Here is a 55,402-nt window from a genome sequence, read left to right as displayed (position 1 = left end):
GTATCCAATACGGCAACGGCCCGCCTTTGACATTCGGCATTGGTTTCCGCACCTTCTAAGGAAAAATTCGGGTCGCGGAACGACGCCTCCAGCAATGGTCCGAGTTCCTGGTCGGAAATCCGGTTGTTATTTGTGGAAAAGATTCGTTCCTTCAGGTCTTCTTCCACGATCACAGATTGTCCGATATGCTGACTTATCCCTTCCACCGTCAGTATCGAGCGCAGGTAGGGACTTGATACCACGACGTCCATGTCTTCCTTTTTCAGCAGCTCGGTCACTTTTGGGGCATCGGCTATCCCTTTTTCCGTTAGTCCACGTGTCCGTTCAGGACCTTCTTTCGGTGAGTCGCCGTGTCTTATCATATAGATTTGGGTATTCAAACTTTGATTTCCTCCTTTCACCTCTAAAAATTTTTCTTTTTATAATGGGGATGGATCAATCTTCTCTCTTGGGTGGTCACCTAAAGTAGGTATCATGCCGGTTTCAACCATTTTCATGCGAGATCTGGCACAATCATGCTGGGTTCACATTTATCATGCGGGATATGTGATAATCGTGCCGGTTGGTCGAATTAGCTTTACACTTAAATACCCGCTCAGTCTCCTAAACTCTCCCCCGTCAAAATTTCAAACAAACGAGCAGAGTCTTCCTTTGTCAGCTTGGCATACTCATCTGTACCCTGCATGACCTCGAGTTCATCTTTCATCGGACTGATCCACACCTGATGCAACATGGCCTTTGTATCGATATTTGGATTTTTAAATTCATACATAAACCGATAATCAGGAGGACGGATGAAGTCTACTTGTGCATCCTGCCAGTGGACATCACGGAGAATTCCCCTTACCTCTTCCACCTGTTTGGTATCCGTGACCTTGTTAAACTCTTCATATTTATCTTCATCTCCAACCTGCTTCTCGACAACGATGTTTTGTTTTTCATTTCCTGCAATATCAGTTGTGCAGGCTCCTAACCCAAGAATTATAAGAATCGCAATAAATATTGTGGATCCACGCCTCAACATATAGAGGTCTCCCCTTTTTCAATTTCACCTTTAGAATTCACAGTGTCTTTTCCCCATTCACAATTTTCTTCATTCTCCCAAGAAACAATACACTTGTTACACTCTTTGGTGACGGAGATGATTTCAACAGTGCCACCATGGTGCTTCATGACGATGGCTTTTGCCTGTTCTTCCGTCAGGTTTGAATCGATGCCTTGGCAGCCTACGATCAATAATAAACCTGTGATTATGAAGGACGCTTTCTTCAACTCTACTCCTCCCCTTGAGTCAGAATGGCATCATACAATTCCACCCGCACATCAGAAGGGTCCCCAGGCTGGTTTTCTTTTTGATAGATTTCTAGATTCCAACTCTTGGTGGAACGGGTATACCCGTTTTCATGTATCCACTGGTGTAGCTGCTCGTAGCTCTGACGGATGTCATGATTTGGTCCCTGGTGAAGTATCGTTCCATATGTGTGAGCCGGGATGGTCAAGCTGGTCATGTCTGTTGGAATGTCTCCATACTCCTTTACCTGCAATCCGATCCAGTAACCGTCTTCTTCCGGGGATGATTCTTCAACGATAAAGGCACCTATCTGCTGATCCGGTTGCAACGCGTTTTGGATTTCTCCCTTTCTTTCTTGTAACCTCACTGCCGCTTTCGGGATTTCCTTCACGTACTCGTCACCGGGGCATACGACCCTGAACCCCACTAATTTCACTTCTCCAACGCTTTTCAATTCTGCCATCGTTTACGCCTCCTCTATCCAATCATTAAGGTTTTCCCGGACAAATGCGATATCTTTCTGGTAGTGTTCCACATGCCCTTCTTCTATCATCTTTTGAAAAGCGGGATCCCCTTCCCGTGCTTTCCGGTGGATGGTTTGACAGATTGCTTCCAATCGGCGGATAGCCATCTGAAGATCCTCCAGTCCAAAATCTATACCATACGATTCAAAGAATCGTTTCACCCGTTCTTTGATCCTCGCTGCATCCCGTTCCCGGTCGTAATGCATAGCGTCACCCGTCTCTGAATAACGTACACGGCTCAAAGGTACACAGGTGTACAATGTATAGGCGATGTCCCATCGTCTTGGACCGGGTCCGGCCACATCGAAATCGATGATTCCTACAGGATGCTGTTTGTTGAAAATGATGTTGTATATAGCGAAGTCATTGTGGCATAAAACCTCAAATGGCTCTGGTGTGTGATCGATCGGCTCCCAGCCGTCGTCGATGGGGAAATCGCTCACGGCGTCATGATAATGCCTGAGCATCTTCGCAATACCGCTCAGTACCTCATCTGACCACATGTATTCCTTTAACGGATAATTCCCGGCTTCCCCTTCGATGAAGGATAAGATTTCCCTGCCTTTCTCATCGATGCCGAGAAACGCCGGTGAGTGCCGGAATCCCTTCTTTTCTAGATGACTCAGAAGCTTGTGAATTCGGGCGCTCTCAGGCTTCAGTTCCCGACGGACAGTATCTCCGGAGCGGTAGACGGCCGAGACATTCCCGCCGGTCAGTTTTTCTTCGCGTGACATAAGCTACCCCCATGAAACCAGTTTGATCCTTCAATCCCAATTATTTCAAAAATCAGACCATTTCACAATCCCCTACTCACTTCAATGAAGAAAACCTCTCGTTTTCACAAGAGGCTCAGCTTTTCTTCGGCAAGAGGAGCGTGACGGTGGTCCCCCAACCTAATTTACTTTTTACGGTCATGCGACCGTTATAATCATTCATGAGTTTGAAGCAGATAGTGAGACCAATCCCGGTTCCTTTGTCCTTATTGGTGAAATAAGGTTCTCCGATCCGGGCTAAACGTTTTTTGGAAATACCTTTTCCATTGTCGATAATCCGGACCCGGATGCACTCATTTGTCTGATCAAGCTTGATTTTAATCATGCCTTTTTCCTCGACTGCTTCGAGACTGTTCTTGATCGTATTGAGGAGCACCTGTTTAAAGTGAGATTCATGAAAGGCAACCAGGGTGTCCGACGGGAGCGAACTCGACATGTAGATCCTTTTATTCTGCTCAGCGGCAACGGCGTCGAACAGGATCCTGACATGGTTGACTTCGTGATGGATACTGAGCTCCATGTCTTCTTCATGGAAGTCCGCCTCGTCATTCGCTTCGGGCTTTGCGAGCAGCAATAGCTCCCTCAATACTTCGTTTACCCGGTCGATTTCTTCGAGCATGATTCCTTCATACTGACTGTCCACATTCTTTTCCTTCATGAGTTGGATGAAGCCCCTCACCGTCGTCAGTGGATTTCGGATCTCATGGGCAATGCTTGCCGCGAGTTCCCCAATGACCTTGCTTTTTTCAGTGGAGAGTAGAAGCTGTTCATTCTGCTTCTGATTCGTGAAGTCGATTCCATAAAACAGGGTGTACAGTTCCTTGTCATGATAGCGCAAGGTCGAGGTGCCCCATTGGATATAATGGACTTCCCCATTGATACGTGTCAGTTTCTGCAGTTCCCCGCGAGTGATTTTCAACTGATGTGCCTTCAGGAAGTTGGAAAATCTCATGCCCATCATCTGTTCTCCGGATATCAACAATAAGGCACAAATGGAATGATTGATCTTTACGATCCGATTCTCTTTATCTAACACAACAAGATAGTTCGGGTTGATATTCATAATCTCTTCCAACAGATTGCTTTGTTTCACGAGATTGTCATTCGCCACATTCAGTTGTTCGGATTGCATTTGGAAGAAGCCGAGAAACAGGAGGATGGCGACAAGGATGGAATTGAAGCTTGAGAAATATAAAGGCAGCACACCAAATCCGCTGATGACCCCGTTTAAGAAAACAAAGAAGGAGCCAAACACAAGCTTGGAATAAAAAAGCCGGAAAAAGGAGTCATGCAACTTTAATGTAAGGCCAAGAAGGAAAAACGTGTGAACAAACACCAACAACACATTAATGATAAAAGTAGAGTTAAGCATCCCATACACGGGAATGAAATGAGAAGGGGCGAACGCCGTTTCCGGAACGAGCGCATACGCGGTGACTCCGATCTTAGTGAAGTTTATCCCGTATACAAAGAGACTGAATCCAACGAGGAACAGGAGCACCGCTTTATTAAAGAACATGTGATATTTCCTTAATTCATCATGCTTTTCTACAAGGTAGTACGCAAAATAGTACATGACCGGCATGATCAGAATCGGGCCGATCCGGAAGATCCTGAACGCATGATCGATCCATTCTCGAGAAAAATAGTCATTCGCATATAAAAAAGCAATATCAATCTGCCATAAACATAATAGGAATAAAAATAAGGATAGCGCTTTGCTTAAGGTGGATTTTGAATAGAATAATAGTGATCCTGCAATGATGACAGGAATGAATGAAATAGCGACTAACAGAACAAACTCCATTAACCTCTCCCCTTTTGCGATGATCATGCAGATGTTGAATCCCTTGTGAGGTAATCACATTACGTTTCTGTAACTGAGGGATGCTTTCTTATTTATATCGGATTCCGAACGATCTTGTTGAAGGATTTTATAAGCCTTCCCTGAAATTTATTTGGCCTATATGGCTTATTTGAAGAAGGCGCTTTCAATATTCAGGTGGGTGAATTGACCTACATCTTCTATTTTACTGAAAAACGAAAGGGAACTATATATAATTTCCTATTAAACCACACGTTATTTTATGGTAAATAAGGATGATTTTTGGCAAAAACCATCTAAAAATCCCGCTTCCATATAGAGAAGCGGGATCGTTTGTAGATCAGGGGATCATTTCTTCCTTTCTTTCAAAAGCGAGCCAGCAACTGCCGCGATGACATCACCGATCGCCGTCAACAGTGCAATCATCCACCCACCCCTGTCTTTTTCTTAACGAACGGGCTGATCGCCGTTCCGATCGCTAGACCAAGAAACGCAGCAATGGCATAGAAACCGATGGCCATCCCGTCCCAGCCTCCGACCATAAAGATACTGTATAGAATGGTACCGAGACAGACAAAGCCCAATAGTGCAGACAAACTGAATACGATGTGATTACGGGTATATCTGGCCATCACGACAATCAGGCAAGCTGATAGGATAAAAAGCACGATGATCGGCATCCATCCCTCTAACATCAACATATTGCCACCCCCTAATAAATTCCTCTGTTAAACCACCAAAAGAAAAAGAGTATCACGACCACGATAAACCCCAGCAGGGCAACCACATGTTTTCTTTCCGTTTTTTTCTTACCGGAATGAGCAGCAACGATGCCGCCAACCAGTGGTAAGGAAATGGCGACCCACATCCAGAAACCCATCTAACTCGCTTCCATGAATGAGAGAATCTTATCTTTCAAGCCATCATTGCTTGTATACAGGATATACGTTTCAGAATGGGTCTTGATGACGACTCTGTCTGTATGCCCATATGGCAGACCGATTCGGATGGCCTTCTTATCCTCACCACCATATGTATCATCCATCGATACGTCTTTGATTTCCGAGAGGGGAATGTCTATTTGACTTAACTGCCATTTGATTCGCAGGTTCTCATTGTTCCTCGATACCTTTACTTCCATTCTGATCACTCCTATCTATCTATATAAATATTTACGAGATAAGGATGCAGAAGGTTTCAAATTTCTTCCTATTTTCCATTCAAAGCCTTCCTTTTGTTTTCTGGTTGCTTTAACCAGTAACGAACCCCTTTTCCTGCCAGCGGTTCGTCATTATATCGCGGGATCACGTGCAGATGACAATGGAAAATAAACTGATTGGATACCTCTCCGACATTCCAACCAAGAGTATAGCCGTCCGGGGAATACGTTTCATCTAAGTATGACTTTGCCTTTTGCAAAAGTTCGTATGTATCGTTCCATTCTTTCTCTGTTAACTCGAATGCATCTGCGTGATGACTTTTCGGCACAATCACGCCGGATCCTTCCAGTACGTCCTGGTGCTTGTTATGCTGCAGGAAATAGCAGGATTCATTTTCGAATACGATGCGTTGATCTTTGTCCTTTTCCGGATGGCAGAATGGACAGGTTTCTTGATTGGTCATGTGTTTTCCCCTTTCTTACTATCAGTTTTTATCGCAACGCCTTACCAGAGATAATATGCCAGTGCAGATGCTTGGAATCCTGGTAGTCTCCCATATTTGTGATGACTTTACACGCACCATGCTCATCTGTGACCATTCGCGCAACTTTTTTTATGACGCCTAATAGTTCGAGCAATAATTCATTATCCCCTTCTTCCAGCGTGAGGAGTGATGGAACATGCTTCTTGGGAATCGCCACGATATGGACAGGATAAAACGGCCTGGTGTGATGGTAGGCAAGGACATTTTCTGTTTCGAGCACCTTTTTTACTTCTGTTTTCCCACTTAATACTTCATCACAATAAAAATCATTCGTCATGGTTTGACCTCCCTGATACGATTTCTATTTCCAATTATTTCAAACCTCCCTCCTTTTGACAATCCCAAATCCCAGTAGTGACACTCATTTCGCTTCACTGTTCATTTTTGCAAAAATACACCATACAAACTCTACACAGTGAAACCCCTTTCATTACTGATTAATTGCCTATATACTAGACTCATAAGATGATCATCTACTAAACAAGAATATAAATATTGCAAAATTAACTAGAGGAGGATCCTCATGGTATTGGATAAAAGACGTGCACACTTATTATCCATCATTCAACATTCGCCTGACCCGGTCCCGACGAAGGAGCTTGTCGCCAGGATGAACTTGTCTCAGCGGACCATTTATTACGACCTTGATCAGATCAACAGCTGGCTGAGGACGGAAGGGTTGGAACCGATTGAAAGTCAGCATGGGCAGGGATTATTCTTGCCCCCTGATTCGAAATCGAAGTTGATGGTTTCGAAGGATCAGAGTTTTGACGATTGGCAGTATCAGTTATCGAAAGAAGAGCGCGAAGTCCTCATTAAAGCTTCCATCCTCTTGGAAGAACAAGATGCCTCGATGCAGCGGTTCATGAATCTGACGAGCATGAGCCGGGGGACGATCGCGAAGGTGATTAAAGACATCAAGCAGGAATTTCACGAAGCAGGTTTGCACTTGTACTATAAAAAAGGATCGGGTTACCGGTTGAGAGGTCCCGAGGAGGCAAAGCGAACGATGCTTTCCACGATCCTCGCCACCATCTTTTCCCACCACGATTGGCAGAATGTCCGGAATGAGGTTCACAGGATGATCCAGCCGGAAGCGGATACGTGGTCACAGGAAACGGAGCAAAGGCGCCTGGTGAGGGAAATTCTTTATGAAGCGGAAAAGGAATTGGGATTGACCCTGACGGATGAAATGGTCGAGATCCTGTCCCTGCAGATCCTGATGATCATGAAGCGGATCGAATGGCACCAGTACATTTCGGTCCCGGAAGAAGAAAAAGAAGTGCTGAAGCAGACAGAAGCCTACAGGGCAGCCCTTCACATCACGAAGAAGCTTGACGTTGCTTTCCCGGATGATGAGGTTTGTTTCATTACGATGAACCTGCTCGGATCGAAAGTCCAGCAGGATAACTTCAACCGCTATACGGAACAGGAATTGTCCGGGCTGAAGGAAGTCGTTCAACGGATGATCCATGATTTCCAGCTTTACTCCTGTGTCGTATTCGATGACAAACAGGGACTGGAGGAAAACCTGATCTCCCATATTAAACCGACGTTTTACCGACTTAAGTACGGTCTCTCCATCGCGAATGATCTGTCTGACAGCATTCAAACGACGTATCCGGACATCTTTCACCTGACAAAGCGGGTGATGAAGCATCTGGAACTCTATGTCGGAAAAGCGGTACCGGATGAAGAGGCAGCCTATATCACCCTGCATTTCGGAGGGTGGTTGACGAAAGAGAAGAAAAAGGTCGAGACGAAGTTCAAAGCCCTGATCGTGTGTGAAAACGGGATCGGGACATCCAATATGCTCCGGACCCAGCTCGAGAATCTGATTGCCGGGCTGAATGTCATCACGACGCTCTCCATGAGGGACTATCGAACGAACGAGTACGAGGCGGATATTATATTCTCCACCAATTATATAAAAGAAAAAGAGATTCCCGTCATCCACGTGCCCGCCATTTTGACCAATTCCGAAAAGGAACGGGTCATGCAAAGGATGAACGAGCTTTTCGACTCGAAGCCGACCGAAAAGAACCGGACCGATCTTCTGATGGATGTGATCAAGCGATACGCAACCGTCCATGAAGAAGACGCATTGAAGAAAGAACTGGTCCAGCTTTTAGAACAAACTACTCCCACGATAAAGGAGCTCAGAAAGCCTATGCTTAATGAATTACTGACAGAACAGACGATCCAGCTGAAAGACCGTGTCACGGATTGGGAGGAAGCCATCAAGGTGGCGAGTGAGCCCCTTGTCAAACAGCAATCGATCCGACCGGATTATGTGGAAGCGATGATCACGAACGTGAAGGAATTGGGTCCTTATATCGTCATCGCACCGAATATCGCGATCCCCCACGCACGTCCTGAAACAGGTGTCGAACAGCTGGGGATGAGCTTCCTGCGACTCGAAGAACCGGTTTATTTTTCCGAAAAAGACAAGCATCGTGCACAGCTTATCATCGTGCTTGCAGCAATTGATAATCAAACACACTTAAAGGCACTCTCACAGCTTACAGAACTATTATCAAATGAAGGCAACATAGAAAAGTTGATCGCAGCAAACGATCAAGAAACCGTCATTGAATTAATCAATCAAACTATAGAAGTATAAATTTGAGGAGGAAATCAAAATGAAAAAAGTATTAGTGGTATGTGGAAACGGATTAGGAAGCAGCATGATCGTAGAAATGAACGTAAAAGCAGCATTGAAGGATATGGGGAAAGAAGCAGAAGTATCCCACACGGATTTGACAACAGCCAAGACAGAACAAGCGGATCTATTCCTCGGTTCTGAAGATATCGTCGAGAGCCTTGAAGATGGCCGCAAGAATGTGGTGAAGTTGAAGAACTTGATGGATAAGAATGAACTTCGCGCAGCATTGGAACAAAATATCTAGTCCACTTTTAAAAAGAAGGAGCGATACACATGATTGATATCATAATGAAGGATATACTCGGTACACCTGCGATCCTTGTCGGTCTATTCGCCTTAATCGGGCTCCTTATTCAACGGAAGAATTCGGGGGATGTCGTGTCCGGAACCCTTAAAACGGTCATGGGCTTCGTCATCCTCGGGGCGGGTGCAAATGTACTCGTCCAGTCCCTTGGGCAATTCAGCAGCATGTTCAATCATGCGTTCGAAGTCGACGGAGTCATCCCGAACAACGAAGCGATCGTGGCTCTTGCACAGGAAAGCTTCGGGACGGAAACCGCGATGATCATGCTGTTCGGTATGGTGGTCAATATTCTGATTGCACGATTCAGTCCTTTTAAATACATCTTTTTAACCGGACATCATACCATGTTCATGGCCTGCATGATCGCCGTCATCCTGACAACCGGAGGATTCACGGGAGTACCGTTGATCGTTCTCGGTTCGATCATCCTTGGGGCATTGATGGTCCTGTCACCTGCCATGCTTCAGCCATTCACACGTAAAGTCACCGGTTCCGATGACTTTGCCGTCGGTCACTTCGGCTCCATCGGGTATTTGGTGTCAGCCATGGTCGGGAAGGCAGTTGGAAAAGGAAGCAAATCAACAGAAGAAATCAAAGTGCCAAAATCACTCGGATTCCTGCGTGACACATCTGTCTCCGTTTCCCTGACAATGGTCATCCTGTTCTTCGTCGTAGCAGGCGCAGCAGGCTCAGCCTTCGTCGAAGGAGAATTAAGCGGCGGACAGAACTTCCTGGTCTTCGCCTTTATGCAAGGGATCACATTCGCCGTTGGTGTGTATATCATCTTAGCAGGAGTGCGTATGCTCCTTGGTGAAATCGTACCGGCATTTAAAGGAATTGCAGATAAGGTCGTTCCAAATGCCAAACCGGCCCTTGATTGCCCGGCGATCTTCCCATTCGCAGGGAACGCCGTGATCATCGGATTTCTATTCAGCTTCATCGCCGGACTTGTGAGCATGCTTTTCCTTCCTTTACTGGGATTGAAAGTTATCGTTCCGGGACTTGTCCCTCACTTCTTCACAGGGGCAGCAGCCGGAGTATTCGGTAATGCAACCGGCGGACGCCGCGGTGCCGTCATCGGTTCCATGGCGAATGGAGTCATGATCAGCTTCCTGCCGGCCCTACTATTACCGGTGCTAAGCTCATTAGGATTCCAGGGAACCACGTTTGGGGATGCAGACTTCGGATTGGTCGGTATCGTGCTTGGAAACCTTGTCAGTCTGATTGAATCCAATATGATGGTATTCGTTTCGATCATCGTCCTTCTAGCCGTTCTATTCTTTATCAGCTTTAAGGCGAAAGGGACTGGAGAGAAGGAAGAAACGGAAGTAGCTTAAAATGAATTCAGCCACCCGCGAGTTGCGGGTGGCTTTTTTCGTTGTGAGCCATGGGGACAGGTACCGTGGCGTGTGAAATCAATGACAATAGAAAAAAACCATTCTCTAAAGGAAGTTTTTCCTGTAATCTAGTCCTTGAGAAATTTTTACATATTTTTTGTAACGAATGAACGTTTTTCTGGAGTAATAGATGATTAAGTCTTTAAAAGGGTTCATTCTCTTGTGACCACAACTTTATCGAAAAGGAGGTAAGACGTGGATAAGGAAGAAGTTTATCAAGAGTACGCTGATATTATTTTTAGATATTTAGTAACCATGACAAATGACGCTCAATCTGCTGAGGAGTTGACTCAAGAAACATTTTATCAGGCCATTAAGTCCATCGATCATTTTCGAGAAAAAGGAAAAGCATCGTTTTCAACCTGGCTCTGTGCCATCGCCAAAAACGTTTGGCTGCAAGAAGTGAATCGTGAAAGGAAGAAGCACCGGTTAGAGGAATCACTAAGCAGTGAACACACTCCCGTTTACAATTTGGAAGACCAATATATTCAAAACGAAGACAAAATCCACTTTTTTCAGCAGGCGCAACAACTTAGCGAGAAAAAACGTGAGCTCCTTTATCTCAGGTTATTGGGGAATTTATCGTTCAAAGACATTGGCTCGATATTGGGAGAAACAGAGAATTGGGCAAGAGTCACATTTTATCGTGCCAAACAACAAATAAGAAAGGGTGATCAATAAAATGGATCATCATGTGTTTAAAGATCTGGTTCCGAGCTATCTGGAACATTTAACGAGCGAAGAGACCAATAAGCAAATGGACGTACATATGGAACAGTGCAAAGATTGTAGAGAATATGTACATGACATGCGAGAAGAATGGATGTCAGAACATGTGCATGTACAGGCAAAAGAGGATAGAAATGTGGACTACTTCAAAAAGGTACGTTCAAAGAACAGAAAGAAAATATTCACGATTGTCGCCTCTCTCCTATCCCTTTTCCTCATTTTAATAATTGGCTATTACCTGCTCTTTGTAAGAATGTGGATAGCCGATGAAAGCGATGTTCAAACAACCATCCAAAAGCAAGGGAAAACGGTTACATTGACATTTACATCAAAACAAGACAACCACTTCTTGTTACCTAGAAAAGAACAGCTTAATCAAGACTATATAGACTGGATGATTATTTATGAGAAGCGCCAAGATTTTTCAACTCCAGAAAGCCTGAAGGATGAGATTAACATTACCTATACCTTCTTGGATAAAAACACTTTATTACTGGATAATGGGAAAGAGAAAAAACTGACAGCTGATGACAAAATATCGATCCAATACAAAGACCACACGAAAGAACTATCATTAATCGATTTATACCATTCTGACCTTTAAGCCGTGGGGACAGGTATCATGGTTTATTATGTGCTGGGTCATCTCATCACCTTGATTGAATTTTCCATTTTAATCATCGTCCCTTTCTTCATCAGCTTGAAGTCGAAAGGGACCGGGGAGAAGGAAAAACAGAAGTAGCCACCCTCCATGTTTGTGTAGGGTGGCTACTTCTATTTCTTCACTAATACATATCCTTCTGAGTAAAATTCCAAAACGCAACGGCAAGGCAAGCGACCGTCCATACTGCAAGGACTGCTAATGAAAACGGCAATGACATCCCTTCGATCGGAGGAGCTTGTCCTTCTAGGTAATTAATGAGATCAAAATTCAAGTTCACCAAATACTTTGAGCTCGTCCAGCTCGAACCGATGGAAGATAAGAGGGTCCCTGCAATCAACACAGCCATCATCGCCCCGATACCGGTTGCTGTATTCTTCACAAGCACTGAAATCATCAGGCTAATGGTGGCAACAGTCGCTGTCACGACCCATGCAAGACCCGCTGACATCAGCAAGTATTCCCACATCGGGAGGGTATGGATATAGGTCGTCGAAAATTCACCCGAGGGAGAAGCTTGAAAGCCAGTCAGAATAGGTGCCGTCCAACCATCATATCCGAGGACAATCCCCGAAATCCCATAGCAGACAACCACCGTAGCCGCTATCAGCATCGATGTATACAGTAAAACGGTCAGCCATTTGGCCATCAGGATCTTCCATCGTTTGATCGGTCGGGATAATAATGTTTTGATGGTCCCATCATTGTATTCCCCACTCACAACATCCGCCATAATGATAATGATGAGTAAAGGCAGGACCAGTGTGAGTCCCTGGGAGAAGAAGATACGGATGAATGTAGGTGCTCCAGGATAGTTCGGATTGATATTGTTGTCCAAGTAGTATTGCTTTTGCTTCAAGTCCAATTCGAGGAATTGCCTGGCCTCATCCTGGATCCCACTGGATGCCAGTCGGTTTTGCCGATCGACGATCTCCTGCTGCAGCTCCACCCGCCAGTCCAGCGTACCCTGCTTTTCTATCTTCTCTTGTATCTCTCGGTATTGTGCATATGTAAACATAGAGACGAGAATGATTAAGATCGCGATGACAACGGCAAAGCGTTTTTTAGAAGCAATTTTCATGACTTCATTATGAACCAGACCCATCATATTCGGATTAGACAATATGATCGCCCCCTGTCAAACCAATAAATAAGTCCTCCAATGTCTGGACCTTTCTTTCAATGGTCCATACCTCGATTCCAGCCTGTAGTAACGATTCATTCAGGATCGACGTTTTGCTTTCATCCATCAGCGTATGGATCGTATGATCATCGTACAATTCTGCAGATTGGACATAGGGAGATGCATTAACGATTTCAAGTGCACGAAAAGCATCATTGACTCTCCAGTCCACACCTGATGACAATTCATCCACTAAATCCTTCACCTTTCCTACCTTCACGATTCTCCCATGGCTCATGATCGCCACACAATCGGCAAGCATTTCGATTTCACTTAATATATGACTGGATACAAGAACGGAAAGACCCGTTTCATCGACCAGTTTCCTTATAAATGTACGAAGGTCCTTTATTCCCATTGGATCCAACCCGTTCGTAGGTTCATCCAAAATAAGCACTTCCGGCCGGCCCAACAATGCTTGTGCAATCCCAAGCCTCTGACGCATCCCCAATGAATAGGTCTGTACCTGGTCATCAATCCGTGCAGTCAGATCAACCAGATCAATGACCTCCTGTATTCGTTCACTGTCCACCCCAGGCAGCATCCGTGCAAACAGCTGCAGGTTTTCCCGACCGGTCAAATACTTATATAACTCTGGATTTTCTACGATCGAACCAAGACGCTGCATCGCCTGAACAAATTGCTTTCTCACATCAAAATCACAGACTTTAATAACTCCCGATGTTGGCTTGATCAGACCGACGAGCATCCGGATCGTCGTCGTTTTCCCAGCACCATTGGGACCAAGGAATCCAAATACTTCTCCTGGATAGATGTCAAATGATATATTATCAATAATCGTCTTTTTCCCTATTACTTTCGTTACATTTTTCAAATGAACGGTTGGCTTTATGCTCATGTTTATCACCCTATATCTATTCTAGCGAACTTTTTTCTCAATTGCTCTTTTCAATACTCAGCATGAGTAAAAGTTGGTACAATCATAATAGAAGGAGAGATTAAGAGATGAAAAAATGGATGTGGCAACTATTTATCACCCTTTCCCTTGCACTGACCGTTCTATTTGGATATGGATTTGCGCGAGCCTATTCGGATATCGCCAATCCTCCCCAAGAGAAGATCACAGCAGAATCTGAAGAAACCCCCGCTACACCTGGAGAAACGTATATTGCCCTTGGCGACTCATTGACAAGAGGGGTAGGATCTTCAAAAGGAGAAGGTTTTGTCCCGCTGGTTGGAGATTCACTTATAGAAACCAATACGGTGGACCGGTACCAAAACTTAGGGATACGGGGTGCCGGGATTGAAGATTTACTGGCCCAGTTAGAACAAAAGGAGGTCAAGAGATCTCTTAAGGACGCCAAAATCATCTCCATCACAATCGGGGGTAACAATCTCTTTAATTCTGGTGAGATTTTAAACAATTATTCAGAAGCTACCGCCCTTGGCATTCTGGAAACGGAAATTCCTAACTTGGAAAGAACGTTTGAAACCATCCGTGACATAAATAAGGATGCCGTCATCCTCTATATGGGGCTATATAATCCCTTTAAGGAATTATCGGACGGAGATTCCTTTGATTCGGTCATTCAAAAATGGAATGAATCCGCCCGAACATTAGGCTTGAAATACGACGTTCAAGTGGTGGATACCTTCAATTTGGTAACAGATGCCGAACGCGATCTTTCAAGTGACAACTTCCATCCAAATGATGCAACTTATCAGGAAATGGCTGATAGCCTGTCCCTTGTGATTGAAAAGAATATTATACAATGATCAATAAAAAGGTGAATCCATCGTCCATTTGAAGTAAGGACTCAGGAGTCACCTTTTCTTTTAAAAAGCCATAGGGACATGTACCGTGGTTCTTTCCTGCCCCTAAGCTCTTTATCAAATCTCATGCACAATCTCCAATAAGCGCATCGGATCTTCGGAAGAGACCCTCTCTGACAATCTGGCCGCTGCAATGATGGGCGCCCATTGAAATACTTCTTCTTTTGTTAAACCACTTTTCTCACAATAAAGCCGCATATAAAGATCAGCCAATTCCTTTGATACCTGAGAATACAGGAGATAGGTCCGATACACGTCAGCCCTTTTATCCCCCGCACTGGAATCCACCCAGTCAATGATGGCGACGTTATTCTCTGACAGAATTAAGTTGTATAAATGAAAATCCCCGTGACAGAGATTTTCTACGAAGGTCATGGAATCGAGTTGTTTTATTAAAACAGACTTTACTCCATGATCCAATTCAGGGGCCGATTGGATTTGACGACGTAGCTTTTCAGACATCGGTTCAATAGAATGAGCTTTGATCTGATGAATGCCCATTTGGATATCTACAGACATGCCCATATAGTACTCCGCTTTTTCCATGTTGTCAGTCAGAAGATCCCCTGTCGCCCTTCCCTCAATGTGCTCCATGATGATGACCTGTTTCCCGTCTATGTTTGTAACGTCATAGATTTCCGGCACTGGGAGTCCACAAGAGTGAGCATATTGTTGCTTTTTTGCTTCTTTCATGGATTCACCGGCTGGTAAGGAGTCATTAAAGACTTTGTATATTTTATTTTCATAGAGATATATTTTTGCTGTGTTTCCGGTTGCGGTTGGGATACCCAGGTTCATCGTATTTCCTCCTTTTTCAATGAGTAATCGGATAAGTGGATGCAACGGATATTTCTATAAAATAAAAGAACCTCTCGCTCAAGAAGTTCTTAAGTTTAAACATAAGGACTCTAAGGCTTATTCCAAAAAAACGTCGTCACCACAATGGGAAGAAACAGCCCGACCACTAATATAAGACCATTTCCATATATGCCAATCTTTCTCTGGATTGTTTTTTCTCCGAACAAGCCCGCCACAAAGCCAATGACTGCAATGATGACCGCGGGTAGTAGGAATGTGTCTTTCCCTAACAGTGTTAAGAAATAAAATACAAGACCGATTAGAAATAGAATGAATGAACCCGTACCTAATGATTTTTTCAAATGACCCCCTCCTATTCTCTTACCTACATATGTTGGATCTTATTAAATCATTCTATCATCCACAAGACTTTCCTCTTACTATGAAGGAGTCCATCTGCAGATCACGAACCAGGGAACCACAAATTCAGAAAAAAAGAAATGACCAGCCCTGATACTGCCACCATCATCATCGATAATCCTATACCAGACATACTCAAACCAATCCATCCACCAAGCGCTAAGCCAATGATCCAGCATACAGTTGATAAAAGGATCAGTACGACGAAAAGCTTCGCATTCAAAAACGATGGAATCCTACCGTACTTCTGCAAAGCCTGTAAAACACCTGCAGCAACCGCCCCGCTCAGTATCAATGAAAACATATCAAATGTCATGACGAACGCCTCCCCGTCATTTCCTGTTCTTATCCATCCAGCATACTGCATAGTCCACCATCGGTCTCATTGGGATCAGGTAACTTTTCGCTTCCCCCACCATACTCTCTTTCACATGAGGAGTTTCTCTATGAAATTCATCAAACAGCCTGTCAAAATCATCGGATTCATTGTTGATATCACGATATGTCGACCAGACTCCTTTGTCCCCTTTATTCACTTTCACATCCCATATTTTCTCTTTCACAAAGGTGTTGTTTTGCCTGTATTCAGCGAGGTGCAAAGAGGTATTCGAATTCGTCGGTGCTCCCAGTAAGAGGATATTGCTCCCGCGTTCATACAGCTTTCCCAATGGGGAGTTTTCATTCAAGGAAAAATCGAGACCGTGTTCTTGCGTCAGATAGGGGGCATCTTTCCCCCATGCGGCAAAAGAAGTATGAGGATGGGGACTCCTTTTCACCCCATCCTGCTTTCTGAACGTCTCGGGGATGAATCCCATATACGAGGTGGGTGTTAAGTCGGGATGAAAAGTCGGCATGTTTTCCCGGATGAGTTCCAGTTCCTCATCTGTATAGCCACTTCCATACTCCGTCGGGTCGCAAAGATGCTCGGTTTGGGTGGGCATCACTATATTCCCGCCAGTTCCGACCGCCTCTTCCAGTGCCAGGATGACGGAAACCGGTCCGCCTATAACTCTGCCGATTGATTTTAAGGAGGAGTGGACGATGAGGGTCATTCCGCTTGTGACACCGAGTTTCTTTAAATCTTTTATAATATGTTCTTTGGTGACGAGCCTTTCTTTTTTCATGACTTATTCACCCTTCTTCTTGGTCTCACCTTATGCGTCCCCATGAAATAACTGCTGACGCCAAGCATCATCCCACCACCGACACTTAATAACACACCCAGGGTTGCGATATATGTAGATAAATAGATTCCCATCATAAAGAGAAGTAATCCTGTAATGAATAAAAGTGTACCTGTTTTCATGTTTGATTCCTCCGACCGTTTTTCTTGGTGGTTTTTAAATGTGGGTGCACCATACTATTTAAAGTTCAGCTATCAGGAAAACACCGTCCTGAAGCTTTTCTACAAAGGATAATAGTGTAATTATCAGGCTTACTACATTTGATTCTCATTAGATTAAGCACCTTGAACCGGCAGATAAATCACCACTTCCTCCCCGCCATCCTCCAAGGGATGATACGTCTCCACAATATACGCTTCGTTTTTTCGTTGATATCCCTGTTCTTCTATCCACTTTTTTAAATCTTTATGAAGATTCCCGATATCTTGACCTTTCCCTAGAGCATATTCTTCGTCCAATTCGATATAAGTCATTCCGTCAGGAACGTTGTTGAGGGGTTCGTTCACTATCACCCCAACATAATAAATTCCTTCAGCATGATCACTGTCCCTTTTCGGTTCATAAACGGCAACTTCGGGACCTGTTACAGCTTGGAGTTCATCTACCCTTTCCAAGAATTGCTTTGCAAGCCTTGGCACTTCCGTACTAAAATCGGCAAAATTGCTTTTCCCTTTTAATCCAACGACTCGAAACGTTTCATTCCTTTTTTCACCATTCACGTCCATATCTCCTTTTGTTCTACTAGTCAAATTTTAACACATTTTTCCTTTTTTACGATATAAAAATAAGCTCCCCACTTAAAAAGTGAGAAGCTCCTTTCTTACATACGTCCCTTCATCTTCATCCTCTGACCAACCAAATACCCACCTGCCAACACAAAAAAAATCAAGAGCAGCCAGGCGAATCCGTCGGTGAATCCTGTCCGTTCAATGGCATAACCGAAGAGCGGAAAGCTGATCATGATCCCAAAGCTCTCCATCAAACCGATCAGGGAAAGGAAAGTCGACCGTATATTACTTTTCAGAAAGCCCTGCACGAATGAGCTGAAGATCGGTTCGAACAGACTTAACAGCTGGGCTAGGATCAGAAACGATAGCAGGATCGCCCAGTCTGTTGCGAAGATGAATAAGGCGAAAAATACGAGAAAAAGGCCTAATCCGTAATATAGGATGTTGAAGAATTTAAATCGTTCCTCCACCTTGTACGCAATCTTTGCCATGACGACGCCGAGAAGTCCTTCGATGGTAAATACGGCTCCGACGACAATGGACGAATAGCCCAGTTCTACGAAATATTCCTGTCCGTAGAAGACCAGGATCACCATGACGGCACTCGCCAGGATAAAGAGGACAACTGGTGCGTGAATGATACGATTACTCCTCCACACATTGACCCCCAGCCGGAATTGATGGACCCACTGGTTGTACCAACGTCCGCTGATTTCTTCGTTCTTCTCCCGCTCCGGTTCCTTCATGAATAAAAGGGGAATCACCGCCAGGACGTGGGTGACGATTGTGGACCCGTATACCCATTCCCAGCTCACTTCCGCCATTAAGCCACCGAGGAATTTCGCGAGACTCAGGGATAACAGTGATATCGCCGTCATGCTCCCGATGACCCGTGTGTAATCCCTCTCCCGCTTTTCATTTTTCAGCGTATCATAGGCAAATGCCTGCTCCGCACCAGAATGAAGGGTGACCATGAGCCCCATGGACAGGAACGCCAGGGTAAACATGGAGAAGTTGCCGCTCAAGAGCATGAACAATCCGTATAGGAGACTGAACAGATTCCCGATCACCAGGCTGACCTTCCTTCCGTACAAATCAGCGATCATACCCGTCGGAACTTCGAATAAGACGATGGCTAAATGGAGCAGGGCCTCAAGGACCCCGATCTCTCCCAGGGTCATCCCCTTGTCGCCAAGATAGATGACCCATAGTGCCCGGTCGAAAAACAACTGGGCAAAAAAGAGATAAAAGTATAGTAAATAGATATTGTTTTTTGCTTTTAATATGTTCATCATTTCGATTCGTCCTCTCGTTAAAAAAGCGCAGGCAGCTTTAGGTGCCGGAGCTAAATAAAATCAAAAAAAGCCACAGGGAATAATCATTCCCCATGGCTCTCGCTATTCCAGGAAATCATACACTCGTTCACACTATGAAAAATCAGCTAAAAAAGGACAGACGTGTCCCGAGGACGGCTGAAATTCCAATAATAGACATCATTAATACACGGTATTTTTTGATGTCTACAGTGAACGTATGCATGAGATTCCCTCCTTTAATATGTAAGATTCATACTTATTATATCTCTCTTCCTTTTTTTGGACAAGAGAAGAATTTATATCCCCTCCGTACACAGCCCATACTAAGAGCCTAAACAAATTTGGAGGTGATTGGTATATGAAAAAGCCTGATCAGAATGAGATGAAATCCATGACAACAAGCACGGACCCACAGCAGGTAAAAAAGCAAATTCAAAAAGATGTCGCCGCGGGACAAGGTTCCATGACTTCACGGGAAGCAGGATCCATGCGGGATGAATGAAGCAGAGGGGCGATCTCACCGTCCCCTTTTTTCTTCCAAAAAGGAATTGATTCAAGCTAGAATGTCTCATTCAATTGTTTTATAATTATGGGAAGGAGGTGAGAAAAATGGAAAAGCAGATACTTGAAATACTGTTGGATTTACGCGGTGAGATGAAAGAAGTACGCACTGACATGAAGGAATTTCGAAGTGAGCTGAAGACGACTCAAGCTGATGTTCGCAGCATCTGTTCTGATTTAAAAGAAACTCAAGCTGACGTTCGCAGCATCCGTTCTGATTTGAAAGAAACTAAAGTTGACGTTCGCAGCATCCGCTCTGACCTTAAAACAACCCAAGCTGACGTGAAGGATATCAAGGAAACCGTCAATCGAATTGAACTATCACAAACCGAGGATGTCATTACTATGTTAAAAGTGACGAAACAGCATACAGAATCTGAATTTCACTACTTAAATACAAGGCTGACAGACATCGATAAACGGGTATTCAACCTTGAGAATCGGGTGGAACGGTAACATATTAGAGCATGAACCCCACACATTTTTTCTCCGTCTTTCGTTTCTACTTGCCTTTCCCCTGAACGTTGTCTTTTTTCCAATTATAAGGCTTATCTGCCCAATGAAACAACAACAAAAATAAGAATATAGCGAAGCTGATACTGATATTTTCAATCCACCTGATTTCTTCGTTTTTGATGAATTGGTAGAGGATCTTACCGACAAAAAAACCCAAGGGTAATTGAATACTTTTTTTAAACATGAAGAGACTCCTTTCAGCGTGCCACGTTATGGAATTAATTTCCATTTTATCACTTTTTTGAGATCTTTGTGGTGCTGAAAAAAAAAAAAAAATGAAGCCACAGAGGATCCATCCTCTGTGGCTTTCACTACCAATCTTTTATACTTGAAACTTCCGTACGAGGCCAGTTAATACCTGAGCAAGTTTCGCCAATTGTTCCGAGCTTCCTGCCACTTCTTCCATCGAGCTGCTTGTTTGCTGGGGCGAGGCGGAAGTTTGTTCGACTCCGGCGGCTGCTTCTTCGGAAAGAGAGGCAATTTCCTGGATGCTCGCCATCATTTCCTGGGTACCAGCCGACATGGTGTCCTTCCTATAAGCTATCAGGATAGTTTATGCGCACTCAAAATGTTCGTTCGCATATTATAGGAAGTTCGGAGGAAATTGAGGTTTTTACCTAATCGGTCTCAAGTGGCCAATCGAAGCCTTGTACCGTTACACATACAGCCTTCCTTCTTTCATCCATTTCCAAATGGTATAACTGTCGTTCATGGTGACGACTAAAAGCGGGATCATTCCCAGACAATGGATTTCTTGCAACCCTTAAAAATAGATTGTGATAAAAAGGGCGACCCCTTCACACATGAGGTAACAAGATACATTTGGAATGAGCCATATCAGCCTTCGTTTGGTGATTTTCAATCGGTTCACTCCTTTGCTGGTTTCTTCCTGCTTAAAACAAGCCAAATAATGAAAAGTAAAAACACACTCAAAATGAATTTCCCTTTCCAGTTCCACACCAGCACCTGTTGAATCGAATAGGCTTCAATGACGAGAGCCGGCATTTTTCCAATCGTGCTCGCTATGGAATAGTTGATGATCCCGACTTTACTGATGGCAGCAGCCAATGTTACCAGACCGGATGGAATAAAAGGAAAGATCCTGAGGGCAATGATCAGGCAAAAAGCTTCAACTCCCTTCGAATTCTGTAATCGTGTCAACAACCCGTTGTTTATCTCCTTATGTTGAAATAATCTCTTGATACCCTTGCGATATAAATAAAAACTGACGATGGCTCCCAGCGCTTCTCCTGCGATTGAAACAGCCAATCCTTTTTCAAATCCGAAAAAAGCAATATTCGCAGCCGTGATCACGACGCTCGGTAGGACACCTAGAACACTAATGATGATGTTTAGTAAAATACTTAATGCGATGGCATAGATGCCTAATGTGTTGAACCATTCTAAGAGGTGTGTTTCCATGCTGCTACTCTCCTTATGATGCTGTACTGTCGATCTTTCTGTTTTATGTTCAACCCATGAAACCCTTCGTTACTCCTTGAATAAATCCTTCAATGAAGTTAGGAATCTTAAAAATGCATAGTGCAAGAATAAATCCAATGCCCATTCCTTTAATGGTGAGATTCTTCTTCGTGCTTCCGATAAAGTACACGATTAATCCCATGATCAATACAATCAGTGTCAATGTTTCTCCCTCCAAATGGTACCCTTTATAGTACATAAAAACCAATGCTTACTACATAATCCTTTCTTTGCCCCCATCTTCGATTTTAAAATGGACCTCCGTCGAGCTGCCTCCATCCACATGATTGGGAATATCCGATAAGTCAAGAACCTCCTTCAAACTGACTGATTTTTTACGATTCGCCTCAATGGTGACGGTGTAGGGACCGTTTTCATTCATGAGAGAGGTGAATCTCGTCTCGGATCCTGGAAAGAACGTATCCAGGAATTCAATGTCAAAGGTCACTGGCTCCCCGCTATGATTGGAGATAAGCAAGTTACATTCCCCTGTAAGTTCTTCTTCCTCTATCTTCTCAAAGTCACACGTTCCCTTCCCATCGTACGAAATAGCCCTAATTCCATCGGCTATCGTTTCCTGATAAACCTTTATAAGACCAAATGGTAATAGAGAATAAACAATTGCAACGATCATCACAGTGCGGATGTGATAGTTGGAAAGACCTTTTACAAGTAAAACGATTGCAAAGATAAATAGGAAAGAACCGATGATTGCCAGCACATTGTATCCATCTTGATCTTGGATAGGAAAAGACATGAACGCCATCCGTTTGTAAACCATTGGGGCATTCGGAAACGGGAAATAGAATGACATACAAATAATCAGGATCATGCCCGAAGCGATGAGATAATTTTTATTTTTAATCATGTTTTAACTTCCTTTTTCAATCATTTATGTACCAAACGTAGTGGTAGGAAGAAACAGATTCTACTGTCTCACTAATCATTAACCCTGGTAATCCAGGGAACAACTATCCTTTCATATGGCGCTTAAGGTCAAAAATACCTATCGTTCCACAAACCAATACGCCCATCCCTAAAAGAACAGTAAGAATCCAATTCTCTCCCCAGCTTGTTATGCACGTTATCAAATTGCAGAAGGCAATAACCAGACTTCCGTATTTCGCACTCCATTTGGCCTGTTCGTAGGATTGATCGGTGCTCAAGAAGATTCACTTCCTTTTCTTTTGTTTTCTGGGTCGGATTGGAATTTCCCCTCATGATCTCATCCGATTCCCCACCACATACACACTGAGGGCGACGGTACCCACTCCTATCACAATCCCAAACACCGTTCCCGTATAAAGACCGACATATTCAAGGGCAAAAGGAAGGATCATTGTCATAATGCCGACCACTATTGTATAGAGACCGAACATTTTCGCCAGCTTTTCTTTATCATCTTTAAAGACATCCTCCTGGTACCCGGCAATGAGGTTGAGCTTTTTCTTCACCCAGATTAAGTAACCTGTGTATACAATTAATAGTCCCAGGCATATGCAAAGGATAAAGGGAGTGTACATCGGGGCATTCCTCCTAAAATGAGTCAATCTTTCTAACAATCTTTCCTTTTTGGAAAACCAATCGTGTATCACACTACCAATTATTTCAAACAAACAGGTTTTAAACAATCCCCCCTGAATCATGCGGAATCCACTCACTGTCAGGCGAGATTCTGCATAATCATTCCGGATTCAGATTTATCGTGCAAGAATTCGGATATTCGTGCGGGATTTTCGATATTCAAGCCAACTTGTCGAATATCCTTTACTTCACCTATCCTCTCTACACTTTTATTAAAATATTAATATCGCGAGTCGATTTCGATAGCTATCCAGATCTATACCGGCGATTTCCTCATCCCATCCCTGTATAAAAAGAAGAGGCAACAAGAAGATTTACAGTATAATAGTCATGTATTAATGGTAATCACTAACAAAAGGAGTTGATCTATGATGAATGACGGAACGAAAGTCATTGAAGACGGCGGTGGCCAAGGTGGCGTCACTTGGAAAGTAGGCTCCCGGACTACATCGGGCAGTTATACAGTTGTCTTATATATAAGCGCGAATGGCGGCAGTCAGTGGAAAAGGGTCACCTATGACAGCAGCGGAAAAATCGTGAAAGTGGTCTACGGTGACTAACAGTAAAAGGATGATGGCGCAGGCAGCCATCATCCTTTTTCCTTAACGGAAAGACTCCGCCATCTGTATCATGTCTTGTTTCGTGAGAGTGATACCGGACCTTGCGGGCATGTATTTCATTTCATATATCGCCTCACCTTCCATCCATGTCAGCCTACTTATCTTTAAAGTGCCCTCTGTTTCAGAATAGCTTCCTTTAGAAGTACCGACCTTCACCGGTTCTTCAGATAAAGTCAGATCTAAACCAGGCTCAAGAAGTTGAAATGACATCGTGATCGTCTGCTTTTCCGGACCCATGAGAGTGACGATTTGTGCGTTTCCGTAGGGGCCTTCCTTCTCGTCCGTGCTCACATTTGTCACTTTGAAGGGAACTTTGGTGATGTATTTGAACTCTTTCCCCAGAAAATCCGGACGATCGCTTGCTTCATATAACGGCGCGCTCGCATTGTTCCCGATGATGCCTAGCTGTGTTCCGCCAAAGTAAACAAATATCGAGAGGCATGCTGCGAAAAATAGGAATGACAGGACAGGGGCAAAAATCGGCTTTTTCCAGATAGAAAACGATTTGGATGGATTAGAATGGACTTCATTCAAGATATTCTCTCTCATCTTGTTAGTGAAACCACGCCCCTTGAAGGTCTCTTCTTTCATCAAACCGCGCAATGATTTCAATTCATCCATTCTTATACACCTCACTTCGTTTAATTGTGGAACCGAGCAGGTTCTTGCCTCTTGTCAGCCGTGTCTTCACTGTATTCGTGTTGATGTCGAGACTCGCACCGATCTCGGCTAACTTCATTTCCTCAAAATAATAGAGGAAAATGACTTCCCGGTATTTAACAGGCAGGTCCAAGACTTTCTGAATCAACTCTGAGTTCTGCTCATTTTTGATCACGGTCTGTTCCGGTGCACCCATCTTTCCTTTCACCATGTCATTAATCTTATTGGAGATACTGATCATCCTAGTGTCCCATCTCCTTAAATAATCTTTGCAGTGGTTGATAGCAACAGAGATGATCCATGTCTTCAGGGAGGAATCTTCCCTGAATGTATCCATCTTTTGATAAAACTTGATGAAGACCTCCTGTGTCAGGTCCTCGGCCAGGCTGTGTTCCTTTACATAAGAATAAACCACATAATAGACATCATTCCCGAACTGAGTCATGGCTTCCTCAAGTAGCCGGTCTTTCTCGGATTTCGTCCGCTCTTCCATTTTAGAAAATTCACCTGCTTTGTATGTATCATTCATTAGACGTATCTTAAATGATAAAAGTTTTATTTTTTACAAATTTAACCAAAAATAAAAACCTGTCGAGTCTCCTCGGGCAGGCTTTCACCGGGCAGTGCCCGCTTTTATTATTACAGAACATTCCAGATCATACAATTGTTTCTTTTGTTTGTTGCAGGGATGAGAGACTATGCGCAATCAGAAATTGCGCGGAGTAGTAGGTGGTCATGATGAAGAAGGATGAAAAAGGAATCTCTGATACGAACATATTCCACGACAGAATGGAATCGGAAAGAACGAACAGGAGACTCCCGGCAATTGCCCACTTGTTTCCGGTCAGGATCGCGGATAAAGCCATCATGGAAATGACGAGCATGTAGACAATGACTGGTATGACGAGACCAGTATCCCCATCTGTTCGGAGTGCTGAAATCAGTTGCTGTCCGAATATGAACGAATACAGTGCAATCGGGAGGGCAGCTGCAAGTCGCCACTTGTTCATGCGGGATAATGTAATAAAGCCACACAAGTAGAAAAGATGTCCGACCAGAAACGCCCCGAGGCCTGCTATAAATGAAACCGCAATGAACGCATCTCCAAGCGTGCAAAAGAAGAGGCCAAAGAGGATGAAACGCAGTGCCGTTGCCGGTTTGGGAGATACCTGACGGAAGGCGAAGACGATGATGAGTACCATGGGAATGAGCTTAAAGGTCACTTTCACGGGTAATGGCTCGGATGGGATGAATAAATAAAGTACTGACATGGCTCCAATCAGGAGGGGAAATTGCCATTTCATCATGTGATAACACGTCCTTTCCTTTCTAATTCCTATTGCTATATATACTCCCTTTTTGAGCCGAATTCCTTTTATGATACTTCAATGACATTCCCGAAGAATATAAAGAAGGACGCTCCCCCAAATGGATCGTCCTTCACGCTTTCCCTTTATGTCACGGGTCCTGAATGTTTTTCTTTCTTCCTCTCTTTGACGATAAGAAGTAAAAAGTATCCACCGACAAAAACGGGAAGGGAAAGACCTGTCAATATCAGTTTCGTTTCTTCTGGAAAGGAGCTTTGTTGAATGAGTAGTTGCGGTCCATTCACAAGGATTGCCAGGATGATCATGATCCACGTTTTTGACCACAGAGACACGGCAATGATGGCCGCGAAGGCAAGAATGAGCGCAAATAGCCTTCCGATTCCTTCCATTACAACGGTAGGTGCCTCGACGTTCTGTCCAAGAAATAACAATCCCATGAACAATAAGATGGGAACTCCTCCAAGAATCGAAAATAGTGTCCATTCTCTTGCTTTTGACACCGGATGGCTTGAAACATATTTAAACACCACTGAGGTACAGAATAAAAACCCAATCATGACAAGTGGATAACCGATTAATTCAAATAACGAATAGGTCAGGTCCCCGCTTAAGGCGTCACTCAATACGATAAAAGAGAAAGCGCTCACTAATACCATCACGATATACTCGAAGATACTCTTGTAATCGATGGGCATCTCTGCGGAAATTTGATTCATGTACTGCCGGGGTGTCAAACCGGTAACCTCTGATACGCTCTTTCCCCTTTTCTCCGTTTCAACCATATGATCCTCCAGTTCCCCCACGATCTCATCGACTTCTTTTTCGTTCTTCCCGCTTGAAATCAAATAGATTCTCAGATTCCTCAGAAAGTCTTCACTCTCTTTTGATAATGGCATGCTCACTCCTCCTCCAATAGTCGATTCACACTCACAGAGACTTCTCTCCATCTTTGTTTGAAATCCTCCAACTCTTCTTTTCCTTTTGGCGTGATATAGTAATATTTTCGCTTCGGCCCGCCTGAAGGCATTTCTTTCTGACAGGCTGTCACGAGCCCTTCTTTTTTCATTCGGAGGAGCAGCGGATAAATGCTTCCTTCTTTCACCATTTTGAATCCATTGGCCGCAAGCTTCTCCATCATTTCATATCCATACACTTCACCTTTTGAAATGATCGAAAGCAGGCACCCCTCCAGGATCCCCTTTAATAATTGACTCGACGACATCCTCGTTTCTCCTCTCCCACACCCCAACTACATTGCAAAACAATATAGTTATCTAAAAAAATTTCAGATTAGGACTATGTTGCAATACAATATAGATACACTTTAGCAGATGCTGGAAAATAAATCAACCCCTTATGAGGAAGGTCCGTCCCTCATGAGGGACGGACCTTCCTATTCGTCATTCCTTTTTTCCCTGATGGTATACACATAAATGGCGGGGATCAACCCGCATAAAAAAACAACCCCTCCAACGATTAATCCATCTCTCATATCGGACCCTTCCGGTAAAGAGGCGAAGATCCCCAATATAACGGATAAGATGGTCACGACCACTACGGCCATCAACAAACTCTTCTTAGGAGGCTGCCTCTCTTCTTCATGATCCACACTGATGCTCATGGACAAATAAGCTGAAACCACAGTCGTCATGATAAACAGAAACCAAAGAGGATTATCCGTCATCCCGTCCAGTCCCGATGTGATAAAGTCATAGGCAAGAATCCCGATGATGCCTGCGTTCTGAAACAGGAACAGTACTCTAATATTTTTTAAGTTTTGTAGTTTTAGTCGCTCGTCTGCAATTTTCTTCAACTTACTTCTCCCCCTTATCTATCCACATCACTTCATCCAGCGTCTTCCCGACGGCATAACAGATTTCCAGAAATAAATTCAAGGATAGATTGTATGAACCTTTCTCAATCAGGCTGATCGTCTGCATGGTGACTCCCATTTGGTTTGCCAGCTGCTGTTGGGTTGAATTTTTTCAACACGGGAGAGCTCTACCCCTGTTTTCCATATTCATCCAACACCTTTTAAGTTTATAGTAACATATATATGTCGTTACGCAATATATATATTTCATAGAGGCATCCCCAGACTCCTCCAACTTAATTTTTCGGACAACAAAAAAAGCCTCGTCACATTCGACGGGCCCTTTATATCATCCTTCTAAAATACTTCTCCATCTCCCTCTCAGAGATGATCAGTCTCCTTGAAAAATCCTGCGTTCTTACGACATATTCCTTGATGCCGATATATTCGGATTCAACGACCAGATAGAAACAGGAGCCTTTTTTGACTCCCCTGAAATCACGTTTTAATTGATATCTCTTCATGTTGACTAAAGCCCGCTGATCACTGGCTTTCCTCCACTTGATACGACTGAGGAGGGATCGTCTTGATTTTCTTGATAAAATAATAATGTTTATATAATGCGAGTCCGATGAGGATGATCCGGACAAGGAGAATGTCGACGTACAGGACGGAAAGCAAAATAAAGAAGTCTGCGGTCAGATTGATCTTGATTTTTTCTTTCAGGGTCATTCCCTTTTTTTCTAGAAAGGGAACCACGTATTTTTTGTAGATGTACGTGTTTTTAAACCAGGCATCCACGCGCTTCGAGCTCTTGGAAAAGAAGTAAACCGCCAGCAAGTAAAACGGGCCACCCGGCAGAACGGGCAGGACTGTTCCGGCAACCCCGCACACTAGGGCTATGAACCCGAGCAACATGAACAGGATGCTTTTCATCTTTTTCAATGTCATGATCCATCTCCCCTACCCTTAACCGTTTTCCTTCATTGTACTATAAATATAGCAGAAAGTTGGGTGTGACGGGTTAGGAGATTATTGTTAATCCATCATCCACTTCCTGGCCATCATCAAAACTGTTCATTAAACCATGCCGCAGTGATCGCATTCAACTCCTCCTGCTTATTCATGAGGCCGTGGTTTCCATCTGGAATGAGTTCAAAGGTTGTATTGTCATTTTCTTTTTTCAACTCATCATAAAAGTTCTTTACCGGATGCCAATCGGTATGACGATCCGCGTCTCCTTGTACGATCAGAACAGGGACATTGATTTTTTTAACATTGATGGACTCTTCCTTTGTTTGCTCCGATTTCGGATCATAGTCCCCGTATGCATCTTGATACATATCCAGAAAACCGATGTCCTTATCCGGGTTCTCTAACAGCCAAGGATAAACCGGGTCCAGACCGACATACGGGCTTATGGCCACAACATCGGCAATATCATCCCGGATCGTGGCCAGTTTCAGTCCGACTCCCCCACCCAGCGATGTCCCGGATACAAACACTTTCCCCGTCCTCTTTCTCTTCTCGTTTTTCTCTAGGTACGAGGTTAAGGCATCGATGGCATGGCTCGTGTCAAGAGTGGCCCCATTCAATCCGGGAACGGTCCCAGCGCTTTCCCCGTATCCCCTGTATAAAGGCACGAGACTGATCAAGCCAGGGGATGCGGAATAGAGAACCATATTCTTATCGAAGGTTACCCCCATCATATCTGATACATGGGACAAGTCTTTTGACGCCGGAAAACCGCCGTGTAAACTAAGGTTAACCGGATAAGATCCTTCTTTTTCTGGTAGTGTCACATATGCTAAGGCTTCTTCCCCTTCACTCATGTACGTCATTTTATAAGACTCCAAGGTTGCATTCAGACCCTTCACTTGTATCGGATCAAATGCTACGACCTTAGTCGCTTCGTCTTCTACGAACGTTTTCTCCTTCTCAGAAGAACAAGAGGCCAAGAGTAGACATAACATTAGTAAGATTAGAGAGTACGTCCTTTTCATTTTATCCCCCCGTATCCAGTAAGGTTATAAGAGCTGTATTTCACAACTCCCGATCCACCAATCTAAAATCACTTTCCATTAAAAGACCGTTCTCCTTACGCCCAGCCTTCTTCTTTTCAACCGAACCCGACTTCACCTCATCCTCCTCCAGCAATCCCTCAAGACTCCTTGCAACCCCCGTCAAGGAGAGGATCGTCAAGGCGAAGAAAAACATCGGGATCATAAAGATCCACCAGGCGTTGGTTAATTCGACAAAGCTCTGGGACATGATGCTCGCCCATTCCTGGACGAAGGGTTGCGGCGGCGGGCACATGGGCTCGTAGCACACATCAGTCCCACCGAAGAACAGGTCGAAGAATCCGAGGTGGGCGATGATGAGAAGCGCCTGGATCATGATTTTCGGAAAAATGATAAAGAGCCGCGGCTTCAAGTGTGGAAGCACATGGTTCTTGAAAAGGAAAGTCTTGCTTCCGCCAAGGACCCGTGCGCACGTCACGAACTCTTTGTCGAGAATCTGACGTGTTTCGTTGGATAAGAGGATCGCGGTTGTCGGAGCCATGATCACGGCCAGGGCAATGGACTGCCAAATGACCCGTTCGGTGAAACTTGTCTCAAATCCTTGCCTCGGTTCCCATAGCAAGGGATAAAGCATATTGAAGGCGATGATCGATTGCGGGATGAAATAAAAGGACGTGAACATTGATTGCGTCCACTTTTTCCCCCGGGATTTCGTAAACCCTCCCATCACCCCGACGGCAAAGGACAGGATGAAGCTGAGAAGGGAAATTAGGATGGCGGCTCCAATGGTATACTGCGCCCCCTCCAATACTTTGTAAAACAGGTGATCCCCTTCCCGGTCCGTCCCGAACGGAAAGTCGGCTGAAGGAGGGAACGGGGCGTCCCCGATGATATTTGCCTCATCATCATAGAGGATATATGTATTCGGGATTTTGGCATCGGTCAGATAAAAGATCATGCTCCACCCGACGAGCACGACGATGAACAGTAAACAGATGCTAATGGTAACATGATGCCGATTCCACTTTCTCATAGACTCATCTCCCTTCCTATTTTTCGCGAGATCACAAACTGCATCAATTTTAAAAGGAGATAGAGTGGAACGAATAACATGATCGACGTAACCGCGAAGATCGCAGGTGTGTTATAGGAAAATAAAAATGAGGTGACCCCGAACACATTGAATAAATATTCCAAGATTAATAGATTCGACAGCATCATCCAGATGATCTGCTTGCCGTGATAGGTCAGACTGACGAGCACATTCCGCATCATATGGATGAACATGATCCGAAATCGGCCGAGACCCTTCCCCTTCGCAAGCTCCACATAGGGAAGCCCCTCTTCTTCCTTCAAAAAAGACACCATCGACCCCAGAAAAAAGAACGTCGGCAGGATCGAGAGCGTGATCGCCGGGAACAGGATGACCTGATTTACGCCCAGGGATGCGATATCGAGGAGCAGAATACCGGATTGTTTGAAGAACCAGATGACCGATAGTTGTAGGAAGCCGATCACAAAAATATCCGGCAGCGAGGCGATAAGAAATGAGACACCTTCCACTCCTTTCCGGACCTTTTTCCCCACGGAAAAATAGAGGATCATCAGCAAGATTGAACATGTTAAAGCCATACCGAGTGCCAGGAAAAAGATACGTGCACTGCTCAGGAAAGCTTTCAGGATGATGGGAAATAGCGGACGTTCGATATGCGAGACGGGGTTCGTATAAACCAGATGGTGAGGCTCGACTAGCTCCCTGCATACCTCCATCAATTCCTTTCCGTATGTAACGAGGGAAAACGCCTGAGTTGTGAACAGGCCGGATGTGGCACTGACGAGAATGATCCCGATGATAATGAGAACGGCTTCAAGGCCGGATTGTTTGAGTTCTTTCATCTTGTACCTCCAGTAATGATTCCTGCTAATCATTACCAATATACCAGATTTGAAAATTCTGTCAATTAGACCAGAAGGACTTTTGCACCTGACAAACCAAAGAAAAGAATCTTTCCAACCCTCTCATTTTTCTCTCCACTCCATCATGACGACACATGTAAGAGCCTTTACCATAATCATTCCTCCATAACAAATTTACAACACAACCATAAAAAAGTGATCACTCACTTTTTTGTTGACTTTCCGAAAAAACCAAGTAATATTATTTGTGAGTGATTACTCACTATTATATTTCTTTCTTAAAGGAGGTTCCAACACATGACCATTTTCAAAAATAAACTGGTACTCGCATCCCCTCTAATCGCATTTGCTATCGTCTTTATTTTCTCCCTGACTTTGTTCCCATCGGTTCAACCTCAGCCGAAGAATCTGCCGATTGCAGTCGTGAATGAAGACGAGGGTGTACAGTTGCCGGATCAACCAAAGATGAATATGGGGGAAACCATCGTTGAAAAGATGCAGGGGAAATCTGCCGGTGATCTCCCCCCAGTTAAATGGGTGAGAGTGAAAAGTGAAGAAGCTGTACAAAAAGGACTGGATAACCAGGAATACTATGCAGCCCTCGTCATCCCCAATGATTTCAGTGCAAAGCAGGCTTCGTTGCGCACGCCGGACCCCACCTCCCCTGAAGTGAAAATCTACATCAATCAAGGGATGAACACAATGGCTGCCACGGCTGCGGGCCAAATCCTGAATGGCGTCGTGGACAATCTAAACAGTACGGTCCGCGAGCAACTGCTCGATGGATTCGAGAAACAGAGTGCAACGCTGACGCCGCAACAAGTTTCAAAACTTGTAACCCCCATCACCAAGTCGGTGACGAACGTCAATGAAATCGGAACACATAGCGCTAACGGAAACGCACCTGTGTCATTGTTCCAACCACTCTGGATGGCAAGCATGGCAAGTGCTGCGGTCATTTATCTCGCTGTCAGCAAACGAACAGTTTCCAGCCGAAGAAAAGAGTTTAGGGCGAGATTCATGCAGATCCTGATCGGAGCGGCTGTCGCTCTTGTCATCGGATTTGGATTGACCTGGATTGCCGACGGACTTATAGGATTCCATATTCCTGATTTGTCGGATACTGCCTTGTTCCTGAGTATCACGTCATTCAGCTTTTTCCTGATGATATCTGCCATCCTTTCTTTGATCGGCCTTAGGGGCATGCCTCTCTTTGTATTAATGTTGTTCTTCGGGGCACCGCTTCTTGCCATGGCCCCTGAAATGATGTCATCATTTTACCGCGATTGGTTCTATTCATGGCTTCCGATGAAGTTCATGGTAGAAGGTTTGCGTGAATTGTTCTTCTTCGGAAAAGGATTGACATGGAGTTCTTCCGTTTCGACGCTTGTCTGGATTGGTCTTGGGAGTATAGTCGTCATACTGGCCACTTCGTTCAAACCCCATGCTGCGGTGGAAACGAGTGTATAAGGATAATATAAAATGGTCAGGGCTTTTAGCCGCTGACCATTTTTATTTCAGTCCAATTTAAAAAATCACCTTCCGATCCCGCTCATCTTTCAATATCTCCACCGCTTCCCGAAAACGTTGGGAATGGATGATTTCCCGTTCCCGCAAGAAACGCAGTCCGTCATTCAGATCGGGGTCATCGCTCATATTGATGATCCACTGATACGTGGCTCTCGCCTTTTCTTCGGCGGCGATGTCTTCGTAGAGGTCGGCGATCGGGTCCCCTTTTGCCTGGATATAGGAGGCAGTGAATGGGACACCGGCTGCATTTTGGTAGAAAATTGCACCGTCGTGATTCACGTAGTGGGGGTCGAGGCCCGCATCTTTCATTTGCTGCGGTGTGGCATCTTTGATGAGTTTATACACCATAGTGGCAATCATTTCCAAATGGGCAAATTCTTCGGTCCCGATGTCGGTCAATAAGCCGATGACCTTATCTGGAATCGTATATCGCTGATTCAAATATCTCAGGGCTGCCGCCAGTTCTCCGTCGGCGCCACCGTATTGTTCGATCAGAAATTTAGCCAGTTTCGGATTACATGTACTGACCCGTACAGGATATTGAAGTTTTTTCTCATAAACCCACATAGCGTCTATCCTCTCCTTTAATCCGTATTAGACCTGCCATGGCCAAGGGGCGTCTTTCCAGTCCCACGGATAGTTTGAATAGCTGTATCCGAACCCGGTCAGGGGACCGAATTCCTTTTCAAATTTCTTTTTGATTTTTTTCCTCATCCGTACGTATTCGTTGTACTGCTTGATGGCCTCATAATCATCAGGATGAGTATCTAAGTACAGTGTCAGTTCGACGATGATGAAATCAACAGTCTGTAGCTCCTCCATCACTTCGTAATAATGAGCCGGAACCTGCTTCATTATGAATCACCATCCCCATTCAGTTCATAAGGGCTGTAGTAAGGATCGTAGAACGCCTTCCAGAGCGTCCCGTTCCGCAGTGCCTCCCGCGGCGTGAACTGCTCCAGATTCGCAGGCTGAAATCCCATATAGAGATTGGGCGGGGTCGAATATACCTTCTGCTTGATCGGCGGACAAGGATCAAAGGGACTGACGTATGGATGATACACTTTATAGTTCTGATGCAAGGTACTCCCTCCTGAATTGACAATATCTTTCTATTGTTATGCAGGTGGATCTTCACCCATGACGGGCAAATGGAAATGGGACCCTTTTTAATAAATTGTTCTCGATCTGCACATCTTAGAAAAGGAGTGTAAAAATGTGAGAAGAGGTGCAGAAATATGACCATCATCGAGCTTTCTTTCAGACTCATCCTTTCCTTCCTCCTGTTGCTGACCCTTACCCGCATCATGGGTAGAAAAGAGATTTCCCAGATGACCTTTTTCAACTTCGTGTCAGCCATTGCCATCGGGACGTTGGGAGCATCGCTTGCCATCGACTCATCAATCAGCGTCCGTAATGGAGTGCTTGCTTTGGCGGGCTGGACCATTTTCACCATTGTAATGGGGTTTATTGACCTTAAGTCGAAAGCATTCAGGAAAGCGGTTGAGGGCGTGCCCCGAGTTATCATTCGAAAAGGGGAAGTGATGGATGCCGAGCTCAGGAAAGTACGACTGGATCTGGATGCCCTTAACGTCATGCTGAGAAAGAAAGACGTCTTTTCCATCAAGGAAGTGGATTATGCCATCTTCGAAACAGATGGGACGCTCTCTGTTATGAAAAAGGAAAAAGATCAACCCCTTACAAAGGGAGATCACCTGACTTTCAAGAGTCCCGTTTCCACCCACCAGGTGGCTATACCGACTGCCGTGATCGAAGATGGAAAAGTGGTCATGAATATTCTGACGGATCTCCACCTGGATGAAGACTGGTTGAAGAAACAACTTGCCTCACAAGGTATCACAGACATGGAAGACGTATTCTACGCGGAAATTCAGAAAGATGGGACGCTTGCGATCGATCGTTATCATGATATCGTCAACTGACCCAGGTTCGGAATGTCGGCATTCCCTCCTTTTCTGAAATCTCATTGGGCTTAGCCTTGTTTTTCGATTCGAACGAAAAAACTACATAGATAAACCAAAAAGATTCCCAGATTTGATATCCAATCAACCTGAGAATCTTTTTTCATTTTATTTAAATAAGTGATGATAACAATCCAAGGGGAAAATCCTTTCAATACGGTTTCAATACTACCTTGATACAATCGTCTTCTTACCCTTGATAGGTGAAGGCTTTCTTGATGATTTCATCCTTACCTACTGTAGATGTTTTGGGGGAGGATTAACGGAAGAATTTTGGTTGATTTCTTTAAAGATATCTTCGTCTCCCCTATTTTGGCTGACCGGTCTTCCGGTCGTCTGTGGGACTTGGAGCAGATTGATCAGTCTCTGCATCTCTGCCTGTAGTTGTGCAAACTCTTTCATCGTCACCGGCTTTGCACTCGGCATCAATTCTACTCCCACTTGCCCATTTGGTTCGAGGGTCGCCCATTTCACATCCGACAATTGACTGACTCCCTGTTGCCTTAATTTCATTTCAAGCTGATCGACCGTCATCCTCAACTTTTTAAAGTTCTTTTCGTTGATGACTCCATTTTCCATCAGAAGTTTGGATCTTCCAGTGATGAATTGTTCGACACGATCTGATTTCACTTGCAGGTACTCGATGACGATGAGGGTCAGGACCAAAATCAACCCGACTCCGATCGTCGTCCAAATATTTTTACCGGCCACCGGTTGTATGAGTAGTGATCCGATCCCAATCATAATGACCGTCTGGGCAAGGGTCATCTGGGAGATCGATTTTCTCCCAGCGACCCTTAGCAATAAGGTGCCCGCAAGTACTATTAGTATCGCTTTCCAAATCCAATCCAAGTCCATGTCATCTCCGTCCTTTCACTAAAAATCCCTCTTCAAGGGAAGAGGGAAAAGGGTATTTCTTTATACTTTTCCTCCGTTACGCTACATTATCCTCGTAAGGTCGGTTTTTTTATGCCGTTGAACCAGACTTTTCAGGCTTGATAAAGATCAAAACAAGCAGAAACATCAGGATGCCAAGGACTCCTGCCCCAATAAGGCTCACATTCAGGAGGGATTTCATCAATACGGCCATCAATGGCGGACCGGCTGCCACGCCGATGAAACGGGAGGAACTATAGAAGGAAGAAATCGTCCCCCTCTCCTCTTTCTCGATGTTTTCGGTGATCAACGCGTCCATCGTTGGCAGGAGTGCACCGATCGATAGGCCGAGGAAGCTTGAGACTGAGAGGAGAAGAACCAGTCGCTGATCGACAAACCCGATCAAGGCGACACTGATGCTCATCAGGACCAAACTCACCGTCATGATCACCTTCATGACCTTCAACTCTCCCTTGATCTTCCTGCCAGTAATAAAGGAAGAAATGCAGAGAGCCAGTAACGGAATGGCAAGAACAAAGCCTTTTTTTACCCCATACAGTCCATGGGTTTTCTCCAATGAATCAGAAAGGAAAAACAGGACGGCAAACAGGATGAGCATAATGTATATCCCGACGAGAAAGACCGTAAAAATCCATTTTCCCTCTTGCTTGAAAATCTTCTTCGTACTTTGGATAAAGGCTGAAAGTGCAACGGGTTCTTCCTTCTTCTTAGGGACTTTAATGAAAAAGAGAACAAGGACGATCGAAATGAGACTGAACACTGAAATAGAGAAAAACGGAAGATACCATAAATACGCAGCAAATAAAGCCCCTAAGATGGGACTCAACACTTTGCCGAATGTGTTGGACGTCTCGATCAATCCAAGACAAGAACTTGTCTTTTCATCATCATCCTTATACAAATCACCCACCAGGGGCAGGATGATCGGAGCCGCCCCGGCTGCACCGATTCCCTGGAGCACACGGCCAATAATGATCCACGTAAAAGGATCGTCCATCTTCCAGGAAGCAAAGCCCGCGACCAATCCCCCAATTAACGCAATCAGCAAACTCGGCAGGATGACCACCTTCCTGCCGAAGCGATCCGACAAATATCCCGCCACTGGAATCAGGAAGATCGACGCAATCGAATAACTTGTAATAATCATACTGGTCTGAAAAGAAGTGATCCCCACCTCTTTTTCAAATATCGGCAGGACAGGAATCAGCATGGAATTCCCCAATGTCATGACCAATGGAATCGATGCCATACTCACCACACACCAATTGCTAATCTTCGTCGTGCTATTGCATTGTTCTTTCAACTAAACCACCCTTTTGGATTGATCTGCTATTTAATCAGTATTTGATAAAGGCCGAAAGAACATTCAATGAAACGAATGGCAAATTTGAATGGTAAAGGGATGATTACGGTCATGGCACAAAAAAAGAAACCAACAAGAGATCCCTCATGAGGGGAAATGCTCCTGTTGATTTCTTTTACAACTCTTTTTGATCTACATTCAATTCAATCAGATTTCCATCCGGGTCTGCACAGAAGATCTGGGCAAAGCCGCTTTTGGAATGGGGTTTCTCTAAGGTTTCTACATTTTTTTCTTTTAACCATCGGAGTGTGTCATGATAGTTCTCCACTCGGAGGGCAAAATGACCTTCGCGGCTGGATAAATGCTTGTCCTCCCGGATCGTCTGGGAAGACGCGTCCGCGATCAGATGAAGCTGCTGGCCCTCAATGTCATACCAGGCTCCGGGAAAATCAAAATTCGGACGCGGGATTTCCTTTAAACACAGGATGTTCCCGTAAAACTCTTTAGCCCTCTCAAGATCCGTCACATTCAAACTCACATGATGAAGACATTCATACTTAATCAATCGGCTCACTTCCTTCAAATTGTCTATCTGTTTATTTTACAGAAGAAACGGTCGTTCCGCGAGAGGGACGGACCTCTTTAATTTCATTGAAAGGGCCGATTTTAATGAATTTCACCCATAAAAAGGCCACAAAATTGAGGTCCGTCCCTCAACGCCTTCAGCCATGGCCCATTCCCGCTGACCATTCTTTATGAACCTCCCGAATTCTGGTGCATATTGGAGTTCTTATCCGCTTCATCGATCTTCATCGCGTGTTGCGTCAGGTCTGGAGGCGTCATCCCTGACTTTTTCTCCAAGTAAATCGCGATGCCAGAGACCAGAATGATCGGACCCAATAGGAATAACCAGATCATATGAATACCCTCCTTTCTAAATCGCAAGGCTCTTTTCAAGAAACTCAACCCACTTCTTAAAAAGCCTCATAACACTCCCTGCAATGCTGCCCATTCATCTGGCGCTCATTCTTCGCCCCGCACTTCGGGCAAGTGACGATCGCTGACTGCTGATCGATCCCTCTCTTGTTGTGCATGTATTGACCCAGTGCTTTATTGGCAAGAAAGACCGTCCCCACGATGGCACAACCGATAGCCGCTAATATGATGATCAAGAAAATCCCATCCAACACGATTCAATCCTTTCTCAATTACTCTTACTTATCTATACGGTCGGACATGTAAAAAGTTTCAAATGGAGAGGGACGGACCTCTGAAACTCGAGCTAAAATCCCATATCCAGTGGGTTTCACCCCCAAATTGGGCTGAAAACAGAGGTCCGTCCCTCGCCCTTCGCACAACAAAAGGTCCGTCCCTACCGCAGTGAGGGACGGACCTTTGTCGAATGGGCCGGGGTTGGAAGGGGTCCTCCTCCTTCTTCTTTGTAGATGGGGAAGGAGAGGATGACGGAGGTTCCTTTGCCGGGCCTGCTTTGAACTTTGATGGTGCCTTTCATGCCTTCTGTGAGTTGGTAGACGGTCATCATGCCGAGGCCGGTCCCATTTTTGCCTTTCATGGAGAAGTAGGGTTCGCCGAGGCGCATGAGTTGTTCTTTGGTCATTCCGATCCCAGTATCGTTGATGACGATGAACACCCTTTCATTGTCCTGGTAGCTGAAAATCCGTAGCGTACCACCCGTTTCCATTGCCTCGAGTCCATTCTTCATGATGTTGATGAGGATCTGTTGGAGCTTGTTGGGATCCCCTTTAATGGAGTGATGATGAAGGATGTTCGCCTTCAGGATGATTCCTTTTTTCACCGCCAGGGGCATGATGATTTCCTGGGATCGGTTCATTTCACCCCGGATTTCCACCTCCACCTCAACCTCTGGGTGGGGACGGGCGAAGTCCAAATATTGATTGATCACCTCAGTGGCCCGGTCGATCTCCCTGACAGCGACCTTCGACAGCTCACTATTTGTACTGACGTTGGTTGGATCTTCCTGTATCAGTTGGAGGAATCCCTTTACCGTGGTGAGTGGATTCCTCACTTCATGACTCATGCTTGCCGCAAGGTGACTGACCACCTGCATCTTCTCGTATTTGATCGCTTCCAATTGAAGAATATAGATGGTCCGGATGATTTCACACAGGTAAAAGACGAAGAACGTAGATCCGCTGAGAACAGCTGAATAGATCAAGAAAGAATTGTCATACCCGAAATGAAAAATTATGGACGGAATCCATAAAGACAGGACCGAGTATCCGAACGCAAAGAGCGTATACCAGTACACCCTCGTCATCCACGTTTTCCCCTCCCACCTCGGACGCATATACAGGATGAGCAGCGTGAATAGAACCGCCATGACCACGGTCACCCATAATCCAGGTCCCATCATCGGGGCACGGACCGCGATCATTGTAAGAGCGAGCCAGGGCAGTACCCGGTTCCCGCCGTATATCCCTCCAATTAAAAAAGGGATGAACCGCAAGTCATACATAAATCCATCTTCCAATCGGACACTTAATGCCAGGCTGAGTAACAGAAGAAGCGAACTGGCCAAATAGATCCACAGCGGTTTGATGTGAAGTTTATGTACTTTATTTCGGGAAAGGTAATGAAAACTTATCAGTAAAATGATGATCAATATGGCAAGAAGGTTAAGAAGCAGACCGGTCAATAGCTCAAAGTGATTCATCGGTATTTCTTCCCTACTTTCAGTAATTTTAAAAGATTTTAAAAAATCATACTTTATACTCTATTATAACTGAAATGAACGGCTTGTGTTTTATTTTTATTAGACAGAATTTTGCATGCTCGTCTTCATTCCCTCTCCTTTGTCCATAATGGGAATGAACGCTTTTTGGATAAGGAGATACCCTATGGATGGAGTTTTAATCGCTGTCGGAAGAACGGTGATCAGTTTTCTGTTATTGGTCATTGTCACGTTAGCCATTGGCAAACATATCAACTCACACAAAAATCATTATAGCTTTGCCCTGTCGATCACAGTAGGTTCCTGCATTGCCAATATGGGTTTTGATACGGAGCTTGATTTTTCAAATATCTTCATTTCTTTTATCGTGCTGGTCTTATTATTTTACTTATTTCTGATATTGTCTTCGAAAAACCGGCTATTCAGACGATGGTTATCCGGACGTCCCACGATCCTGATGGAAAAGGGGAAAATTTTGGATGAGAATATGAAAAAATTAAAGTTCACGATGGATGACTTGAATCAGCATCTCCGGGAACTTGGGGTGTTTGACATAAACGAGGTGGAATATGCTCTGTTAGAAGTGAGCGGGGTCCTGTCCATCAAAAAGAAAAACCGTTTCCTGCCACTCACGAAGGCTGACATGAAGATGGATCCTTCCCCCTCTGCTTCCATCCCTATTGAATTAATGATGGAGGGTAAGATCATTCCGAAAAACCTGGCTCCCCCCTACACATTACAATGGTTGGAGAGTGAAGCGAACAAGAGAGGCATCACATTGAACGACATCTATTATGCCGTGATCAACAGCAATGGCACCTTGTTCATCGACCTTTATAAAGATCATCTCCCGGGCGGCAGTGAACGAATGGACAGATAAAGGCATATAGTATCTCAACGTCCGAATAGACCAAAGAAATGGGAGAGTGACCGTATGTATCAATACCGAACACCGGTGAATCATGTTGTCTTTCCACCTGACCCCATGTGCCATCCTTATCACAGACAATATACAGGAGGGTATGATACCCATGTGCATATGATCGAAGCACACTATTCCCAGTTGAATCGAAAAGTGCAGCGACTGCTTGAGAGGGTCGAGCGTATTGAAAGATATCTTGGGATTAAGCCGTAGTGGGCTGGACAGGTACCTCGTCTTAAGAGGACCAAGGTGCCTGTCCCCATGGCTTTACCACCCGTCAAAGCGGCAGCCGGATCACAAACCTCGTCCCCTCACCCTTCTCACTGAACACATCGATCGACCCTTCATGCATCAGGACCAATTGCTTCACGATGGAGAGTCCGATGCCGAATTCACCGTATGGATTATTCGTCCGGGACAGGTCCGCTTTATAAAAACGGCGCCAAATGGACTTGATTTCCCCGGGGTCCATGCCGATTCCGGTGTCTTGGATTTCAATGACCGTTTCGTTTCCGGAAGAAGATCCACTCAGGGTGATCGTTCCATCCGTGGTGAACTGGATGCTGTTTTTTGTAATGTTGATCAGGATTTGGACGAGGCGGTCGTAGTCGGCATGTACCACTGCCCCTTCGTCTGCAAGAACGGTGATGGTGTTGCCTTTTTCCTCTGCCTGCAGATCGAGCTGGTCCTTGATGACTTCGAAAAGATCGAGTAACGGCAGGGTCACTTTCGAAAGGACCACCTGATTGGACCGGATTTTTTCATAATCCAGATTCTCGTTCACGAGGCGGATCAGCCGCATCGTTTCCTGGCTCACAAGACCGAAGCTTTTCTCTTTCTGTTCTTCCGGGATCATATCGTTCCGGATTCCTTCCATGACTCCGCGAATCGTCGTGAGCGGGGTCCTCAGTTCGTGGGACACATCGGCCATGAACTGCCGTCTCCGATTCTCCAGGGCGTCGATTTCCTCTTTCGATGCCTTGAGTTTCGTGACCATTTCATTAAAGTCTTCAGCCAGATCGCCAATTTCATCGAAGTTAGAGCTTGGAACATGTACATCGTAATCTCCCGAGGATACCTTGGACGTGGCATCCCTCATCCGCTGAATCCGTTTCACATGGAGCTTCGATAGGAACAAGCTGACGAGAACGGAAATAGCGAGTGCCAGCATGACAATATACAGCAAATATTGATTGATCTCACTGAGCATTTCCCTCGTCCCGCTGATCGGGGAAATCAAAATCAGTCCCCCCGTTAGCTGTTCATTGACCACCCGGGGCATGATGACGAGTGACACCGCCTGATCAAAGCGGCCGAAATCTTTTTTCAACGGAACGGTTTCACCGCTCTCGATTTTTTGCCATTCTTCTTTTGAAAGCTCGATACGGGGATAGACCCCTCCACTTGAAAAAGATACTTCTCCCTGACGATTGAAGGTGATCACATCAATGTTCCGGGCGTGAAGCAGGTTGCTGTATTCGTCCAGATACAGGGGCCGTCTCGGACTTGGCCTTTCAAGATCTGATAAAATTTTATCCCCATACGTCCGCAGCTCCGTCACCTTATTTTCATACACCAGGTTTTCGACATAATGGGAAAACAGGAGACCGAGGATCATGAAGGCGATGACGAGGACGCTCGTATGACTGAGAAGCAGCTGATACAGATACCTAAACTTCATCCCCGGCCGCCGCCTCATCGAACTTATACCCTACGCCCCACACCGTATGAAGATACGGCTTGTCCTTGCTGCCGATCTTGTTCCGAAGCCGTTTGATATGTACATCCACCGTCCGCTCGTCCCCGTAGAAATCATAGCCCCATACCCGTTCAAGGAGCTGCTCCCTCGAGAACACCTGCCGCGGATGCTGGGAAAGATAATAGAGAAGTTCAAACTCTTTCGGTGTCAAATTCGTAAGGGGTACGCCTTTCAGGAACACTTCACGGGTTTCCTTGCTGATACGGAAGTCGGACGTGGCCACATCCTGAGTTTCAGTCGTTTTCTTTTCCCCTTGACCCTGGTAGCGACGGGTCACCGCCCGGATCCTCGCCATCAGGGCAAGAGGTGAAAAAGGCTTCGTCACATAATCATCGGCACCTAGCTCAAGGCCAAGCACCTGATCGGACTCACTGTCTTTCGCCGTCAGCATGATCACAGGTACCCTGGAACCCTCCTCCCTGATTTTCCGGCAAATCGTCACACCGTCCATCCCGGGCAGCATCCAGTCGAGGATGACAAGATCCCACTCGCCTTCCCGATAACGACGGTACCCCTCAGCGCCATCATGAACAAACTCACCCTTTATCTCTTCTTTAGAAAAAAACATCTCAAGCATACTTGTGACGCTTTGATTGTCTTCAACGACCAATACGTTCATGAACATCGCTCCCTTCCCGATTTCTCTCTATCTAAATTATAGTCGTTTTGACCAATTCCTTCTATTGATTTCATTCAATTGAAAAACCCCCGCTCATGTGGCGGGGATTTTTCGTTTCTATAATGATTCACTTTGAGATTCGTCCATCGATGGCTCACTCTGAGAAGCTTCACGTGGTCCTTTCCCGTGTCCCGGACCGTGATGACCTTTACCCCCCATGTGGAAAAACAAGCCCTCTTCCTTATTGAAAGGGAAAAAATCCAGTTTCTTCGCTTCATCGGCATGATTGGTCATAATTTCATCCATCAGTTGCTTAGATGTTTTGCCTTCCGTTTCAACGCCTAATTCTTTCGCGGCTTTCAGGATCGATGCTTCGAATACTTCCTGACGCAATTCATGATGATCTTTTCCTTCGGTCTCGATGCCAAGGTCCTTCGCCTGTTTCGTTAGGGCGGCTTCTCTCACTTCACCAGCTAGTTCGTTTAGATCCTTGCCCTCGGTCTCGACCCCAAGCTCTTCCGCCTGTTGTTTCACCAAGGCTTCCCTTACTTCTTGAGCAAGCTCTTCCCCGTCTTTTCCGTCAGTGGAAATGCCCAGTTCCTTCGCTTTCTTGTTCAGCTCCGCCTGGCGGATTTCGTCCATGATGGCACGGGGTTCTTTCCCATCTGTATCGATCCCCAGTGCGTCCGCTCTCTTTTGAAGCTCAGCATCCATGATCTCTTTGGCGAGTTCACGCGTATCCTTATCCGTTGTGTCGATCCCAAGATCTTCTGCTTTTTCCTTTAACAGATCTTCATTCAGCAGAAACTTCCCAGGTCCGCCATGATGACGGCCAAATACCGGTTCTGACTTTTCACTGGCAACCGCCGTGTCATCCGTCTTCCCGGCATTCTCCTCAGCCGCGAAAGCCGGGATGGCCCCTGCGATCCCGATTGCTAACACACCAGCGAGTGCGAGTGCTCTCTTATTGTTCATATTGATTTCCTCCTTTTTATAAGTTGCAGCTGCTCTATCATTATTTCCAGAAGATATGGCCAAATCATGAACAAACCATGACCGGTTTATGAATCTTTTAAGGTTTTTTCAATCTTATACTCTTTCTTTTTCTCAGTTAACCACGTGCCATACTCCGTTTGAAGGGCCTGATCAAACAGGATGTCCTTGATTTCCTCTTTGTGATCGGCAAGGACCGCCTCTTTCGCTTCCTTCTTACCTGTCACCTTGATGATATGGTAGCCGAATTCCGTCTTGACCGGCTCACTGATTTCACCCTTTTTCATTGAAAACGCCTTATCATCAAACTCCGTCACCATCTCACCTTTGCCAAAATAACCAAGCTCCCCGCCTGAATCGGCATTCGACGTATCCGTGGAATACTCTTTCGCAAGCTCGGCAAAATCTCCGCCGTCATCAAGTTTCTTCTTCACTTCCTGAGCCGTCTTTTCATCGTCCACTAAGATATGACTGGCCTCAACCTGCTCTTTTTGCGCAAACGTATCCTTATTCGCTTCGAAGTATTCCTTGATCTGATCATCCGTAATCTTGACCCTGTCCTTCAGCAACTTCTCCGTCAACAAGTACGTCTTGATATTTTCTTTGACGCTGTCCAGATCCGATCCGCTTGAAGCAAGAGCCTCATTGAATGCCTCTTCACTGTCATATTGACCTTTAATCTTCTCCAATTCCTTTTTAATCTCACTATCCTTCACCGAGAGGTCCTTCTTCTCACTCTCAAGCTTCACGATTTTCTCCGCGATCAACGTATCAAGGGCGCCATCCCCATACTGATCCACAAGCGTCGTGTACAGATCATCTTTACTGATGGTCTCACTTCCCACTTTGGCCACTGCATCTTCTTTTGAAAAACCAAATACCGCCAGCAGCGATCCGATGAGGACAACCCCTCCGATAATGCTCCATAATGTGATCGTTTGTTTCTTTTTAGTCACTTAATCGTACTCCTTTTTTGTTTGTTTATTGGTCGTTTTATTGGTACCTGGTACATTTTTTGGTTTTTGTGCCTGGTACATTTTGCTCGATTTGTGCCTGGTACACTTTGCAGTGATTGTACCTGGTACAACTTACTCGATTTGTACCAGGTACACACATCACCCATTATCCATTCATCATCGCATTACTGGTAAGCGTTAAACTCACCGTCATTTTTTTACCATCACGATAGACGGTCAAATCGATTTTATCCCCGACTTTCAAGCCACCGTACAGCTGTCTTCTCAGATCGGCGACATTCTCGACTGCTTTGCCGTCCATTTCGGTGATGGCGTCACCTTCTTTGATTCCGGCGTCCGCTGCTGCGGAGGTCGGGTCGATATTGGCGACGACCACACCGGATTCAACGGATTGAGGCAGATTCGGTAAGTATGAACGCGGGATATCTGCCAGGTTCTTCATCCCGATTCCGATATATGGGCGCTCAATTTTACCTGTTTTGATGATTTCGCTGACGATGGGCATGAAGTCCTTGCTTGGAATCGCAAAGCCGAGTCCTTCGACACCGGAGTTCGAGATTTTCGCGCTGTTGATCCCGATCAGTTCACCCTTGGAATTCAGGAGTGCGCCCCCACTGTTACCAGGGTTGATGGCTGCGTCTGTTTGAATGACGTTCAGTTCAGATTCCCCTTCGGATGTCTGGACGGGGATCGTGCGGTCGACAGCACTGACGATTCCCTGTGTCACCGTCCGTGAGAGGTCGAGTCCGAGGGGGTTCCCGATGGCGATGACCTGTTCACCGGCGCGCAGGGCACTGGAGTCACCGACTTCCAGCAGGTTGTCTGCATATTTACCGTCAATCTTCACGACGGCAAGATCCGTCAGCGGGTCGGCTCCGATCAGCTCACCCTCGGTCTTTTCCCCGTCATAGAGAGAAACTTCAATCTTTGATGCCCCTTCAATCACATGGTTGTTCGTGATGATGAAAGCACTATCCCCTTCTTTTTTAAAAAGGACGCCGGACCCCGTCCCAGCCGGAGTGGCCTCTGCGGATCCCATTCGGCTTTGGCTCTGATAATTGACGATGCCGACGATGGATTGGGATGCATCCTCTACAATATTCGCTACATCGCCGCCTGCCCCGGTTGAAACCGATGTGGGCGTGATACCTGAATTTGATGATGTGTTTGCCTGTCCGTTGTCTGCCGATTGCTCGACGCTTGGCTGAGCCAGGTGCTGATAATAGTCCGTTTGTGGCAATACCGTCAGCGTCAGGACCGAACCGATGATCCCCGCACCAACCGTGTTGAGGAATCCCCTTCCTTTAAACGGCTTCTTCTGTTTCGGGGTACGCTGCATTTCTTCTTTTTGAGGGACGTCTGTATCGGTTGTTTCCGTAGAATTCATTTCTTCATTTTGATTGTTATGTTCAAACATGTTTATTTCCTCCTCGATTGATTTTGCCTGTTGAACTTTGATGTTGATTTCATCTTAGAGGGTAAATGTTACGAAACTATTAACAATCTATGTACAGGATGGGAAATTTTTTGGAATAAGGGCTGAATGAAACGATTTCGTGAACGGTTCCTCATATCCCTTGGGTTTTTGTCATGGCTTTGTTTTAATTGTAATAAAGTCAAATAAAAAAAATAGGTGATCGTATGAAAGACAAAAATAGAACAGAGCGAACAAAGAAAATGGTCCTGCCGAAGCGCATGAGGATTCTCTTCGTCACTGTGTTTCTCTTATTCAGCACGCTGATCGTCCGGCTCGGGATGGTTCAGATTGCGAATGGGCAGTCTTATGAGAAGGCGGTTGAGAAGAAGGAAAGTGTGACGGTGGATTCACCCGTACCGCGGGGGAGCATATATGACCGGAACGGGAAGTTGATCGTCGATAATAAGCCGGAGAGGGCCATCACCTTTACCCGGACGTCGGATTCATCTCAGAAGGAATTATTGGAAGTGTCGAAGAAGCTGGCCGACATGATTGATGTCGAGACCGATTCCCTCACGACACGTGACAAAAAGGATTTTTGGATCTTGATGAATCCTTCAAAGGCTGAGAAGAAGGTCTCCCCTTCTGAAATCGACCGCATCCAGGGAGAGAAGGGGCTCTCGACAAAAGAGGCCGATCAGAAAATCTATCAATTGAAGCTTGAACGCATCAGTGAAAAGGAATGGTCTTCTTTTTCAGAAGAGGAATATGAAGCGCTCGCGATCTATCAATCTATTTCCAAAGGGTACGCCCTTTCCCCTCAAATCGTGAAGAATAAAAGGGTGACCATCACGGAGTATGCACAGGTAAGCGCACATCTCGATGAATTGCCCGGGGTGGACGTGGCCACGGATTGGAAAAGGTCTTATCCCCTTGACCACACCCTCCGTTCCGTGCTCGGAGACGTGTCATCGACCAGGGAAGGGATCCCAAAAGATCTGATTCAGGAATATCTCGCAGAAGGGTATAACCGGAATGACCGCGTCGGGACCAGCTACCTGGAATTAAAGTATGAAGACCTTTTGAACGGCCAGAAGAAGAAAGTGAAAAACATCATAGAAGATGGTCAGGTCGTCGGGACAAAGGTCATCCAACAGGGTCAGAGCGGGAAAGATCTCGTACTCGGCATTGATGTCGAATTGCAAAAAGCGATCGAGAAAATCGTCCAGGAAGAACTATCGAAACATATTGGCACGAAAGGATCTCCTTATCTCGACCGTGCTTTTGTCGTCATGATGGACCCATATACAGGGGAAATCGAAGCGATGGTCGGTCAGAAAGTGAAGGAAATCCATCCGAACGGGGAAATCGAATTCGAAGATTATTCATTAGGGACATACACGACGTCCTATGAATCGGGCTCCGTCGTGAAAGGTGCCACCCTCCTGACCGGTTATATGACGGATCATATCAAGCCCGGTGAAATGATTGTCGATGAACCCCTTTATATTAAAGGCACGCCGAAGAAAACGTCATGGTTCAATGTATGGGGAAATCAAACGAGGTCGATCAGTGACCTCTATGCCCTGGAGAAATCCTCCAACGCGTATATGTGGAAAGTCGCTCTCCGGATTGCCGGGAACCGCTACGTCCCTCACGCACCGATTGAACTGAAAGGTGACGCATTCCGTACCTTCAGAGAGCATTTTGCCCAAATGGGACTCGGTGTGCCGACAGGGATCGATCTCCCAGGGGAGTCTTCGGGATATCAAGGAACCGCTGAACATCCGGGACTTCTCCTTGACTTTGCCATCGGTCAATACGACACGTACACACCCATGCAGCTGGCTCAATACGTATCCAGCATTGCAAACGGAGGAGAACGCGTTAAGCCCCATTTGCTAAAAGAAGTACGTGAACCTTCAAACCAGCCACACCGGTTAGGAAGCGTATTGTACAAGCAGGAACCAGAGGTGCTGAACCGGATCGATGCATCAAGGGAAGAAATTGAACACGTTCAGAAAGGATTCTACCGGGTCTTTCACGGTCCAGAAGGCACGGCCAATCTGTTTAAAGATGCTCCGTACAATGGAGCGGGGAAATCAGGAACAGCCGAGGCATTTTACAAAGGACCTGATATGGAGAGTGCACAGCCAACCTACAACACGACTCTTATCGGATACGCACCTTTCGACCATCCGGAAATCGCCTTTTCTACCGTCGTCCCATGGTCCCATCAGGATCATGACCCTTACATTAATAAAGTCATTTCCAAACGGGTGATGGATACGTATTTTGAATTAAAAAAGGAAGAGAACAAATAAATTAAAAGAGAGGTCCTCAAGCAGAATGTACTGCTTGGGAGCCTCTCTTTTTTTGATAAAAATCACAGGGCCATCATATTTTGGAATCCCACTCCCTCTTCAATTCCACCAGCGATTCTTGACGCTTCTCCCGCTCATCACTCACTGCTACGCCACCTCATACACTGCTTCGCTCAAATCTCCATTTTACCAACGGCCGGTCTCCCCACCGACAAAGAGGCGGTTGCCCACATCCCATACACATTCGTGATTTCATCGATCTCGGCACCACGCCCGACTTCCTCCGGCGCCATGAGCGTGAACCCTCCACACATCCTGTACATTGAATTGATATAGGTCCGTTTCGCATACAGGTCGATATCACAGAGCAGATCAGAAATACATCCCTGACAAGAGAGTCAACTGTTCTTAATCGTTCATATCTGCAATTGGTCATTACTAAAAACAGCCATAAATAAAAACACCTTCAATAGTAACTATCAAAAGTGTTTCTCCGTCCATAAGTATGTAATTAGCATACATACCCCTTAAAAATTGAGATGGGGTTAAAGCTCACTGGCTGCTTCTTTCTTCTTATTTCCCACTAACTTCAACAGACCCACGAGTCCTCTAATTGTAAACAAGGTGAAATTGACGCTTACAAATGTATGGAGGGGAGACCATTGATTCCACTTGAATAGTTTAGTGTTTTTTTCTAAATACCATTGAGCACAGCTCATTGGCACACTGAATATGCAACTCTTCAGTACCATTTTTATTAAGTGATCGTCATAGGTGCGTCTGACCCAAATGACGCTTAATAGCGGAAAGAACAATACATCAAAAATGATATTGGTTTTGAAAATCCCAGGAAAAGGTCTAATGGGATACTCGATTCGCTTCGTTCCCACGACATAGGCGTCCACAAGTAGGGCCAAAACCCCTTTTGCAAAAAAGATCAATACATTTTCTTTCATCTTGGAACCTTTAACCAATAATGGCAATGAAATGATACACAGCATTTGCAGACTATTTAACATCTTTTTCTCCATGCAACTGTTCCTTTCGAAAGAGATTTTACTATACCCTTACCGTTTCCTTTTTTCACATGCATTATTCCTTATCCGGAACTCCTTACCTTCTCAACTTAACCTCTTTCTGAATTGTTTGATTAAAAATAATAAAGGGAGATACAGGTAAATGAAATAAAATCCGGTCGAAGAGGTAATCCCACCCAACATCTCAGCCTGATCCCAATCTTTTATCCCGCTTGCGGATACTAAGACAATACATAGAAGGGTAATAAGAACCACTTTAGGGGGAACCGGGGTGATTCTTTTTACTATTCTCGTACATGCCCATATTGATATACATAGAGGAGAAATAATCACCAGGAGCCAAAGAAAAATAAAAATATATTCAAATCGTTCAATGAAAGGAAACATCACAATCTTAACCATTTGCAGCGTAGCCCACGGTATTTCCTGTAACACTTCTTGATTGAAATAAACAAAGGAAACCAAAGCGGCGACTAGATAGAGAAGGGTTGAATAGAGATTCCCAAAATGTGCGTACTTACTGCTTCTTTCTTGGTCTTTGATGAATGGGTAGTACAGTAGGATCCATTCAAACCCTAAAAATAAATAGGTCGAAGCTTTAAATGAAAGAAATAAATCTTTCATGGAGTGTTCAAACATAGGAAACAGATACAAAGGCTTTGCGTGTTGAAGAGGAAAATAAAGCGTGATTAAAAGTACGGACGGCAATATGACTCCCCAAAAACTGAATCCGGTCAAGACTCTGAAACCACTGGATACAAAGTAGTACATCACCAAAGCAAAAATGAGGCCTAATTGCCAGGTTTTCACGTAAGGGTATACCCACACTTGAATGATTTCGATATAGGTCCGGTATACAGTGAGTGTCTCAAGTAGAAAAAAAAGCATGACCAAAAGAGAAAAAAGATTGCCAATGATCTTTCCGAAACAATAGTGATGAATTGCGACCAAATCATTATGTTCCTCATCCAGCGTCTTATATAACAGCCAAATAATAAGGTGGATTGTCCCACCCGCAATGAGAAGAGGAATCCAGGCATCTTGTCTTGCATCCTTGCTAATATAGGTTTGAAATCCTAAAATACCTGCACCGATTTGGGATGAGTGTATTAAGAAAAAAGTGAAAAAGGAAGAAACAAGGTATTGATCTTTAACTAGCTTGCTCAAGACTTACCAGCTCCACTTTGACGGATAATAACATCCGTATTTACTTTGAACTTCATATCAGGATAGACGTTTTGATAGAAATCATTTTCTGACCATCCTTTTTCACCTGCACGGGTGATGATACCCAAACCAAGGGGATCCACTTGGTTAGTCTGGAATTTCGTTACCAACTTATGAACTGCTTCAGAATAAGAATGTTCTATATAATCCTTCAGATATTTCCTATCTTCCGCTTTCTTTATATCCATCCAGTTCGGTAATCCATTTAATTCTAAATCTAACTTAAGATTGATGGTGGCAACCACTCCCTCATTCTCTCTTTTTAGTTCGATGTCGTGTTTACCATATAATGATTCAATTCCAATTATTTGTTCCTTCCCTCCTCTTTCTAATGTGAATTCATATGTACCTTTCTTATTTTTCTCATTTATCAGCTTGAATATATACATTTCTTGGTTTGGTATCGTTAGTTTTAACTTATCTCCTTTAAAGAGACTGAGCCCATCGATCTTCAGTACGCCAGAGGGATCTACCGTTAAGTTAGGAATATATACGTCAAGCCCCAGTCCATAAAATTGGTCTAACAGAGTGTGTAGGGATACGTCAGGGACTCCCTCGTTTAATATACCATTATCCACCAATTCCATCAGGTAAAGGGGGCGCAGAGAAACGGTTGCCTTCAAAATGTCTGCTGCACGTTCGTTTGTTGTAGCAATTCTCACGTTTCCTAATGAAGGATCCTTACAAATGGATTCGATGATTTCAGTAATGCCTTTTTCACTTAGTTCTTTTCCAAACACCAGAATCCTTATCTGACCATATCGGATATCATATTGTGAGGCTTTACTTAAGCTACCTTTAAGTTGAATGGGGCTGTGTTCCTCTGCACTGATCAAGTTTGTCCGGTCTGTATCCGTATATTCTGGAAGCACTGCAGTTTCCAACAGACCTCCCTCTTCGTAGTCAAATCCAACGTTATGGATGATTCCAATCTCATCCACCACTTTCTGTTCAATGCACCCAGTGAGAAACACAGGAAATAGTAAAAATAAATAAAATAATCTCTTATTCATCCGTCAATTCCCCTCGCCCCCTCTTCTCCTTTCCGGGATTAAATTTCAATCGCTGTTTCGGATCAAGATAGAGAGGTCTTTTATTAATCATTCTAAACGGTAAGCGGATAAAGCTATCAGCAAAGGACTCTTTTCTAAATGGATAAAGAGGCACAACATATGGGGTACCTAACGATTTCAAGTTAAACAGGTGACATAAGAGACAAACGAATCCAATCATGATCCCGAGTCCCCCTAAAAAAGAAGCCAGCAAGATAAATGGGAACCTTAATAGTCGAATCGTATTCGACATCGTCACAATTGGTGTGGTAAAAGAAGCCAGGGCAGATAAAGCAACGATAATTAATAAGACATTGCTGGTTAAGGCTGCAGATACGGCAGCCTGGCCAATTACGATACCCCCTACAATACCCAATGTCTGGCCCACTTTCGTAGGGAGACGCGCCCCCGCCTCTCGTAATAATTCAATCGTAATCTCCAGAAAGATTACTTCAATGAAAGGCGGAAAGGGAACATTGGCTCTTGATTCCAACAATGGTTCTAATAACTCCATTGGTATAACTTCATAATGATAGGTCATGACCGAAACGTATAACGAAGAAGAAAAGATAGAGAAGAATACTCCCATCAACCGTACCAATCGAAAAAAAGAGCCCAGCACCCAGTTATAGTAATAATCCTCAGGTGAAATAAAGAAATCCAGTAAAGTAGAAGGACCGGACATCACATAGGGCGATCCATCCGACATAACAGCAACCTGGCCGCTAACCAGTGCATAAGCCACTCTGTCGATTCGTTCCGTTGATAAGAATAATGGGAAAGGAGAATTGGATTGATCACTGATGATCTGCTCCAGCGCCGTTGTATCCCACACAATATCAAAATCCACATCCGATAACCTCTGTCTCATGCTATTAATATGCTTGTCACTCGTTATCCCATCTAAATAAGCAATGATGACCTTGGTCTTGGACATGGATCCCATGGATAATTCTTCAATCACCAAAGCAGGAGATTTAATTTTCCGGCGGAGCAGGTACATATTAATATCTAAGCTCTCTACAAAGCCCATCTTCGGACCAATCACACTGAACTCATTTTCTGACTCATTAAATTGCCTTAATCCCGCTTGGGAATTGCTCATGTTTAACAGCATATATTCACTGTTTACGTTTCCAAGGGATAACACCACGAATCCGTTATATAATTTGTCTTCAATCTCATTCACTTCATCTGTAATCGCAATGCCTTCTATGGGAATGCAGACTTTAATATCGTGTAATGTCTTTATCTCCATATTAGGTTCAATATTACTTAAAGGAGTAAGCAACGATCTCTGCATCGTATCATGGTCGATTAACGTAGTGAAATATTGAATGGTAATATCACAAGTATTTAATTCTCTTTTACTCTCCACGAAGTCTTTTGACTTTTTCGCAGATTCAATGAGTTCTTCATAGGTCTTGTGGCGAGTGATACTTTTATCTATCATGTCTTCTTTGAACATTGAGCGACTCCCTAAAGGCGTATTGATGATGTACTGTTATGATGGTATACATCTCTTCCGTTTATTCAAAATTATGAGGAATATAAGATGAATGAGCAGGAATGAAGCGCTTTAAACTAAAGACCCTGATAAGCGAGAATGGGAAGGAAAGACTAATTATGAAATGATTGCATAACACGAAAGTCTTTTGTTTCGCTTAACGAAATGTTAAGTTTATTAAGAAAAATGTAAGCGGCATCAACAAGAGACTGAATAGAAGGGAACTTAAGCCATGATTAAGAGAATTTTCTTCATTATTTTCCTTGGAATGTCTTTAACGCTATTAAGCTATATAGTGTTTAATAAGCACCTGAGCCCCGGTCAATCCAGTGATCACAGGACCCAAAGCGACATCAATTCACCCAATCAAACCGTTCAATCTGCCGATAGTCACACGACGCAAAAGGAATCCATTCATAATGTCATTTCAAATGCTAAGGAAGGAAGGGTACCTCATATATCTATCGTCTCAGGACAAACGAGAATGGAAGATGTAACAGAAATGTGGGGGAATCCTGATCATTCGGTTCAAATACAGAATGACACCTACAATGATTTCATACGCCATGGAGTGACAATAGGAGTCTCAGAGAACACCGTATATGATGTGAGATCATTTGATCCTGGCATACAAGAAATCCACTTAAATCAAGTTAAAGGATTTAGCGGACCTCCTGATGAAGTAAAATACTATCAGGATAAGACACATGATCAAATTATTCTGATTTATAACGTCAATTCACTGTATCAACTAAAATGGATATTCCCAAAAGCAACGCCGGATAATCCCAATCCCAAATTGGATCATATTTCTGTCCTTGCTCTGGATAAAGCGATTCTAGATCAAGAAGGTGGAATTCACGTCGACGATCATGATGCATCCAAAATCCTTTCTCAAATGAGCTTAGAGGACAAAATTGGCCAAATGGTCATAGCGGGGGTCAGCGGTTCCACATTTAGTCAATCCACCAAAAATTTAATCCAAACGTATAAAATCGGGGGGTTCATTTTTTTCTCAAATAATATGACCGATGCCCCTCAAACCGTTCAGTTCCTAAATAGAATAAAGTCAGTAAACCGAAATAATCCTTTGCCTCTCTTTTTAAGCACTGATCAAGAAGGAGGAAGGGTGACAAGACTGCCTGGAGGACTGATTAACTTCCCTTCCAATGAAGAGATAGGGAAATTAAATTCACCGGGATACTCTTATGAAGAAGGAGTCCTTCTTGGAAGAGAATTAAAAGAATTTGGATTCAACCTGGATTTCGCACCGGTACTTGATGTAAATAGCAACCCAAATAATCCCGTAATCGGGGATAGATCTTATTCAAGTGACCCTGAAATA

At 44.6% G+C, this 55,402-nt stretch carries 71 protein-coding genes (2 of these 71 running past the window's edge); 15 read left to right on the top strand and 56 right to left on the bottom strand.

Annotated features, from left to right (window positions below; translation table 11 throughout):
* The 11 genes from P8596_RS05450 to P8596_RS05400 form a co-directional block, all read right to left on the bottom strand.
* Window positions 1–380, bottom strand: partial view of a histidine phosphatase family protein gene (locus P8596_RS05450; protein ID WP_224520885.1) — the 5' portion only. Its footprint begins 208 nt before the window's first position; 380 of the gene's 588 nt are visible here — the first part of the coding sequence; its start codon is at window positions 378–380; its stop codon lies beyond the left edge, outside the window.
* A gap of 215 nt (window positions 381–595) precedes the next feature.
* On the bottom strand, window positions 596–1,024 hold the full coding sequence (locus tag P8596_RS05445) for a YhfM domain-containing protein (RefSeq protein WP_224520886.1): 429 nt from the start codon (window positions 1,022–1,024) through the stop codon (window positions 596–598).
* Window positions 1,018–1,272: a hypothetical protein gene (locus P8596_RS05440; RefSeq protein ID WP_224520887.1), complete on the bottom strand. Its 255-nt coding sequence runs from the start codon at window positions 1,270–1,272 to the stop codon at window positions 1,018–1,020. Before P8596_RS05440 ends, P8596_RS05445 begins: the two co-directional genes overlap by 7 nt.
* A gap of 2 nt (window positions 1,273–1,274) precedes the next feature.
* Entirely contained in the window at window positions 1,275–1,754 is a 480-nt protein-coding gene (locus P8596_RS05435; protein WP_279726291.1) for a GyrI-like domain-containing protein, read from the bottom strand.
* A gap of 3 nt (window positions 1,755–1,757) precedes the next feature.
* Window positions 1,758–2,549: a phosphotransferase gene (locus P8596_RS05430; protein ID WP_224520889.1), complete on the bottom strand. Its 792-nt coding sequence runs from the start codon at window positions 2,547–2,549 to the stop codon at window positions 1,758–1,760.
* 115 nt (window positions 2,550–2,664) lie between these two features.
* A complete protein-coding gene (locus P8596_RS05425) occupies window positions 2,665–4,395 on the bottom strand; it encodes an ATP-binding protein (protein WP_279726289.1) in 1,731 nt (576 codons plus the stop codon).
* 440 nt (window positions 4,396–4,835) lie between these two features.
* Window positions 4,836–5,114, bottom strand: coding sequence for a YesK family protein (locus P8596_RS05420; RefSeq protein WP_224520891.1), 279 nt, complete (start codon window positions 5,112–5,114; stop codon window positions 4,836–4,838).
* Window positions 5,115–5,125: 11 nt separating this feature from the next.
* Complete coding sequence (locus tag P8596_RS05415; protein ID WP_224520892.1) at window positions 5,126–5,293, bottom strand: hypothetical protein; 168 nt, start codon at window positions 5,291–5,293, stop codon at window positions 5,126–5,128.
* Window positions 5,294–5,554 carry a SunI/YnzG family protein gene (locus P8596_RS05410; RefSeq protein WP_224520893.1) on the bottom strand — a complete coding sequence of 87 codons (261 nt, stop codon included), beginning with the start codon at window positions 5,552–5,554 and terminating at the stop codon, window positions 5,294–5,296.
* Between the two features lie 68 nt (window positions 5,555–5,622).
* Complete coding sequence (locus P8596_RS05405) at window positions 5,623–6,036, bottom strand: HIT family protein (protein WP_224520894.1); 414 nt, start codon at window positions 6,034–6,036, stop codon at window positions 5,623–5,625.
* A 28-nt stretch (window positions 6,037–6,064) separates the two neighbouring features.
* Window positions 6,065–6,394, bottom strand: coding sequence for an HIT domain-containing protein (locus P8596_RS05400; protein ID WP_224520895.1), 330 nt, complete (start codon window positions 6,392–6,394; stop codon window positions 6,065–6,067).
* 246 nt (window positions 6,395–6,640) lie between these two features.
* Between P8596_RS05400 and P8596_RS05395 the strand changes: the two genes are divergently transcribed.
* The 5 genes from P8596_RS05395 to P8596_RS05375 all read left to right on the top strand — a co-directional run bounded on the left by P8596_RS05395 (window position 6,641) and on the right by P8596_RS05375 (window position 11,816).
* The gene (locus tag P8596_RS05395) at window positions 6,641–8,740 is read left to right on the top strand and encodes a BglG family transcription antiterminator (RefSeq protein ID WP_279726287.1); all 2,100 of its coding nucleotides are present in this window, start codon (window positions 6,641–6,643) and stop codon (window positions 8,738–8,740) included.
* Window positions 8,741–8,759: 19 nt separating this feature from the next.
* The gene (locus tag P8596_RS05390) at window positions 8,760–9,026 is read left to right on the top strand and encodes a PTS sugar transporter subunit IIB (protein WP_044338820.1); all 267 of its coding nucleotides are present in this window, start codon (window positions 8,760–8,762) and stop codon (window positions 9,024–9,026) included.
* A gap of 29 nt (window positions 9,027–9,055) precedes the next feature.
* Complete coding sequence (locus P8596_RS05385; protein ID WP_224520897.1) at window positions 9,056–10,423, top strand: PTS ascorbate transporter subunit IIC; 1,368 nt, start codon at window positions 9,056–9,058, stop codon at window positions 10,421–10,423.
* A 255-nt stretch (window positions 10,424–10,678) separates the two neighbouring features.
* Entirely contained in the window at window positions 10,679–11,164 is a 486-nt protein-coding gene (locus P8596_RS05380) for an RNA polymerase sigma factor (protein WP_224520898.1), read from the top strand.
* A 1-nt stretch (window position 11,165) separates the two neighbouring features.
* A complete protein-coding gene (locus P8596_RS05375) occupies window positions 11,166–11,816 on the top strand; it encodes a zf-HC2 domain-containing protein (protein ID WP_279726285.1) in 651 nt (216 codons plus the stop codon).
* 181 nt (window positions 11,817–11,997) lie between these two features.
* Here the strand turns inward: P8596_RS05375 and P8596_RS05370 are convergent, their stop codons facing one another.
* Both P8596_RS05370 and P8596_RS05365 read right to left on the bottom strand, forming a co-directional pair.
* Window positions 11,998–12,996 (bottom strand): ABC transporter permease, encoded by a 999-nt coding sequence (locus P8596_RS05370; protein ID WP_224520900.1) that lies wholly within the window; start codon window positions 12,994–12,996, stop codon window positions 11,998–12,000.
* On the bottom strand, window positions 12,989–13,915 hold the full coding sequence (locus P8596_RS05365; protein WP_481900320.1) for an ABC transporter ATP-binding protein: 927 nt from the start codon (window positions 13,913–13,915) through the stop codon (window positions 12,989–12,991). Before P8596_RS05365 ends, P8596_RS05370 begins: the two co-directional genes overlap by 8 nt.
* Before the next feature lie 107 nt (window positions 13,916–14,022).
* Between P8596_RS05365 and P8596_RS05360 the strand changes: the two genes are divergently transcribed.
* A complete protein-coding gene (locus P8596_RS05360) occupies window positions 14,023–14,793 on the top strand; it encodes a GDSL-type esterase/lipase family protein (protein ID WP_224520902.1) in 771 nt (256 codons plus the stop codon).
* Between the two features lie 114 nt (window positions 14,794–14,907).
* On the opposite strand, the gene P8596_RS05355 is transcribed toward P8596_RS05360, so the two are convergent.
* From P8596_RS05355 to P8596_RS05325, 7 genes are all read right to left on the bottom strand, one after another.
* On the bottom strand, window positions 14,908–15,648 hold the full coding sequence (locus tag P8596_RS05355; protein ID WP_224520903.1) for a phosphotransferase family protein: 741 nt from the start codon (window positions 15,646–15,648) through the stop codon (window positions 14,908–14,910).
* A gap of 110 nt (window positions 15,649–15,758) precedes the next feature.
* Window positions 15,759–16,010 (bottom strand): hypothetical protein, encoded by a 252-nt coding sequence (locus tag P8596_RS05350; RefSeq protein ID WP_224520904.1) that lies wholly within the window; start codon window positions 16,008–16,010, stop codon window positions 15,759–15,761.
* A gap of 101 nt (window positions 16,011–16,111) precedes the next feature.
* Window positions 16,112–16,384 carry a hypothetical protein gene (locus tag P8596_RS05345; RefSeq protein WP_224520905.1) on the bottom strand — a complete coding sequence of 91 codons (273 nt, stop codon included), beginning with the start codon at window positions 16,382–16,384 and terminating at the stop codon, window positions 16,112–16,114.
* Window positions 16,385–16,400: 16 nt separating this feature from the next.
* On the bottom strand, window positions 16,401–17,192 hold the full coding sequence (locus P8596_RS05340; protein WP_279726284.1) for an AAC(3) family N-acetyltransferase: 792 nt from the start codon (window positions 17,190–17,192) through the stop codon (window positions 16,401–16,403).
* Window positions 17,189–17,374 carry a hypothetical protein gene (locus tag P8596_RS05335; RefSeq protein ID WP_279726282.1) on the bottom strand — a complete coding sequence of 62 codons (186 nt, stop codon included), beginning with the start codon at window positions 17,372–17,374 and terminating at the stop codon, window positions 17,189–17,191. Before P8596_RS05335 ends, P8596_RS05340 begins: the two co-directional genes overlap by 4 nt.
* A 153-nt stretch (window positions 17,375–17,527) precedes the next feature.
* Window positions 17,528–17,971 carry a GyrI-like domain-containing protein gene (locus P8596_RS05330; protein WP_279726281.1) on the bottom strand — a complete coding sequence of 148 codons (444 nt, stop codon included), beginning with the start codon at window positions 17,969–17,971 and terminating at the stop codon, window positions 17,528–17,530.
* Window positions 17,972–18,072: 101 nt separating this feature from the next.
* On the bottom strand, window positions 18,073–19,275 hold the full coding sequence (locus P8596_RS05325) for an MFS transporter (protein WP_279726280.1): 1,203 nt from the start codon (window positions 19,273–19,275) through the stop codon (window positions 18,073–18,075).
* A gap of 379 nt (window positions 19,276–19,654) precedes the next feature.
* On the opposite strand from P8596_RS05325, the gene P8596_RS05320 reads away from it, so the two are divergent.
* The gene (locus P8596_RS05320) at window positions 19,655–19,798 is read left to right on the top strand and encodes a hypothetical protein (protein WP_279726278.1); all 144 of its coding nucleotides are present in this window, start codon (window positions 19,655–19,657) and stop codon (window positions 19,796–19,798) included.
* A 107-nt stretch (window positions 19,799–19,905) separates the two neighbouring features.
* The gene (locus P8596_RS05315) at window positions 19,906–20,313 is read left to right on the top strand and encodes a hypothetical protein (RefSeq protein ID WP_224520911.1); all 408 of its coding nucleotides are present in this window, start codon (window positions 19,906–19,908) and stop codon (window positions 20,311–20,313) included.
* A gap of 46 nt (window positions 20,314–20,359) precedes the next feature.
* Here the strand turns inward: P8596_RS05315 and P8596_RS05310 are convergent, their stop codons facing one another.
* The 6 genes from P8596_RS05310 to P8596_RS05285 all read right to left on the bottom strand — a co-directional run bounded on the left by P8596_RS05310 (window position 20,360) and on the right by P8596_RS05285 (window position 23,378).
* The gene (locus P8596_RS05310; protein WP_224520912.1) at window positions 20,360–20,557 is read right to left on the bottom strand and encodes a hypothetical protein; all 198 of its coding nucleotides are present in this window, start codon (window positions 20,555–20,557) and stop codon (window positions 20,360–20,362) included.
* A gap of 138 nt (window positions 20,558–20,695) precedes the next feature.
* Entirely contained in the window at window positions 20,696–20,896 is a 201-nt protein-coding gene (locus tag P8596_RS05305; protein WP_263497600.1) for a hypothetical protein, read from the bottom strand.
* A gap of 344 nt (window positions 20,897–21,240) precedes the next feature.
* The gene (locus P8596_RS05300) at window positions 21,241–21,795 is read right to left on the bottom strand and encodes a TVP38/TMEM64 family protein (protein ID WP_224520913.1); all 555 of its coding nucleotides are present in this window, start codon (window positions 21,793–21,795) and stop codon (window positions 21,241–21,243) included.
* 49 nt (window positions 21,796–21,844) lie between these two features.
* Window positions 21,845–22,018, bottom strand: a complete 174-nt coding sequence (locus P8596_RS05295) for a hypothetical protein (RefSeq protein ID WP_224520914.1) — start codon at window positions 22,016–22,018, stop codon at window positions 21,845–21,847.
* Between the two features lie 51 nt (window positions 22,019–22,069).
* Window positions 22,070–22,723, bottom strand: coding sequence for a hypothetical protein (locus P8596_RS05290; RefSeq protein ID WP_279726276.1), 654 nt, complete (start codon window positions 22,721–22,723; stop codon window positions 22,070–22,072).
* A gap of 349 nt (window positions 22,724–23,072) precedes the next feature.
* Complete coding sequence (locus tag P8596_RS05285) at window positions 23,073–23,378, bottom strand: DUF3784 domain-containing protein (protein WP_224520916.1); 306 nt, start codon at window positions 23,376–23,378, stop codon at window positions 23,073–23,075.
* A gap of 429 nt (window positions 23,379–23,807) precedes the next feature.
* On the opposite strand from P8596_RS05285, the gene P8596_RS05280 reads away from it, so the two are divergent.
* Window positions 23,808–23,999, top strand: a complete 192-nt coding sequence (locus P8596_RS05280; RefSeq protein ID WP_224520917.1) for a hypothetical protein — start codon at window positions 23,808–23,810, stop codon at window positions 23,997–23,999.
* A gap of 42 nt (window positions 24,000–24,041) precedes the next feature.
* Here P8596_RS05280 and P8596_RS05275 read toward each other — a convergent pair whose 3' ends face one another.
* The 12 genes from P8596_RS05275 to P8596_RS05220 form a co-directional block, all read right to left on the bottom strand.
* Window positions 24,042–24,680 carry a hypothetical protein gene (locus P8596_RS05275; RefSeq protein ID WP_224520918.1) on the bottom strand — a complete coding sequence of 213 codons (639 nt, stop codon included), beginning with the start codon at window positions 24,678–24,680 and terminating at the stop codon, window positions 24,042–24,044.
* Window positions 24,673–25,248, bottom strand: a complete 576-nt coding sequence (locus P8596_RS05270) for a sigma-70 family RNA polymerase sigma factor (RefSeq protein WP_224520919.1) — start codon at window positions 25,246–25,248, stop codon at window positions 24,673–24,675. The genes P8596_RS05275 and P8596_RS05270 overlap by 8 nt, the downstream gene beginning before the upstream one ends.
* 127 nt (window positions 25,249–25,375) lie before the next feature.
* Window positions 25,376–26,026 (bottom strand): lysoplasmalogenase, encoded by a 651-nt coding sequence (locus P8596_RS05265; protein WP_224520920.1) that lies wholly within the window; start codon window positions 26,024–26,026, stop codon window positions 25,376–25,378.
* 146 nt (window positions 26,027–26,172) lie between these two features.
* Window positions 26,173–26,943 carry a DUF1129 family protein gene (locus P8596_RS05260; protein WP_224520921.1) on the bottom strand — a complete coding sequence of 257 codons (771 nt, stop codon included), beginning with the start codon at window positions 26,941–26,943 and terminating at the stop codon, window positions 26,173–26,175.
* A 2-nt stretch (window positions 26,944–26,945) separates the two neighbouring features.
* Window positions 26,946–27,269, bottom strand: coding sequence for a PadR family transcriptional regulator (locus tag P8596_RS05255; protein WP_224520922.1), 324 nt, complete (start codon window positions 27,267–27,269; stop codon window positions 26,946–26,948).
* Window positions 27,270–27,440: 171 nt separating this feature from the next.
* On the bottom strand, window positions 27,441–27,860 hold the full coding sequence (locus P8596_RS05250; protein WP_034762032.1) for a hypothetical protein: 420 nt from the start codon (window positions 27,858–27,860) through the stop codon (window positions 27,441–27,443).
* Window position 27,861: 1 nt separating this feature from the next.
* Window positions 27,862–28,011, bottom strand: a complete 150-nt coding sequence (locus P8596_RS05245) for a helix-turn-helix transcriptional regulator (RefSeq protein ID WP_224521145.1) — start codon at window positions 28,009–28,011, stop codon at window positions 27,862–27,864.
* A 193-nt stretch (window positions 28,012–28,204) separates the two neighbouring features.
* A complete protein-coding gene (locus P8596_RS05240; protein ID WP_034762029.1) occupies window positions 28,205–28,384 on the bottom strand; it encodes a hypothetical protein in 180 nt (59 codons plus the stop codon).
* Between the two features lie 19 nt (window positions 28,385–28,403).
* The gene (locus P8596_RS05235) at window positions 28,404–28,811 is read right to left on the bottom strand and encodes a YbaN family protein (protein WP_224520923.1); all 408 of its coding nucleotides are present in this window, start codon (window positions 28,809–28,811) and stop codon (window positions 28,404–28,406) included.
* A 116-nt stretch (window positions 28,812–28,927) separates the two neighbouring features.
* Complete coding sequence (locus P8596_RS05230) at window positions 28,928–29,863, bottom strand: alpha/beta hydrolase family protein (protein WP_224520924.1); 936 nt, start codon at window positions 29,861–29,863, stop codon at window positions 28,928–28,930.
* Window positions 29,864–29,903: 40 nt separating this feature from the next.
* Window positions 29,904–30,914, bottom strand: coding sequence for an ABC transporter permease (locus P8596_RS05225; protein ID WP_224520925.1), 1,011 nt, complete (start codon window positions 30,912–30,914; stop codon window positions 29,904–29,906).
* Window positions 30,911–31,777, bottom strand: coding sequence for an ABC transporter permease subunit (locus P8596_RS05220; RefSeq protein WP_224520926.1), 867 nt, complete (start codon window positions 31,775–31,777; stop codon window positions 30,911–30,913). Before P8596_RS05220 ends, P8596_RS05225 begins: the two co-directional genes overlap by 4 nt.
* Before the next feature lie 324 nt (window positions 31,778–32,101).
* Here P8596_RS05220 and P8596_RS05215 point away from each other — a divergent pair, with 324 nt between their 5' ends.
* Entirely contained in the window at window positions 32,102–33,268 is a 1,167-nt protein-coding gene (locus P8596_RS05215) for a YhgE/Pip domain-containing protein (protein WP_224521146.1), read from the top strand.
* Window positions 33,269–33,325: 57 nt separating this feature from the next.
* Here the strand turns inward: P8596_RS05215 and P8596_RS05210 are convergent, their stop codons facing one another.
* From P8596_RS05210 to P8596_RS05200, 3 genes are read right to left on the bottom strand one after another with little or no spacing between them, the layout of a single operon-like run.
* Entirely contained in the window at window positions 33,326–33,895 is a 570-nt protein-coding gene (locus P8596_RS05210) for a manganese catalase family protein (RefSeq protein WP_034762021.1), read from the bottom strand.
* A gap of 27 nt (window positions 33,896–33,922) precedes the next feature.
* Window positions 33,923–34,183: a spore coat protein CotJB gene (locus P8596_RS05205; RefSeq protein WP_224520927.1), complete on the bottom strand. Its 261-nt coding sequence runs from the start codon at window positions 34,181–34,183 to the stop codon at window positions 33,923–33,925.
* Window positions 34,183–34,410: a spore coat associated protein CotJA gene (locus tag P8596_RS05200; protein ID WP_224520928.1), complete on the bottom strand. Its 228-nt coding sequence runs from the start codon at window positions 34,408–34,410 to the stop codon at window positions 34,183–34,185. Before P8596_RS05200 ends, P8596_RS05205 begins: the two co-directional genes overlap by 1 nt.
* 156 nt (window positions 34,411–34,566) lie before the next feature.
* Between P8596_RS05200 and P8596_RS05195 the strand changes: the two genes are divergently transcribed.
* A complete protein-coding gene (locus P8596_RS05195; RefSeq protein WP_224520929.1) occupies window positions 34,567–35,271 on the top strand; it encodes a YetF domain-containing protein in 705 nt (234 codons plus the stop codon).
* Between the two features lie 273 nt (window positions 35,272–35,544).
* On the opposite strand, the gene P8596_RS05190 is transcribed toward P8596_RS05195, so the two are convergent.
* The 6 genes from P8596_RS05190 to P8596_RS05165 all read right to left on the bottom strand — a co-directional run bounded on the left by P8596_RS05190 (window position 35,545) and on the right by P8596_RS05165 (window position 40,205).
* On the bottom strand, window positions 35,545–36,168 hold the full coding sequence (locus P8596_RS05190; RefSeq protein ID WP_224520930.1) for a DUF421 domain-containing protein: 624 nt from the start codon (window positions 36,166–36,168) through the stop codon (window positions 35,545–35,547).
* Between the two features lie 109 nt (window positions 36,169–36,277).
* Entirely contained in the window at window positions 36,278–37,456 is a 1,179-nt protein-coding gene (locus P8596_RS05185) for an MFS transporter (protein ID WP_224521147.1), read from the bottom strand.
* A gap of 229 nt (window positions 37,457–37,685) precedes the next feature.
* The gene (locus tag P8596_RS05180; RefSeq protein ID WP_224520931.1) at window positions 37,686–38,075 is read right to left on the bottom strand and encodes a VOC family protein; all 390 of its coding nucleotides are present in this window, start codon (window positions 38,073–38,075) and stop codon (window positions 37,686–37,688) included.
* A gap of 188 nt (window positions 38,076–38,263) precedes the next feature.
* Entirely contained in the window at window positions 38,264–38,428 is a 165-nt protein-coding gene (locus P8596_RS05175) for a hypothetical protein (protein ID WP_224520932.1), read from the bottom strand.
* Window positions 38,429–38,484: 56 nt separating this feature from the next.
* Window positions 38,485–38,682, bottom strand: coding sequence for a hypothetical protein (locus P8596_RS05170; RefSeq protein ID WP_224520933.1), 198 nt, complete (start codon window positions 38,680–38,682; stop codon window positions 38,485–38,487).
* Between the two features lie 200 nt (window positions 38,683–38,882).
* Window positions 38,883–40,205 (bottom strand): sensor histidine kinase, encoded by a 1,323-nt coding sequence (locus tag P8596_RS05165; RefSeq protein ID WP_224520934.1) that lies wholly within the window; start codon window positions 40,203–40,205, stop codon window positions 38,883–38,885.
* Between the two features lie 184 nt (window positions 40,206–40,389).
* On the opposite strand from P8596_RS05165, the gene P8596_RS05160 reads away from it, so the two are divergent.
* Together P8596_RS05160 and P8596_RS05155 are read left to right on the top strand one after the other, a co-directional pair.
* Window positions 40,390–41,103 (top strand): DUF421 domain-containing protein, encoded by a 714-nt coding sequence (locus P8596_RS05160; protein ID WP_224520935.1) that lies wholly within the window; start codon window positions 40,390–40,392, stop codon window positions 41,101–41,103.
* Between the two features lie 54 nt (window positions 41,104–41,157).
* Entirely contained in the window at window positions 41,158–41,358 is a 201-nt protein-coding gene (locus P8596_RS05155; protein WP_224520936.1) for a hypothetical protein, read from the top strand.
* A gap of 64 nt (window positions 41,359–41,422) precedes the next feature.
* On the opposite strand, the gene P8596_RS05150 is transcribed toward P8596_RS05155, so the two are convergent.
* The 5 genes from P8596_RS05150 to P8596_RS05130 all read right to left on the bottom strand — a co-directional run bounded on the left by P8596_RS05150 (window position 41,423) and on the right by P8596_RS05130 (window position 46,910).
* Window positions 41,423–42,826, bottom strand: a complete 1,404-nt coding sequence (locus P8596_RS05150) for a sensor histidine kinase (protein ID WP_224520937.1) — start codon at window positions 42,824–42,826, stop codon at window positions 41,423–41,425.
* On the bottom strand, window positions 42,816–43,523 hold the full coding sequence (locus tag P8596_RS05145) for a response regulator transcription factor (protein WP_224520938.1): 708 nt from the start codon (window positions 43,521–43,523) through the stop codon (window positions 42,816–42,818). The genes P8596_RS05150 and P8596_RS05145 overlap by 11 nt, the downstream gene beginning before the upstream one ends.
* 117 nt (window positions 43,524–43,640) lie before the next feature.
* On the bottom strand, window positions 43,641–44,498 hold the full coding sequence (locus P8596_RS05140) for a hypothetical protein (RefSeq protein WP_279726274.1): 858 nt from the start codon (window positions 44,496–44,498) through the stop codon (window positions 43,641–43,643).
* A gap of 86 nt (window positions 44,499–44,584) precedes the next feature.
* Window positions 44,585–45,472 carry a peptidylprolyl isomerase gene (locus P8596_RS05135; RefSeq protein WP_279726272.1) on the bottom strand — a complete coding sequence of 296 codons (888 nt, stop codon included), beginning with the start codon at window positions 45,470–45,472 and terminating at the stop codon, window positions 44,585–44,587.
* A 166-nt stretch (window positions 45,473–45,638) separates the two neighbouring features.
* On the bottom strand, window positions 45,639–46,910 hold the full coding sequence (locus P8596_RS05130) for a S1C family serine protease (RefSeq protein WP_279726270.1): 1,272 nt from the start codon (window positions 46,908–46,910) through the stop codon (window positions 45,639–45,641).
* A gap of 224 nt (window positions 46,911–47,134) precedes the next feature.
* Between P8596_RS05130 and P8596_RS05125 the strand changes: the two genes are divergently transcribed.
* Complete coding sequence (locus tag P8596_RS05125) at window positions 47,135–49,234, top strand: peptidoglycan D,D-transpeptidase FtsI family protein (RefSeq protein WP_279726269.1); 2,100 nt, start codon at window positions 47,135–47,137, stop codon at window positions 49,232–49,234.
* Window positions 49,235–49,779: 545 nt separating this feature from the next.
* On the opposite strand, the gene P8596_RS05120 is transcribed toward P8596_RS05125, so the two are convergent.
* The 4 genes from P8596_RS05120 to P8596_RS05105 form a co-directional block, all read right to left on the bottom strand.
* Complete coding sequence (locus tag P8596_RS05120; RefSeq protein ID WP_279726268.1) at window positions 49,780–50,265, bottom strand: CBO0543 family protein; 486 nt, start codon at window positions 50,263–50,265, stop codon at window positions 49,780–49,782.
* Between the two features lie 90 nt (window positions 50,266–50,355).
* A complete protein-coding gene (locus tag P8596_RS05115) occupies window positions 50,356–51,438 on the bottom strand; it encodes a GerAB/ArcD/ProY family transporter (RefSeq protein ID WP_279726267.1) in 1,083 nt (360 codons plus the stop codon).
* Entirely contained in the window at window positions 51,435–52,511 is a 1,077-nt protein-coding gene (locus P8596_RS05110; protein WP_279726266.1) for a Ger(x)C family spore germination protein, read from the bottom strand. Before P8596_RS05110 ends, P8596_RS05115 begins: the two co-directional genes overlap by 4 nt.
* Window positions 52,504–54,018 carry a spore germination protein gene (locus P8596_RS05105; protein ID WP_279726264.1) on the bottom strand — a complete coding sequence of 505 codons (1,515 nt, stop codon included), beginning with the start codon at window positions 54,016–54,018 and terminating at the stop codon, window positions 52,504–52,506. Before P8596_RS05105 ends, P8596_RS05110 begins: the two co-directional genes overlap by 8 nt.
* 271 nt (window positions 54,019–54,289) lie before the next feature.
* Here P8596_RS05105 and nagZ point away from each other — a divergent pair, with 271 nt between their 5' ends.
* On the top strand, window positions 54,290–55,402 hold the 5' portion of the coding sequence (gene nagZ / locus P8596_RS05100) for a beta-N-acetylhexosaminidase (RefSeq protein WP_279726263.1). The gene runs 624 nt beyond the window's last position; the window shows 1,113 of its 1,737 coding nt (coding positions 1–1,113); its start codon is at window positions 54,290–54,292; its stop codon lies beyond the right edge, outside the window.

Source organism: Rossellomorea sp. DA94, assembly GCF_029834455.1.
Lineage (GTDB): Bacteria > Bacillota > Bacilli > Bacillales > Bacillaceae_B > Rossellomorea > Rossellomorea vietnamensis.
Note: the sequence above shows the minus strand (reverse complement) of the source record. Positions and strands in the feature narration are given on the sequence as shown.

Coding starts and splice junctions, on each gene's coding strand:
- P8596_RS05390 (WP_044338820.1), top strand. CDS start 8,760: ATGAAAAAAGTATTAGTGGTATGTGGAAACGGATTAGGAAGCAGCATG.
- P8596_RS05335 (WP_279726282.1), bottom strand. CDS start 17,374: ATGAAAACAGGTACACTTTTATTCATTACAGGATTACTTCTCTTTATG.
- P8596_RS05265 (WP_224520920.1), bottom strand. CDS start 26,026: ATGATGAAATGGCAATTTCCCCTCCTGATTGGAGCCATGTCAGTACTT.
- P8596_RS05360 (WP_224520902.1), top strand. CDS start 14,023: ATGAAAAAATGGATGTGGCAACTATTTATCACCCTTTCCCTTGCACTG.
- P8596_RS05185 (WP_224521147.1), bottom strand. CDS start 37,456: ATGGCATCGATTCCATTGGTCATGACATTGGGGAATTCCATGCTGATT.
- P8596_RS05395 (WP_279726287.1), top strand. CDS start 6,641: ATGGTATTGGATAAAAGACGTGCACACTTATTATCCATCATTCAACAT.
- P8596_RS05270 (WP_224520919.1), bottom strand. CDS start 25,248: ATGAATGATACATACAAAGCAGGTGAATTTTCTAAAATGGAAGAGCGG.
- P8596_RS05240 (WP_034762029.1), bottom strand. CDS start 28,384: ATGAAGAGATATCAATTAAAACGTGATTTCAGGGGAGTCAAAAAAGGC.
- P8596_RS05150 (WP_224520937.1), bottom strand. CDS start 42,826: ATGAAGTTTAGGTATCTGTATCAGCTGCTTCTCAGTCATACGAGCGTC.
- P8596_RS05110 (WP_279726266.1), bottom strand. CDS start 52,511: ATGAATAAGAGATTATTTTATTTATTTTTACTATTTCCTGTGTTTCTC.
- P8596_RS05160 (WP_224520935.1), top strand. CDS start 40,390: ATGGATGGAGTTTTAATCGCTGTCGGAAGAACGGTGATCAGTTTTCTG.
- P8596_RS05305 (WP_263497600.1), bottom strand. CDS start 20,896: ATGTCGGCTGGTACCCAGGAAATGATGGCGAGCATCCAGGAAATTGCC.
- P8596_RS05155 (WP_224520936.1), top strand. CDS start 41,158: ATGTATCAATACCGAACACCGGTGAATCATGTTGTCTTTCCACCTGAC.
- P8596_RS05410 (WP_224520893.1), bottom strand. CDS start 5,554: ATGGAAGTAAAGGTATCGAGGAACAATGAGAACCTGCGAATCAAATGG.
- P8596_RS05340 (WP_279726284.1), bottom strand. CDS start 17,192: ATGAAAAAAGAAAGGCTCGTCACCAAAGAACATATTATAAAAGATTTA.
- P8596_RS05320 (WP_279726278.1), top strand. CDS start 19,655: ATGAAAAAGCCTGATCAGAATGAGATGAAATCCATGACAACAAGCACG.
- P8596_RS05225 (WP_224520925.1), bottom strand. CDS start 30,914: ATGAGAAAGTGGAATCGGCATCATGTTACCATTAGCATCTGTTTACTG.
- P8596_RS05420 (WP_224520891.1), bottom strand. CDS start 5,114: ATGTTGATGTTAGAGGGATGGATGCCGATCATCGTGCTTTTTATCCTA.
- P8596_RS05205 (WP_224520927.1), bottom strand. CDS start 34,183: ATGAAGCAGGTTCCGGCTCATTATTACGAAGTGATGGAGGAGCTACAG.
- P8596_RS05415 (WP_224520892.1), bottom strand. CDS start 5,293: ATGGGTTTCTGGATGTGGGTCGCCATTTCCTTACCACTGGTTGGCGGC.
- P8596_RS05190 (WP_224520930.1), bottom strand. CDS start 36,168: ATGGACTTGGATTGGATTTGGAAAGCGATACTAATAGTACTTGCGGGC.
- P8596_RS05120 (WP_279726268.1), bottom strand. CDS start 50,265: ATGGAGAAAAAGATGTTAAATAGTCTGCAAATGCTGTGTATCATTTCA.
- P8596_RS05260 (WP_224520921.1), bottom strand. CDS start 26,943: ATGCCATTATCAAAAGAGAGTGAAGACTTTCTGAGGAATCTGAGAATC.
- P8596_RS05235 (WP_224520923.1), bottom strand. CDS start 28,811: ATGACATTGAAAAAGATGAAAAGCATCCTGTTCATGTTGCTCGGGTTC.
- P8596_RS05435 (WP_279726291.1), bottom strand. CDS start 1,754: ATGGCAGAATTGAAAAGCGTTGGAGAAGTGAAATTAGTGGGGTTCAGG.
- P8596_RS05210 (WP_034762021.1), bottom strand. CDS start 33,895: ATGTGGGTTTATGAGAAAAAACTTCAATATCCTGTACGGGTCAGTACA.
- P8596_RS05175 (WP_224520932.1), bottom strand. CDS start 38,428: ATGATCTGGTTATTCCTATTGGGTCCGATCATTCTGGTCTCTGGCATC.
- P8596_RS05425 (WP_279726289.1), bottom strand. CDS start 4,395: ATGGAGTTTGTTCTGTTAGTCGCTATTTCATTCATTCCTGTCATCATT.
- P8596_RS05255 (WP_224520922.1), bottom strand. CDS start 27,269: ATGTCGTCGAGTCAATTATTAAAGGGGATCCTGGAGGGGTGCCTGCTT.
- P8596_RS05125 (WP_279726269.1), top strand. CDS start 47,135: ATGAAAGACAAAAATAGAACAGAGCGAACAAAGAAAATGGTCCTGCCG.
- P8596_RS05165 (WP_224520934.1), bottom strand. CDS start 40,205: ATGAATCACTTTGAGCTATTGACCGGTCTGCTTCTTAACCTTCTTGCC.
- P8596_RS05300 (WP_224520913.1), bottom strand. CDS start 21,795: ATGGAAACACACCTCTTAGAATGGTTCAACACATTAGGCATCTATGCC.
- P8596_RS05315 (WP_224520911.1), top strand. CDS start 19,906: ATGGAAAAGCAGATACTTGAAATACTGTTGGATTTACGCGGTGAGATG.
- P8596_RS05275 (WP_224520918.1), bottom strand. CDS start 24,680: ATGGATGAATTGAAATCATTGCGCGGTTTGATGAAAGAAGAGACCTTC.
- P8596_RS05400 (WP_224520895.1), bottom strand. CDS start 6,394: ATGACGAATGATTTTTATTGTGATGAAGTATTAAGTGGGAAAACAGAA.
- P8596_RS05290 (WP_279726276.1), bottom strand. CDS start 22,723: ATGATTAAAAATAAAAATTATCTCATCGCTTCGGGCATGATCCTGATT.
- P8596_RS05365 (WP_481900320.1), bottom strand. CDS start 13,915: ATGAGCATAAAGCCAACCGTTCATTTGAAAAATGTAACGAAAGTAATA.
- P8596_RS05355 (WP_224520903.1), bottom strand. CDS start 15,648: ATGAACCTGGGTATCCCAACCGCAACCGGAAACACAGCAAAAATATAT.
- P8596_RS05385 (WP_224520897.1), top strand. CDS start 9,056: ATGATTGATATCATAATGAAGGATATACTCGGTACACCTGCGATCCTT.
- P8596_RS05140 (WP_279726274.1), bottom strand. CDS start 44,498: ATGAACAATAAGAGAGCACTCGCACTCGCTGGTGTGTTAGCAATCGGG.
- P8596_RS05130 (WP_279726270.1), bottom strand. CDS start 46,910: ATGTTTGAACATAACAATCAAAATGAAGAAATGAATTCTACGGAAACA.
- P8596_RS05105 (WP_279726264.1), bottom strand. CDS start 54,018: ATGTTCAAAGAAGACATGATAGATAAAAGTATCACTCGCCACAAGACC.
- P8596_RS05405 (WP_224520894.1), bottom strand. CDS start 6,036: ATGACCAATCAAGAAACCTGTCCATTCTGCCATCCGGAAAAGGACAAA.
- P8596_RS05445 (WP_224520886.1), bottom strand. CDS start 1,024: ATGTTGAGGCGTGGATCCACAATATTTATTGCGATTCTTATAATTCTT.
- P8596_RS05195 (WP_224520929.1), top strand. CDS start 34,567: ATGACCATCATCGAGCTTTCTTTCAGACTCATCCTTTCCTTCCTCCTG.
- P8596_RS05345 (WP_224520905.1), bottom strand. CDS start 16,384: ATGACATTTGATATGTTTTCATTGATACTGAGCGGGGCGGTTGCTGCA.
- P8596_RS05145 (WP_224520938.1), bottom strand. CDS start 43,523: ATGAACGTATTGGTCGTTGAAGACAATCAAAGCGTCACAAGTATGCTT.
- P8596_RS05325 (WP_279726280.1), bottom strand. CDS start 19,275: ATGATGAACATATTAAAAGCAAAAAACAATATCTATTTACTATACTTT.
- P8596_RS05280 (WP_224520917.1), top strand. CDS start 23,808: ATGATGAATGACGGAACGAAAGTCATTGAAGACGGCGGTGGCCAAGGT.
- P8596_RS05230 (WP_224520924.1), bottom strand. CDS start 29,863: ATGAAAAGGACGTACTCTCTAATCTTACTAATGTTATGTCTACTCTTG.
- P8596_RS05375 (WP_279726285.1), top strand. CDS start 11,166: ATGGATCATCATGTGTTTAAAGATCTGGTTCCGAGCTATCTGGAACAT.
- P8596_RS05220 (WP_224520926.1), bottom strand. CDS start 31,777: ATGAAAGAACTCAAACAATCCGGCCTTGAAGCCGTTCTCATTATCATC.
- P8596_RS05430 (WP_224520889.1), bottom strand. CDS start 2,549: ATGTCACGCGAAGAAAAACTGACCGGCGGGAATGTCTCGGCCGTCTAC.
- P8596_RS05310 (WP_224520912.1), bottom strand. CDS start 20,557: ATGTTTAAAAAAAGTATTCAATTACCCTTGGGTTTTTTTGTCGGTAAG.
- P8596_RS05285 (WP_224520916.1), bottom strand. CDS start 23,378: ATGTACACTCCCTTTATCCTTTGCATATGCCTGGGACTATTAATTGTA.